56 protein-coding genes and 2 tRNA genes (2 of these 58 running past the window's edge) are annotated in these 56,462 nt (G+C 70.8%); 32 read left to right on the forward strand and 26 right to left on the reverse strand.

Features of this window, described 5'->3' with window-relative positions:
* Positions 1-1,867, forward strand: the 3' portion of a protein-coding gene (locus tag AB0J40_RS06635; RefSeq protein ID WP_364448502.1) for a TNT domain-containing protein. It extends 41 nt beyond the left edge of the window; only the last 1,867 of its 1,908 coding nucleotides appear in the window; its start codon lies off the left edge, out of view; the stop codon is at positions 1,865-1,867.
* Here the strand turns inward: AB0J40_RS06635 and AB0J40_RS06640 are convergent.
* From AB0J40_RS06640 to AB0J40_RS06650, 3 genes are all read right to left on the reverse strand, one after another.
* Positions 1,854-2,696: a class I SAM-dependent methyltransferase gene (locus tag AB0J40_RS06640; protein WP_364448505.1), complete on the reverse strand. Its 843-nt coding sequence runs from the start codon at positions 2,694-2,696 to the stop codon at positions 1,854-1,856. The two genes, AB0J40_RS06635 and AB0J40_RS06640, sit on opposite strands and share 14 nt — an antisense overlap.
* Before the next feature lie 12 nt (positions 2,697-2,708).
* A complete protein-coding gene (locus AB0J40_RS06645) occupies positions 2,709-4,037 on the reverse strand; it encodes an ATP-binding protein (protein WP_364448507.1) in 1,329 nt (442 codons plus the stop codon).
* 102 nt (positions 4,038-4,139) lie between these two features.
* Positions 4,140-5,582 (reverse strand): CCA tRNA nucleotidyltransferase, encoded by a 1,443-nt coding sequence (locus AB0J40_RS06650; protein WP_364448510.1) that lies wholly within the window; start codon positions 5,580-5,582, stop codon positions 4,140-4,142.
* A gap of 101 nt (positions 5,583-5,683) precedes the next feature.
* Here AB0J40_RS06650 and AB0J40_RS06655 point away from each other — a divergent pair, with 101 nt between their 5' ends.
* The 9 genes from AB0J40_RS06655 (at position 5,684) to AB0J40_RS06695 (ending at position 17,157) form a co-directional block, all read left to right on the forward strand.
* The gene (locus AB0J40_RS06655; RefSeq protein ID WP_364448513.1) at positions 5,684-6,238 is read left to right on the forward strand and encodes an NUDIX hydrolase; all 555 of its coding nucleotides are present in this window, start codon (positions 5,684-5,686) and stop codon (positions 6,236-6,238) included.
* On the forward strand, positions 6,235-8,391 hold the full coding sequence (locus tag AB0J40_RS06660; RefSeq protein ID WP_364448516.1) for a DUF6049 family protein: 2,157 nt from the start codon (positions 6,235-6,237) through the stop codon (positions 8,389-8,391). The genes AB0J40_RS06655 and AB0J40_RS06660 overlap by 4 nt, the downstream gene beginning before the upstream one ends.
* Positions 8,392-9,474: 1,083 nt before the next feature.
* The gene (gene murJ / locus AB0J40_RS06665; RefSeq protein ID WP_364448730.1) at positions 9,475-11,196 is read left to right on the forward strand and encodes a murein biosynthesis integral membrane protein MurJ; all 1,722 of its coding nucleotides are present in this window, start codon (positions 9,475-9,477) and stop codon (positions 11,194-11,196) included.
* A 124-nt stretch (positions 11,197-11,320) separates the two neighbouring features.
* On the forward strand, positions 11,321-12,871 hold the full coding sequence (locus tag AB0J40_RS06670; protein ID WP_364448519.1) for a protein kinase family protein: 1,551 nt from the start codon (positions 11,321-11,323) through the stop codon (positions 12,869-12,871).
* 31 nt (positions 12,872-12,902) lie between these two features.
* A complete protein-coding gene (gene sigM, locus AB0J40_RS06675) occupies positions 12,903-13,526 on the forward strand; it encodes an RNA polymerase sigma factor SigM (RefSeq protein WP_103353831.1) in 624 nt (207 codons plus the stop codon).
* Positions 13,523-14,302, forward strand: coding sequence for a hypothetical protein (locus tag AB0J40_RS06680; protein WP_364448522.1), 780 nt, complete (start codon positions 13,523-13,525; stop codon positions 14,300-14,302). Before sigM ends, AB0J40_RS06680 begins: the two co-directional genes overlap by 4 nt.
* Positions 14,303-14,379: 77 nt before the next feature.
* A complete protein-coding gene (trxB, locus tag AB0J40_RS06685) occupies positions 14,380-15,372 on the forward strand; it encodes a thioredoxin-disulfide reductase (protein ID WP_364448525.1) in 993 nt (330 codons plus the stop codon).
* Between the two features lie 36 nt (positions 15,373-15,408).
* Positions 15,409-15,732, forward strand: a complete 324-nt coding sequence (gene trxA, locus AB0J40_RS06690) for a thioredoxin (RefSeq protein WP_072475336.1) — start codon at positions 15,409-15,411, stop codon at positions 15,730-15,732.
* A 276-nt stretch (positions 15,733-16,008) separates the two neighbouring features.
* Positions 16,009-17,157, forward strand: a complete 1,149-nt coding sequence (locus AB0J40_RS06695) for an N-acetylmuramoyl-L-alanine amidase (protein WP_364448528.1) — start codon at positions 16,009-16,011, stop codon at positions 17,155-17,157.
* Between the two features lie 209 nt (positions 17,158-17,366).
* Here the strand turns inward: AB0J40_RS06695 and AB0J40_RS06700 are convergent, their stop codons facing one another.
* Positions 17,367-18,011, reverse strand: coding sequence for a GNAT family N-acetyltransferase (locus tag AB0J40_RS06700; protein WP_323325249.1), 645 nt, complete (start codon positions 18,009-18,011; stop codon positions 17,367-17,369).
* 212 nt (positions 18,012-18,223) lie between these two features.
* Here AB0J40_RS06700 and AB0J40_RS06705 point away from each other — a divergent pair, with 212 nt between their 5' ends.
* Both AB0J40_RS06705 and AB0J40_RS06710 read left to right on the forward strand, forming a co-directional pair.
* Complete coding sequence (locus AB0J40_RS06705; RefSeq protein ID WP_364448531.1) at positions 18,224-19,543, forward strand: PLP-dependent aminotransferase family protein; 1,320 nt, start codon at positions 18,224-18,226, stop codon at positions 19,541-19,543.
* A gap of 28 nt (positions 19,544-19,571) precedes the next feature.
* Positions 19,572-20,516: a D-alanine--D-alanine ligase gene (locus AB0J40_RS06710; protein WP_364448534.1), complete on the forward strand. Its 945-nt coding sequence runs from the start codon at positions 19,572-19,574 to the stop codon at positions 20,514-20,516.
* Positions 20,517-20,639: 123 nt separating this feature from the next.
* On the opposite strand, the gene AB0J40_RS06715 is transcribed toward AB0J40_RS06710, so the two are convergent.
* The 9 genes from AB0J40_RS06715 to rpmH form a co-directional block, all read right to left on the reverse strand.
* A complete protein-coding gene (locus AB0J40_RS06715; protein WP_364448536.1) occupies positions 20,640-21,638 on the reverse strand; it encodes a ParB/RepB/Spo0J family partition protein in 999 nt (332 codons plus the stop codon).
* A complete protein-coding gene (locus AB0J40_RS06720) occupies positions 21,635-22,582 on the reverse strand; it encodes a ParA family protein (protein WP_364448539.1) in 948 nt (315 codons plus the stop codon). The genes AB0J40_RS06715 and AB0J40_RS06720 overlap by 4 nt, the downstream gene beginning before the upstream one ends.
* Before the next feature lie 56 nt (positions 22,583-22,638).
* The gene (gene rsmG, locus AB0J40_RS06725; RefSeq protein ID WP_364448542.1) at positions 22,639-23,298 is read right to left on the reverse strand and encodes a 16S rRNA (guanine(527)-N(7))-methyltransferase RsmG; all 660 of its coding nucleotides are present in this window, start codon (positions 23,296-23,298) and stop codon (positions 22,639-22,641) included.
* A gap of 145 nt (positions 23,299-23,443) precedes the next feature.
* Complete coding sequence (locus tag AB0J40_RS06730) at positions 23,444-23,980, reverse strand: DUF6886 family protein (RefSeq protein ID WP_364448544.1); 537 nt, start codon at positions 23,978-23,980, stop codon at positions 23,444-23,446.
* A 63-nt stretch (positions 23,981-24,043) separates the two neighbouring features.
* Positions 24,044-24,601, reverse strand: coding sequence for a R3H domain-containing nucleic acid-binding protein (locus AB0J40_RS06735; protein ID WP_364448547.1), 558 nt, complete (start codon positions 24,599-24,601; stop codon positions 24,044-24,046).
* 30 nt (positions 24,602-24,631) lie between these two features.
* A complete protein-coding gene (gene yidC, locus AB0J40_RS06740) occupies positions 24,632-25,747 on the reverse strand; it encodes a membrane protein insertase YidC (protein WP_364448549.1) in 1,116 nt (371 codons plus the stop codon).
* A gap of 5 nt (positions 25,748-25,752) precedes the next feature.
* Positions 25,753-26,094, reverse strand: coding sequence for a membrane protein insertion efficiency factor YidD (yidD, locus tag AB0J40_RS06745; RefSeq protein ID WP_364448551.1), 342 nt, complete (start codon positions 26,092-26,094; stop codon positions 25,753-25,755).
* 5 nt (positions 26,095-26,099) lie between these two features.
* A complete protein-coding gene (rnpA, locus tag AB0J40_RS06750; protein WP_364448553.1) occupies positions 26,100-26,546 on the reverse strand; it encodes a ribonuclease P protein component in 447 nt (148 codons plus the stop codon).
* A gap of 21 nt (positions 26,547-26,567) precedes the next feature.
* Entirely contained in the window at positions 26,568-26,711 is a 144-nt protein-coding gene (gene rpmH / locus AB0J40_RS06755) for a 50S ribosomal protein L34 (RefSeq protein WP_043787046.1), read from the reverse strand.
* Positions 26,712-27,285: 574 nt separating this feature from the next.
* Here rpmH and dnaA point away from each other — a divergent pair.
* The 9 genes from dnaA (at position 27,286) to AB0J40_RS06800 (ending at position 39,249) form a co-directional block, all read left to right on the forward strand.
* Positions 27,286-28,896 carry a chromosomal replication initiator protein DnaA gene (gene dnaA, locus AB0J40_RS06760; RefSeq protein ID WP_364448555.1) on the forward strand — a complete coding sequence of 537 codons (1,611 nt, stop codon included), beginning with the start codon at positions 27,286-27,288 and terminating at the stop codon, positions 28,894-28,896.
* 789 nt (positions 28,897-29,685) lie between these two features.
* Complete coding sequence (dnaN, locus tag AB0J40_RS06765) at positions 29,686-30,819, forward strand: DNA polymerase III subunit beta (RefSeq protein ID WP_364448558.1); 1,134 nt, start codon at positions 29,686-29,688, stop codon at positions 30,817-30,819.
* 34 nt (positions 30,820-30,853) lie between these two features.
* On the forward strand, positions 30,854-31,744 hold the full coding sequence (gene gnd / locus AB0J40_RS06770; RefSeq protein WP_364448560.1) for a phosphogluconate dehydrogenase (NAD(+)-dependent, decarboxylating): 891 nt from the start codon (positions 30,854-30,856) through the stop codon (positions 31,742-31,744).
* Positions 31,745-31,754: 10 nt separating this feature from the next.
* The gene (gene recF, locus AB0J40_RS06775; RefSeq protein WP_364448563.1) at positions 31,755-32,909 is read left to right on the forward strand and encodes a DNA replication/repair protein RecF; all 1,155 of its coding nucleotides are present in this window, start codon (positions 31,755-31,757) and stop codon (positions 32,907-32,909) included.
* Positions 32,910-33,018: 109 nt separating this feature from the next.
* Complete coding sequence (locus AB0J40_RS06780) at positions 33,019-33,657, forward strand: DciA family protein (RefSeq protein ID WP_364448566.1); 639 nt, start codon at positions 33,019-33,021, stop codon at positions 33,655-33,657.
* Positions 33,658-33,854: 197 nt separating this feature from the next.
* On the forward strand, positions 33,855-35,822 hold the full coding sequence (gene gyrB, locus AB0J40_RS06785; protein ID WP_364448568.1) for a DNA topoisomerase (ATP-hydrolyzing) subunit B: 1,968 nt from the start codon (positions 33,855-33,857) through the stop codon (positions 35,820-35,822).
* Positions 35,823-35,864: 42 nt separating this feature from the next.
* Positions 35,865-38,420, forward strand: coding sequence for a DNA gyrase subunit A (gene gyrA, locus AB0J40_RS06790; RefSeq protein ID WP_364448569.1), 2,556 nt, complete (start codon positions 35,865-35,867; stop codon positions 38,418-38,420).
* 49 nt (positions 38,421-38,469) lie between these two features.
* Positions 38,470-39,126, forward strand: a complete 657-nt coding sequence (locus tag AB0J40_RS06795; RefSeq protein WP_364448572.1) for a DUF3566 domain-containing protein — start codon at positions 38,470-38,472, stop codon at positions 39,124-39,126.
* Between the two features lie 49 nt (positions 39,127-39,175).
* Positions 39,176-39,249: transfer RNA gene (locus tag AB0J40_RS06800), tRNA-Ile, on the forward strand.
* Here AB0J40_RS06800 and AB0J40_RS06805 read toward each other — a convergent pair.
* Positions 39,231-40,157 carry a helix-turn-helix domain-containing protein gene (locus AB0J40_RS06805; RefSeq protein WP_364448575.1) on the reverse strand — a complete coding sequence of 309 codons (927 nt, stop codon included), beginning with the start codon at positions 40,155-40,157 and terminating at the stop codon, positions 39,231-39,233. The genes AB0J40_RS06800 and AB0J40_RS06805 overlap by 19 nt on opposite strands.
* A gap of 58 nt (positions 40,158-40,215) precedes the next feature.
* Complete coding sequence (locus AB0J40_RS06810; RefSeq protein ID WP_364448577.1) at positions 40,216-41,019, reverse strand: SDR family oxidoreductase; 804 nt, start codon at positions 41,017-41,019, stop codon at positions 40,216-40,218.
* Positions 41,020-41,459: 440 nt separating this feature from the next.
* On the opposite strand from AB0J40_RS06810, the gene AB0J40_RS06815 reads away from it, so the two are divergent.
* Together AB0J40_RS06815 and AB0J40_RS06820 are read left to right on the forward strand one after the other, a co-directional pair.
* Positions 41,460-41,627 (forward strand): DLW-39 family protein, encoded by a 168-nt coding sequence (locus AB0J40_RS06815; protein ID WP_086679331.1) that lies wholly within the window; start codon positions 41,460-41,462, stop codon positions 41,625-41,627.
* Between the two features lie 27 nt (positions 41,628-41,654).
* A tRNA-Ala gene (locus AB0J40_RS06820) sits at positions 41,655-41,727 on the forward strand.
* A 47-nt stretch (positions 41,728-41,774) separates the two neighbouring features.
* On the opposite strand, the gene AB0J40_RS06825 is transcribed toward AB0J40_RS06820, so the two are convergent.
* The 3 genes from AB0J40_RS06825 to AB0J40_RS06835 are packed head-to-tail and all read right to left on the reverse strand — an operon-like array spanning position 41,775 to position 44,500.
* Positions 41,775-43,163, reverse strand: a complete 1,389-nt coding sequence (locus AB0J40_RS06825) for an alpha/beta fold hydrolase (RefSeq protein ID WP_364448580.1) — start codon at positions 43,161-43,163, stop codon at positions 41,775-41,777.
* Positions 43,164-43,206: 43 nt separating this feature from the next.
* Entirely contained in the window at positions 43,207-43,845 is a 639-nt protein-coding gene (locus AB0J40_RS06830) for a pyridoxal 5'-phosphate synthase (protein WP_364448581.1), read from the reverse strand.
* A 1-nt stretch (position 43,846) separates the two neighbouring features.
* Positions 43,847-44,500, reverse strand: a complete 654-nt coding sequence (locus AB0J40_RS06835; RefSeq protein WP_364448584.1) for a hypothetical protein — start codon at positions 44,498-44,500, stop codon at positions 43,847-43,849.
* An 82-nt stretch (positions 44,501-44,582) separates the two neighbouring features.
* Here AB0J40_RS06835 and AB0J40_RS06840 point away from each other — a divergent pair, with 82 nt between their 5' ends.
* Both AB0J40_RS06840 and AB0J40_RS06845 read left to right on the forward strand, forming a co-directional pair.
* The gene (locus tag AB0J40_RS06840) at positions 44,583-45,110 is read left to right on the forward strand and encodes a DUF2020 domain-containing protein (RefSeq protein WP_364448586.1); all 528 of its coding nucleotides are present in this window, start codon (positions 44,583-44,585) and stop codon (positions 45,108-45,110) included.
* A 146-nt stretch (positions 45,111-45,256) separates the two neighbouring features.
* Positions 45,257-45,709, forward strand: coding sequence for a hypothetical protein (locus AB0J40_RS06845; protein ID WP_285457087.1), 453 nt, complete (start codon positions 45,257-45,259; stop codon positions 45,707-45,709).
* A gap of 61 nt (positions 45,710-45,770) precedes the next feature.
* On the opposite strand, the gene AB0J40_RS06850 is transcribed toward AB0J40_RS06845, so the two are convergent.
* Positions 45,771-46,307: a hypothetical protein gene (locus AB0J40_RS06850; RefSeq protein WP_364448589.1), complete on the reverse strand. Its 537-nt coding sequence runs from the start codon at positions 46,305-46,307 to the stop codon at positions 45,771-45,773.
* Between the two features lie 98 nt (positions 46,308-46,405).
* Here AB0J40_RS06850 and AB0J40_RS06855 point away from each other — a divergent pair, with 98 nt between their 5' ends.
* Both AB0J40_RS06855 and AB0J40_RS06860 read left to right on the forward strand, forming a co-directional pair.
* Positions 46,406-46,915, forward strand: coding sequence for a peptidylprolyl isomerase (locus AB0J40_RS06855; RefSeq protein WP_364448591.1), 510 nt, complete (start codon positions 46,406-46,408; stop codon positions 46,913-46,915).
* A 38-nt stretch (positions 46,916-46,953) separates the two neighbouring features.
* Positions 46,954-47,907, forward strand: a complete 954-nt coding sequence (locus AB0J40_RS06860; RefSeq protein ID WP_364448594.1) for a rhomboid family intramembrane serine protease — start codon at positions 46,954-46,956, stop codon at positions 47,905-47,907.
* Here AB0J40_RS06860 and AB0J40_RS06865 read toward each other — a convergent pair.
* Both AB0J40_RS06865 and crgA read right to left on the reverse strand, forming a co-directional pair.
* A complete protein-coding gene (locus tag AB0J40_RS06865; RefSeq protein ID WP_364448733.1) occupies positions 47,904-48,275 on the reverse strand; it encodes a PH domain-containing protein in 372 nt (123 codons plus the stop codon). The genes AB0J40_RS06860 and AB0J40_RS06865 overlap by 4 nt on opposite strands.
* A gap of 112 nt (positions 48,276-48,387) precedes the next feature.
* Complete coding sequence (crgA, locus tag AB0J40_RS06870) at positions 48,388-48,654, reverse strand: cell division protein CrgA (RefSeq protein WP_155548322.1); 267 nt, start codon at positions 48,652-48,654, stop codon at positions 48,388-48,390.
* Positions 48,655-48,934: 280 nt separating this feature from the next.
* Between crgA and AB0J40_RS06875 the strand changes: the two genes are divergently transcribed.
* Complete coding sequence (locus AB0J40_RS06875) at positions 48,935-49,903, forward strand: class E sortase (protein ID WP_364448735.1); 969 nt, start codon at positions 48,935-48,937, stop codon at positions 49,901-49,903.
* The gene (locus tag AB0J40_RS06880) at positions 49,903-50,058 is read left to right on the forward strand and encodes a hypothetical protein (protein WP_086675995.1); all 156 of its coding nucleotides are present in this window, start codon (positions 49,903-49,905) and stop codon (positions 50,056-50,058) included. The genes AB0J40_RS06875 and AB0J40_RS06880 overlap by 1 nt, the downstream gene beginning before the upstream one ends.
* Before the next feature lie 94 nt (positions 50,059-50,152).
* Here the strand turns inward: AB0J40_RS06880 and AB0J40_RS06885 are convergent, their stop codons facing one another.
* Positions 50,153-50,302, reverse strand: coding sequence for a hypothetical protein (locus tag AB0J40_RS06885; RefSeq protein ID WP_364448598.1), 150 nt, complete (start codon positions 50,300-50,302; stop codon positions 50,153-50,155).
* A gap of 9 nt (positions 50,303-50,311) precedes the next feature.
* On the opposite strand from AB0J40_RS06885, the gene AB0J40_RS06890 reads away from it, so the two are divergent.
* A complete protein-coding gene (locus AB0J40_RS06890) occupies positions 50,312-50,653 on the forward strand; it encodes a hypothetical protein (RefSeq protein WP_364448600.1) in 342 nt (113 codons plus the stop codon).
* On the opposite strand, the gene AB0J40_RS06895 is transcribed toward AB0J40_RS06890, so the two are convergent.
* The 3 genes from AB0J40_RS06895 to AB0J40_RS06905 all read right to left on the reverse strand — a co-directional run bounded on the left by AB0J40_RS06895 (position 50,622) and on the right by AB0J40_RS06905 (position 52,561).
* Positions 50,622-51,023 (reverse strand): SCO5389 family protein, encoded by a 402-nt coding sequence (locus tag AB0J40_RS06895; protein ID WP_364448603.1) that lies wholly within the window; start codon positions 51,021-51,023, stop codon positions 50,622-50,624. The two genes, AB0J40_RS06890 and AB0J40_RS06895, sit on opposite strands and share 32 nt — an antisense overlap.
* 93 nt (positions 51,024-51,116) lie before the next feature.
* Positions 51,117-51,851 carry an ABC transporter permease gene (locus AB0J40_RS06900; protein ID WP_364448606.1) on the reverse strand — a complete coding sequence of 245 codons (735 nt, stop codon included), beginning with the start codon at positions 51,849-51,851 and terminating at the stop codon, positions 51,117-51,119.
* Positions 51,848-52,561 carry an ABC transporter ATP-binding protein gene (locus AB0J40_RS06905; protein ID WP_364448609.1) on the reverse strand — a complete coding sequence of 238 codons (714 nt, stop codon included), beginning with the start codon at positions 52,559-52,561 and terminating at the stop codon, positions 51,848-51,850. The genes AB0J40_RS06900 and AB0J40_RS06905 overlap by 4 nt, the downstream gene beginning before the upstream one ends.
* Before the next feature lie 169 nt (positions 52,562-52,730).
* Here AB0J40_RS06905 and AB0J40_RS06910 point away from each other — a divergent pair, with 169 nt between their 5' ends.
* Both AB0J40_RS06910 and AB0J40_RS06915 read left to right on the forward strand, forming a co-directional pair.
* Positions 52,731-54,551, forward strand: coding sequence for a histidine kinase (locus AB0J40_RS06910; protein ID WP_364448611.1), 1,821 nt, complete (start codon positions 52,731-52,733; stop codon positions 54,549-54,551).
* The gene (locus AB0J40_RS06915) at positions 54,491-55,147 is read left to right on the forward strand and encodes a response regulator transcription factor (RefSeq protein WP_364448613.1); all 657 of its coding nucleotides are present in this window, start codon (positions 54,491-54,493) and stop codon (positions 55,145-55,147) included. The genes AB0J40_RS06910 and AB0J40_RS06915 overlap by 61 nt, the downstream gene beginning before the upstream one ends.
* Here the strand turns inward: AB0J40_RS06915 and AB0J40_RS06920 are convergent.
* Positions 55,144-56,462 carry the 3' portion of an FAD-dependent oxidoreductase gene (locus AB0J40_RS06920; RefSeq protein WP_364448738.1) on the reverse strand. It continues 1 nt past the right edge of the window, so the window shows 1,319 of its 1,320 coding nt (coding positions 2-1,320); the start codon is cut by the window's right edge — 2 of its three bases fall inside, at positions 56,461-56,462; its stop codon occupies positions 55,144-55,146. The two genes, AB0J40_RS06915 and AB0J40_RS06920, sit on opposite strands and share 4 nt — an antisense overlap.

Below are 56,462 nucleotides of genomic sequence, written 5' to 3' on the forward strand. Positions count from 1 at the left end.
GTACGCGACGTGGGGCGAGGGGACGTTCCGCGCGCAGCGTTCGACGACCGACGGCACCGTGCTGCTGTCGGTGCTGCCGGAGGAAGAGGCGCCGGAGGGCTTCGACAAGGAGTTCGAGGGCCGGCCGGCCAAGGTGGTGCCGGCGAGCGAAGTGCCGTCGACGTTCACGCTGCGCACGTTCGCCGCGTACGACGACGAGGTCTTCGAGGTCGCGCCGGGCGCGCGGCCGGAGCTGACCCTGCGCTGGGTCCGCGACGACGCCGCCCGCGCGGCGCAGCTGGGCCTGACCGACTTCTCGGTCACGGTGCCCGCCAAGGACGTCACCGCGCTGTGGCAGACGCGGCTGGACTTCACCGAGACGCCGGAGGCGCGGCCGCAGCCGGGCACCGGCGACCAGAACGCGCTGCTGCGCGCCATCGGCCGGACGCTGCTGCACACGGTGCCGGGCGGCTGGGCCCGCGTCGGTGCGCAGTTCCGCCAGGTCGGGGACTACTCCGAGATCGAGGTCCGCGCGGTCGGCGACGAGGACGGCCCGGTGTCGGTCTCGCTGCCGGCGGTGCCGCGGCTCGGCGGGCTCTTCGCGCGGCTGCGGGCCGCGATGTTCCAGCCCGAGACCGGCACCTGGTTCCAGGGCACCTTCACGCTCGACGCCGAGTCGCAGTTCGACTTCGACTTCGACGCCGACCGCGAGCCGGACTGGCGGGTGCCGCCCAACGACGGCGGCCGCCCGTCGACCGCGGCCTACGAGCTGGAGCTGGCGACCTTCCCGCGGACGCCGAAGCACGTGCCGGCGTGGCTGACCGCGAAGGCCGGCCTACCGCTGGACGTCACGTTCCGGCTGGCCAGGACCGCCGACTCGCACGCCGAGGGCGAGCGCCCGGTGGTCAACCGGCCGCCGGTGCCGCCGGACCAGGTCCGCGGCGTGCTCGACTACCTGTTCCGGGCACCGGTCGCGCTGCACCGGCCCGCGCCGCTGCCGGACATCTTCGGCGCGCCGGGCGCGAAGCCGGACGTGCCGAACGCCTTCCACACCGACGGCACCTGGATCTGGCCCGCCGCCGTGCCGCACTACCTGCGCAAGTACGGGGTGCCGCCGGAGCCGGAGCTGGTCGAGCACATCCGCGCCGCCGGGTTCCGGCCGCCTTTCGTCGGCGAGCTCGTCCGCGCGACGGCGGAGGCGGAGGTCCTCGGCCAGCCGCGGCCGCCGCAGACGACCGCCGACCTGCCGGACGAGCGCGCGCTCACCCGGGTCGCCCGCGGTGAGCAGGTGCGGAACCTCAAGGGCGCGGAGACGCTGGAGCTGCTCCAGCAGCGGCTCGCCGAGCACGGCGTGCCGTCCTCGGCCTACCGGATCGGCGCCAACGAGGTGCCCGCCGACGACGTCTGGACGCTGCGCCGCGCGGAGAACGGCTGGGAGGTCTCGCGGCCGCCCTACGACGAGCCCGTGGCGTTCGCCTCGCTCGGCGACGCGGCCCGGTTCCTGCTCGGCGTGCTGCTGATGCAGCCGCCGCGGCCGGCGGAGGAGTCCGACCAGCCCGCCGACTGGCCGATCCTGCCGATGCGCGGCGAACCGCCGCTGAACTTCTACCGCGGCAAGCGCCTGATCGTGCTGGCCCCGGGTACGACGGTCGTCCGGTTCGGCAACGAGACCGGCAACCTGGTGCACGCCGACGGCGCACGGTTCGTCGAGACGTCGCTGGCGTTCGAACGCGAACGCGAGAAGCGGCTCTACCGCGTGCAGCGCTCGCTGCGGGTGCTGACCGGCGTGACGGCGCCGTGGAGCGGGATGCCGGGCGGCGCGGTCGCCTACCTGCTGCCGCGGCCGCTCGCCCAGCACGTCGAGACGGGCGCGCTCAGCAGGCAGTGATCAGGACGGCGGGCGACCACCAGTAGTCGGCGAGCGGCTCGACGTCGACCTGGGCGAAGCCCGCCGTCCGCAGCTGCTCGGCCCAGACCGCGGCCGGGTGCTCCCAGTTCGTCCGCTCCGCGCCGGAGACGATCCCGAGCAGGACGGGCAACAGGAACCCCTGTGCGACCAGCGAAGCGTCCGCGCCGTATTCGGCGACGCCACGCTCGTAGCGCGCGACGAGCGAGCGCAGGTGCTCCGGCGAGCCTTCGGTGAACTCGGGGATGTCGAATTCGGCGAGCACCAGCGTCCCGGTGCGCGGCTGCAGCGTGCGCAGGACGTCCGCGCGCTGCTCGGGCTCGATGGACTGGAGCGCGAACGTCGACTGCGTGAAGTCCCAGCCGAGGTCGTCGCGGGCGAGGAACTCCTGCGCGGTGGCCTGCCAGCAGGTGGCGGCCGGCACGCGCTCGCGGACGCCGTCGAGCAGCGCGGCCGACGGCTCGACGAGGTCGATCCGGCTCGGCGCGTGCGTGGCCTGTTCGAGAGCGGGTACGACCGCCAGCCCGTCGCCGCAGCCCAGGTCGAGCAGTGATTCGGGCTTCGCGCTGTCGTAGCGCGCGGCCAGCTCCTCGCTCAGCCGCCGGTAGAGCTCGACGTTGCCGCCGCCGCGGATGAACGCCGTGAACGCCTCCGGCCGGTCGTACACCGCCGCCGAGCCGTCGCCGGCCAGGTGGATCCGCAGCTCGTCGGCCAGCGGCGAACCGGCGCGGCGGGCGAGTTCGGCGGCGCGCTCGCGGTCACCGGAGCGGTAGGCGGCGAGGGCGTCGGCGAGCAGCTCGATCGAGGTCATGGTCCGGGGATATCAGAACGGCACCCACAACGTCACCCGAGTGCCGCCCCCGGCGAGTCCCGACTCGACGCGCGAGGTCCCGCCGACCTCCGCCAGGCGCGCGGTGATCGACTCGCTGATGCCGAAGCCGGCCGGGTGGTCGGCCGCGCTGAAGCCGCTGCCGTGGTCGCGGGTGATCACCGCGATGCCGCCGTCGCGCTCCTCGACGCGCACCACGACCCGGTCCGTGCCGGAGTGCTTCATCGTGTTCCGCATCGCCTCGCGCACGGCGTCGCGGATGGCGATCTGCCGGACCTCCGACAGCGTGTCGTCGTCGAGCTCGGCCACCACGAGCTGGGCGCGCAGCCCGTCCCGCGCCATCTCGGCGGCGAGCGCGGCGAGCTTCTCACCCAACGGCCGGGACCCGGCCTCGGCCTGCTCGGACTTCGCCGTCTCGATCATGTGCCGGATTTCCATCGCCTGCGCGCGGGCGAGCCGCTGGATCTCGACCAGCCGCTCTTCGGCGTTCGACGTGTCGGACAGCGCCATGGCTTCGAGGGTCTGCAGCACGGTGTCGTGCAGCATCCGGTGCTGCTGGGCGCGCTCGGCGAGCCGGCCGTTGCGGGTGCCGTAGGCCAGGGCCAGCCGGGTGCCGAGCCCGGTCAGCACCAGCGCGGCGGTCGCCAGGAACAGCTCGGCGAGCAGCGCGGAGTACGTCGAGAACGCGGCACCGACGTGGAACTGGCCCGTGTTGAGCCAGTTGGCCAGCATCCGCAGCGGGAAGCTGAGCAGCCCGAACACCAGCCCGCTGGGCACGCCGAGGGCGAGCGTGAGCAGCCCGGCCTCGCCGAAGAGGTGGACGCTGCTGACCGCCAGCGCGTCGAAGTACGCGTCGGACGGCACGGTCAGCGCGAGGACCAGCGGCGAAAGCACGGTGAAGACGAGGTCGGCGGCCAGCAGCTTCCCCGCGTCCCGGCCGCGGTAGGGCGCCGAGCGGAACATCCAGCGGAAGCCGATCAGGTTCACCGCGACCGAGAGCAGGGTGAACACCCCGACCGGCAGCAGGCCGGTCGAGCCGTGGCGGAGGGCGTAGACGCCGAACTGGCCGGGCACGGCGAGCAGCCGGAAGGCCAGCGGGATCAGCACGACGTACCGGGTGGCGCGCAGCAGCAGCCCGTCGCGCCGGGTCGGGTCGATCGGCCCGGCCATTTTCGAGATCCGCTTCAGCGCGTGGATCGGGGTGGGGTCGCCGATCTCGTCGGAGAGCTCGCTGGTGGCCGTCGCGATCGCGGGCGCGCCCTGCCGCAGGAGCGCCACGAAGAAGCTGCCCGGTTTGGGCGGGCCGGGCGCTTCCGTGGACATCGGACGGACAACCCCCTGGTCACGTCGGTGAACCGAGGTTAGGGAGTATCACCGATCCGCGACGGTCAGGTCCAGCGTTCCACGGAATTCAGATGAATCAGGTCAGGAATTTCCGATTCCCTGCTCGGCAGCCCACTTCTTCAGCTCCGCCACGGCGTCGTCGTGCTCCAGGGGGCCGCGGTCGAGGCGCAGTTCCTTGAGGAACTTCCACGCCTTGCCGACGTCCGGCCCCGGCTTGATGCCCAGCAGCTCCATGATCTCCTCGCCGTTGAGGTCCGGCCGCACGCGGTCGAGGTCCTCCTTGGCCTTGAGCGCGGTGATGCGGGCCTCGAGGTCGTCGTAGGTCGCCTGCAGCGCGGCCGCCTTCCGGCGGTTGCGCGTGGTGCAGTCGGCGCGGACCAGCTTGTGCAGCCGGGGCAGCAGGTGACCGGCGTCGGTGACGTACCGGCGGACCGCCGAGTCCGTCCACTCGCCCTTGCCGTAGCCGTGGAACCGCAGGTGGAGGAACACCAGCTGGGAGACGTCGTCGATGATCTCCTTCGAGAATTTCAACGCCCGCAAACGTTTGCGGGCCATCCGCGCACCCACGACCTCGTGGTGGTGGAAGCTCACCCCGCCGCCCGGCTGGAACTCCCGCGTCGCCGGCTTCCCGGCGTCGTGCAGCAGCGCCGCCAGCCGCAGGATCAGGTCCGGCTCCGACGTCGGTTCGTGCGTCTTCTCCAGCTCGATCGCCTGGGCGAGCACGGTCAGCGAGTGCTGGTAGACGTCCTTGTGCTGGTGGTGCTCGTCGATCGCCAGCCGCATCCCGGGCACCTCGGGCAGCACCCGGTCGGCCAGCCCGGTGTCCACGAGCAGCTCCAGCCCCGGCCGCGGGTCGTCGGCGAGCAGCAGCTTCGACAGCTCGGCCTGGACGCGCTCGGCGGTGATCCGGTCGATCTCGCCCGCCATCGACGCCATCGCGTCGACCACCCGCGGCGCGGCGGTGAAGCCGAGCTGCGCGGCGAACCGGGCGGCCCGCAGCATCCGCAGGGGGTCGTCGGCGAACGACTCCTGCGGCGTCGCCGGGGTGTCGAGCACCTTCTCCCGCAGCGCGCCCAGGCCGTCGTGGGGGTCGATGAACGTCTTGGACGCCAGCTCGACGGCCATCGCGTTGACCGTGAAGTCGCGCCGAAGCAGGTCGCCCTCGATGCTGTCGCCGAAGGTGACCTCGGGGTTGCGGCCGACGCGGTCGTAGCTGTCCGCGCGGAACGTCGTGATCTCGAGCTGCATGCCCTTCTTCGTCACGCCGACCGTGCCGAACGCGATCCCGACGTCCCAGACCGCGTCGCCCCACTCGCTGACGATCTTCAGCACCCGGTCCGGCCGCGCGTCCGTCGTGAAGTCGAGGTCGCCGGAGCGCCGGCCGAGCAACGCGTCGCGCACGCTCCCGCCGACGAGGTACAGGCGGTGCCCGGCCCGGGCGAACCGCTCGGCCAGCTCGTCCGCCAGGGGGGAGAGCCGCATCAGCTCCACCACCGCGTTCTCCTTGGCGACCACGTCGTTCACGAAAAAATCCCACAGGGTTCGGGTGCGGCTACTACAGGCACCACCGGACAGGACACGGAGAGCCAGCCTACCGGGGCAACCGTTTGCTCTAGCATCGCAGCATGTCTGGATCAGCCGGCCGCCCCGGCGCCTCGAAGCCGCGGAGGCGGCGCAGGCGTCAGCGTGGCAGGCGGCTGACCACCGTCGACGAGACGTCGGCCGGCGGTCTCGTGGTGGACGCCGAGCGCGAACAGGCGGTGCTGATCGGCCGGCTCGACCGGCACGGCAGACTGCTGTGGTCGCTGCCCAAGGGCCACATCGAGGACGGTGAGACGGTGGAACAGACGGCCGTGCGCGAGGTGAAGGAGGAAACCGGCATCTCCGCGCGGGTGCTGCGGCCACTGGGCACCATCGACTACTGGTTCGTGGCCGAGCGGCGGCGCATCCACAAGACCGTCCACCACTTCCTGCTCGAAGCGCTCGGCGGCGAGCTGTCCGACGAGGACGTCGAGGTCACCGAGGTGGCCTGGGTTCCGCTGGCCGAGCTGGAGACCAAGCTGGCCTACTCCGACGAACGCAAGCTCGTCCGGAAGGCAGGCCGGCTGATCGAGGAACTTTTCGCGCGCCCGGACGTCCACGGACGAGACGAGCACGCCCCTGAGGGAGCCCCCGAGTGAAGCGGTTCGCCGCAGCCTTCCTTTCCGTCCTCTTCCTGGCCGTCCCCGCCCTCGCCGGAGCCACGGTGGCCCAGGCGGAGGAGGGCGCCCGCCTGCGCGTCGACCTGACGCAGCTGAACCCGCGCGTGATCACGAGCTCGTCGACGACGCTGACCGTCGCCGGCACGGTGACCAACACCGGCGACCGCAAGGTCAACCGGCCGCAGGTCCGGCTGCAGGTCGGGGAGCGGGCGACGACGTCGCGCGGCATCAACGACGTCCTCTCGGGCGCCGTCATCAAGGACTCCCCGCTGACCGAGTTCACCTCCGTCGCGGACTCCCTCGAACCCGGGCAGAGCGCGCCGCTGAACATCACGGTGAACCTGACCGGCACGAAGGCCGCGCAGTTCGGCAGCCCCGGCGTCTACCCGCTGCTGGTGAACGTCAACGGCACCCCGGAGTTCGGCGGACCGGCCCGGCTGGGCGCGGTCAGCATGCTGATGCCGGTGCTGGGCCGGCCGGGCAAGACGGCGGGCCACTCGTCCGCCGGCGCGCCGAGCATGACCCTGCTCTGGCCGCTGACCAGCACCGTCCCGCAGGTCTACGCGGCGCCGTACGGCCAGCCGCTGGTGCTGCGCGACGACCGGCTGGCCGACGAGATCGGTCCCGACGGCCGGCTGAACGCGCTGGTCACGGCCGCGTCGACGGCCGTGCACGGCGACTCGAACCTCGCCAGGTCGATGTGCTTCGCGCTGGACCCGGACCTGCTGACGACCGTCGACCTGATGAGCCGCGGCTACCAGGTGCACACCGACGGCGGGAACGTCGACGGCAAGGGCGCCCAGACCGCGAAGACCTGGCTCGCCTCGCTGCGCACCCTGCTGACCGGCCGGTGCGTGGTGGCGATGCCCTTCGCCGACGCCGACCTGAACACCGTCTCCCGGATCCGCCCCGGCGACCCGATCCTGGTCGCGCAGGCGGCCGCGGCGGCCTCGGCCGTCCAGCAGCTGGTGGGCGTCGCACCGCAGACCGGCGTGCTCTGGCCGGACGGCACGCTCAACGAGTCCGTGCTCGCCGCGCTGACCCAGGCCGGCGTCAAGACCGTGCTCACCGACGCGGCGAAGCTGGCCCCGGCCGGCGCCGGCGGGGGCGTCACCGTGCAGGGCAGCGCCGTGCGCGCCCAGCCGACCGACTCGCTGATCTCCGCGGCCATGTCCGGCGTGCCGAGCGTGCCCGACTCGGTGACCGTGGCCGCGAACACCGAACGCGCGATCTCGAGCCAGAACGGGCTCGGCGCGCTCGCCTTCCGCGCGGGCCTCGGCGCCCCGTCCGGGCAGGAACGCCCGGCCCACCTGCTGGTCGCCCCGCCGCGGCGGTGGGACGCGCCGGCCGCCGAGCTGACGGCGTACCTGCAGCAGGTCGGCGACTTCCTCAACGCCGGCATCGTCACGGCGTCGTCGCTCCCGGCACTGCTGGACGCCGACCCGCAGGGTTCCGGCGCGGTCGGCGACGGCGGCGAGGACCCCGGCGCGGGCATCGACCCGGCGGGCGTCTCGACGCTGTCGAAGCTCGACGAGCAGGCCACCGGGATGGCGTCGGCGATGCAGCCGGACCCCACCAAACGGGTGAAACCGGAGGACGTCGTGGCGCCGGTCCGGCTGGCCGAGCTGCGCGGCGCGTCCACCGGCTGGCGCGGGCTGCCCGCCGACGCGGCGACCGCGAACGCGCAGGCCGAGATCGCGGCGATCAGCGACCGGGTGAGCGTCCGGCAGCCGCAGCAGACCATCGCGCTGGCGTCCGGCAACTCGCCGCTGCCGGTGTACGTGGTGAACGACCTGCCGGTCGGGATCACCGCGCGGTTCACCCTCAACAACACCATCGGCCTGCGCACGGACGACAACAAGGAGGTGTCGTTCCCGGCGGGCGGCGGCCGGCAGTACTTCCTCCCCGTCGAGGCGCTGCGGGCCGGCCGGTTCAGCGTCGATGTGTCGTTGAGCACGCCGACCGGTACCCCGCTCGGGTCATCCGCGCGCTTCGAGCTGACGTCGACCGAGTACGGCGCGATCACCATCATCGCGACCGTCGCCGCAGGTGTGGCCCTGCTTCTGCTCGCCTCGCGGCGCATCTACCGGCGGGTGAAGGACGCCCGGACGGGTCGCGACGCCGTGGACTGATCCGTCGGCGTTTGAGTGTTGCGGGCGGTTCCCGATTACCCTTGGTCCGCACGTGCGCGGCACCGGGCCGCGGCACCGGAGAAGAGCACCGAGGATTGGGCACGCGTGGAGAGAGAGCCGGGCTTACCACCCGAGCGTGCGGGTCGTCCTCGGCGCGAAGGCGCCCAGCCCCCGCAACCGCCGCAAAGGACCGACGGGCCCCCGCGTCCGGTCCGCCGCCAGCAGCCGCCTCCGCCACCGCGGGAGCGCGGCCGCAGGCAGCCGCCCCGCAACGGGCAGACGCGCCAGATGCCGGCCCCGGACGACGCGACGGTCCGTGACCGCCGCCCGGTCCGCGAAGACGGCCCACCCCGCCCGGCCCGCGACGACGGGGGCCCGCGACGGCCCGCGCGCGAGGACGCCCCGCCCCGGCGGCCGTCCCGCGAGGACGGCCCACCGCCCCGCCGCCCGGCGCACGACAACGCACCCCCGCGTGACGGCCGCCCGGTCGACGGCCCACCACGTGATGGCCGTTCGGTCGACGGCGCGCCGCGCGACGGCCGTCCCGTCGACGGCCCACCGCGCGACGGCCGCCCCATCGACGCACCCCCGCGCGACGGCCGCCCCGTCCGCGACGACGGCGTGGTCCGCGACCAGCGGCCACCTCGCGACGGCCAGCCGGTCCGCGACGACGTGCCCCCGAACGACGCCTGGCCGGTCCACGACGAGGCCCCGCCCCGCGAACCGCAGCGCCCGCGGCGCGTCCCGCCGCCGGGCCCCCCGCCCGCGCCGGGCCCACCCCCGCCGCGCGGCGGGCAGCCTCCCCGCGCCGGCGGTCCGGCCCCCACGCGCGTCCAGCCCGTGCCGCCGCTTCCGGGACCGCCCGGCCCGCCGTCGGTCCAGGGCAGGCTGCCGCAGCCCGCCCCGCCGGTGACCCCGCCCCCGGGCACCCCGGCCCCCGGGACGCCGCCGCCCGGCATCCCGGTGCCCCCGCGCGGCCGCGGCTCGCGGCGTCCCGCGCCGGTCCGGCCGTGGCAGGAGGAGGCCCAGCGCCCACCCGACCCGGAGGCCACGCGGTTCATCCCGCGCACCGCCGGCGTGCCGATGAACTCGCGCTGGCCGGTCGCCGACCCGGACGTCATGCGCCCGTACGACGCGCTGGCGACCCAGGTCATGCCGGCGCTCAAGGGGCCGCTGGTCAAGCCTCGACCGGGCGAAGAGGTCGAAGCGCCGGCCAAGGCGCCGTCGCTGGCCAAGGCGTCCGGCCGGATGGCGATCGCGTCGCTGATCAGCCGGATCACCGGCTTCCTGTGGAAGCTCCTGCTGGTCGCCGCGATCGGGCAGGGCATCGCGAACGACTCGTTCAACGTCGCCAACACGATGCCGAACATCATCTTCGAGCTGCTGATGGGTGGCGTGCTCGCCAGCGTCGTGGTGCCCCTGCTGGTGCGCTCGCAGGACGACCCCGACGGCGGCGCGGCCTACACCCAGCGGCTCATCACCGTGGCGTTCTCGCTGCTGCTGGTCGGCACGGTGGTCGCGGTCATCGCGGCCCCGGCGTTCACCAGCCTGTACGTCGACTCCTCCGGCAAGGCGAGCGCGGACCTCACCACGGCGTTCGCCTACCTGCTGCTGCCCGAGATCTTCTTCTACGGCGTGTTCGCGCTGCTCTCGGCGGTGCTGAACGCCAAGCAGATCTTCGGCCCCACCGCGTGGGCGCCGGTGATCAACAACCTGGTCGTCATCTTCACGATCCTCGTCGTCTGGGTCATGCCGGGCGACATCGACACCGCGAACGTGTCGATCACCGATCCGAAGGTGCTGACGCTCGGCATCGGCGTCACCGGCGGCATCGTCGCCCAGGCCCTGCTGCTGGTGCCGCCGCTGCTGCGGTCCGGCTTCCGGTTCAAGTGGCGCTGGGGCATCGACAAGCAGATGAAGGAGTTCGGCGGCCTCGCGCTCTGGATCCTCGGCTACGTCGCCGTCAGCCAGATCGGCTACACGATCAACACGCGCGTGCTGACCACCGGTTCACCCGGTGGTGTGACCGCGTACAGCAACGCCTGGCTGCTCTTCCAGCTGCCATACGGCGTCATCGGCGTCTCGCTGCTGACGGCGATCATGCCGCGGATGAGCCGCGCGGCCGCCGACGGCGACCACAAGAAGCTGATCGGCGACCTGTCGTACGCGTCCCGGATCTCGACGGTGATGCTCGTCCCGATCTCCGCGGTGATGACCGTGGTCGGCGGCTCGATCGGCATCGCGCTGTTCACCTTCGGCAAGGGCACCGTCGACACCGCCGAGCGGCTCGGCGACGCGCTCGCGATCTCGGCGTTCGCGCTGCTGCCGTACGCGCTGGTCATGCTCCAGATGCGCGTCTTCTACGCGATGAAGGACGCCCGCACGCCGACGCTGATCATGATCGTGATGACGCTGGTCAAGGTGCCGCTGCTGTACCTGTGCCCGGTGCTGCTGTCACCGGACAACGTCGTGCTCGGCGTCATGATGGTCAACGCGCTGACGTTCGTCGTCGGCGCGATCCTCGGCCAGGTCTGGCTCTGGGTGACGCTCGGCAACCTGCGCAGCAAGCGGGTGATCGGCGTGATCCTCTTCACGGTCGTCGCGAGCGCCCTCGGCGTCGGCGCGGCCTGGCTGGCCGGCCACGTCGTGCCGGACTCCTTCGGGCCCAAGCTCGGCGCGTGGGTCAAGCTCTTCCTGCAGGGCATCGTCGGCATCGTGGTGTCGTTCGGCGTGCTGATGGCGCTGAAGGTGGAGGAGCTGAAACCGGCCACGTCGAGGTTCACCCGGTTGATCAAGCGCGGGTAACGATTCCGGTACGGAAGGCGACGACTCGTGCGTCGTATTCTGGGTACCCTCGACAGCGGGGATCGAGCGGGAGCGAGTGAGGGTGGACACGAGGCGGAGCGAACAGGCGGGGGGTGCGAACCACGTGGGCAAGGCCCAGGTCGGATCGCTGGCCCCCGGGCGTGTGGTCGGCGACGGCCGCTACCGCCTCCTCGCGCAGTTCGGCGTGGACGAGCGGGGCGACGCGCACCTTTGGCGCGCCCGGGACGGGCAGCTGAAGCGGGACGTCGCGCTGACCCTGCTGGTCGGCGACCCGGCCGATCCCGAAGCCGCCCGGCTGGCCCGGCGGACCCTCGAGCGCGCCACGCACGCGTCCAAGTTCGGCCACGGCGGCGTCGCCCGCGTGCTCGACGTGCTCGCGCTCGGCAGCGGCATCACCTCCAGCGAGGGCCTGCTCGGCGTCGTCGTCGCGGAGTGGACCAAGGGCAGCGACCTGGTCGACCTCGTCGCGCAGCGGCCGGTGGCCCCCGCCGCGGCCGCGCGGATGGTGCAGGCGCTGGCCGAAGCCGTCGAACAGGCGCACCAGAACGGGCTCGTCCTCGGGCTCGACCACCCGCAGCGGCTGCGGCTGACGCCGAACGGCGCGCTCAAGCTCGCGTTCCCCGGCCCGCTGCCGGAGGCGACGCTGCGCGACGACGTCAAGGCGCTCGGCGCGGTCCTGTACCTGCTGCTGACCGGGCGCTGGGCGCTGCCCGGCGGCCCGCCCGCGATCCAGCCGGCCCCGCTGTCGCCGCAGGGCCGGATCGTCCCGCCGCGCCAGCTGGTGCCGACGGTCCCGGCCGACCTGTCGTCGCTGGCCGTCCGCACGATCGAGGACGGCGGCAACGGCGGCATCCGCACCAGCGCGGCCATCCTCCGCATGCTCGACCAGGTGGCCGAGGAGGAAGAGCGCACCCAGCTGATCAAGGCCGTCGGCGGTGACCCGGCCGAGGGCGAAGGCACCGTCTGGACGACGAAGAAGCCGGTCAAGGACGTCGCGCGACGCCGCAAACTCGCGCTCGGCGTCACCGTGCTGGTGGTCGCGACGGTCGTCATCCTCGCCTGGGGCGGGCTGATGCTGATCAACGTCTTCCAGGGCGACTCGAAGGCGAGCGGGCCGACGATCAACGTCGCCGCGCCGCCGGCGTCGAGCCAGTCCGCCGGGCAGCCGCCCGCGTCGTCGTCGGCGCCGGCCCCGCCGCCGTCGCCCGCCGTGGGTGCCGCGGTGAAGCCGGCCGCCGTCGCGGTCTACAACCCCGAGGGCAAGGGCGACAACACCGCGCGGGCGAAGTACGCGACCGACGGCAAGCCCGAGACCCAGTGGCGCACCGAGCAGTACAAGCAGCAGTTCCCCGCCATCAAGCCGGGCGTCGGGCTGGTCGTCACGTTCCAGGACCCGATCAACCTCAGCCAGGTGAAGGTCGAAGGCGGCACGCCGGGCACCAAGGTCGAGATCCGCTCGGCGACCGAGAAGAACCCGGACCTCGCGGACACGAAGGTCGTCGGCAACGGCGACCTGAAGGACGGCGAGACGACGATCCCGCTGGCTCAGCCGACGCAGGGCGAGTACTTCATCGTCTGGATCACCCAGCTGGGCGGCGACGACGGGAAGTACCAGACGGAAATCGCCGACCTGACGTTCCTGCCTGCGGGGTGACGCACCCGACAGGGTCAGTAGGCTCTGCCGGGTGACAGCTGCAGCTCCCACGGATGCGGATCTGATAGCGGCTCACGCCGCGGGGGACCCCCATGCGTTCAGCGAACTCGTCCAGCGACATCGCGACCGCATGTGGGCGGTCGCGCTGCGCACGGTCCGCGACCCGGAGGAGGCCGCCGACGCGTTGCAGGACGCGTTCATCTCGGCGTTCCGGGCCGCCGACAAGTTCCGCGCGGAGTCGCAGGTCACGACGTGGCTGCACCGGATCGTGGTGAACGCCTGCCTCGACCGGATCCGCCGCCGCCAGGCCCGCCCGACCGTGCCGCTGCCGGAGACCGGCTTCAACGAGCCGGCCACCCCGCGCGACTCGATGGCCGAGCGGGAGACGAGCCTGCTCGTGCGCGAGGCGCTCGACCAGCTCCCCGAGGAGCAGCGCGCCCCGATCGTGCTCGTCGACGTCGAGGGGTACTCGGTCGCGGAGACGGCGAAGATGCTGGGCATCGCCGAAGGCACGGTGAAGAGCCGGTGCGCGCGGGGCCGCGGAAAACTCGCGAAGGTTCTCGGGCACCTGCGGAACCCCGATGCGATTGCGAACGTCCCAACTCACGAAAGCAAACGGGCCGGGCGCCAGCCGGGTAGCGGGGAGGGACGATGACGGACGAAAGCCGGGGGATCGGGGGGACCGTCGGTCCGCCCTGGTCTGTCGACGTGCTCGCCGATCTCCACGCCGGCGTCCTGGACGACGATCGGGCGGCCGAGCTGTGGCCGCTGGTGAACGCCGACCCGGAGGCGCGGGAGATCCTGGCCGCCCTCGACGCGACGACGGCCGACCTGGCCTCGCTCGCCGACGCGCCCGCCCCGCCGATGCCCGCCGAGTACGCGGCCCGGCTGGACGCGGCGCTGGCCGCCGAAGCAGCCGCCAAGTTTCCGAACGCCGGGCAGGCAGCTCCGGCACCGCAGGGCGCCCAGGTGGTGGACCTCGCGGCGGCGCGGCGGCGGCGGAACAAGCGGCTCGGCTGGGCCGCCGGCGTCCTGACCGCGGCCGCGGCGGCGGTCGTCGCCGTGACCATCGCGATCCCGAACACCTCGCAGCAGAGCGGCACGCCGAACGTGGCGGCCCCGGCGCCGACGGGCCCGTCGGTCGGCAGCGACGGCAGCGGCGCGCAGGCACTGATCGGCAAGGCGGTCGGGGTCCGCGACTTCGGACCCCTGCAGAACGAAGACCGACTGGACGCGTGCATCGCGGCCGCCGGGCTCGACCCGAAGGTGCGGCCGGAGGGCATCCGCCCGGTGAACGTCGGCGGCAAGGCCGGGGTCATGATCATCCTGACCACCGGCAAGCTCGCGCAGTTCCGGCTCGTGGCCTTCGGCGCGGACTGCGGACCGGGGAACCCGGCCGTCTTGTTCGACAAGGTCGTTGGGGAGAAGTAGCGGCTGTCACCCCTGGGAACATGGCCACCTACGATCGTGTTGAGCCTGGTACAGGTCACTACGAGCGGAGGTCACGGGTGGCTGCCGAAGAAATCAGGAACCTGATCGTCGTCGGGTCGGGTCCTGCCGGATACACCGCTGCCGTCTACGCGGCGCGGGCCCAGCTGGAACCGCTGGTGTTCGAGGGCACGCAGTTCGGCGGCGCGCTGATGACGACGACCGAGGTCGAGAACTTCCCCGGGTTCCGCGACGGCATCATGGGTCCGGACCTGATGGAGGAGATGCGCAAGCAGGCCGAGCGCTTCGGCGCCGAGCTGCGCGCGGAGGACGTCGAGTCGCTGGAGCTGACCGGGGACGTCAAGTACGTCGTCGCGAACGGCAAGCGCTACGCCGCCCGCGCGGTCATCCTCGCGATGGGTGCCGCGGCGCGGTACCTGAACGTGCCGGGCGAGCAGGAGCTGCTCGGCCGCGGTGTGTCGGCCTGTGCGACCTGTGACGGCTTCTTCTTCCGCGACCACGACATCGTGGTCGCCGGCGGTGGCGACTCGGCGATGGAGGAGGCGACCTTCCTGACGAAGTTCGCGAAGTCCGTCACGATCGTCCACCGGCGCGACGAGTTCCGCGCGTCCAAGATCATGCTCGAGCGCGCCCGCGCGAACGAGAAGATCAAGTGGAAGCTGAACTCGCAGATCACCGAGGTGCTCGGCGACGGCAAGGTCGAAGCCCTGAAGCTGAAGGACACCAAGGACGGCACGGAGTCGACGCTGGACGTGTCGGGCTTCTTCGTCGCGATCGGCCACGACCCCCGCAGCCAGCTGGTGAAGGGGCAGGTCGACCTGGACGAGGACGGCTACGTCGTGACGAAGGGCAAGACGTCCTTCACGAACCTCGATGGCGTCTTCGCGGCCGGCGATCTGGTGGACCGCACCTACCGGCAGGCGATCACCGCGGCCGGTTCCGGGTGCAGTGCCGCGATCGACGCGGAACGATGGCTCGCGGAGCACGGCGAATCGGACGCGCACGAGGCGGCCGAGCTCGTCGGCGGCGGCTACGGCGCGGGCACCAACTGACTTTCCGGCGTTCAACCACCCCTTGGAGGAGAAACCATGGCCAACACCGTCAAGGTGACCGACGCGACGTTCGTCGACGAGGTCCTGACCAGCGAGAAGCCGGTCCTCGTCGACTTCTGGGCCACCTGGTGCGGCCCGTGCAAGATGGTCGCCCCGGTGCTCGAGGAGATCGCGGCCGAGAAGGGCGACAAGCTGACGATCGCCAAGATCGACATCGACGAGAACCCGAACACACCGCGTGACTACCAGGTGATGTCCATCCCGACGCTGATCCTGTTCCAGGGCGGCAAGCCGGTGAAGCAGATCGTCGGCGCCAAGCCGAAGGCCGCGCTGCTGTCGGACCTCGCCGACGTCCTCTGAGTTCCAGTACTCCCGGCGGACCCGGGGCCTGCGAGAACCCTCTCGTGGACCCCGGGTCCGTCGCCGTTCGGGGGAATGTGGGCGGCGTGGGTGAATAGAGCGTGACGACGGCCACGGTGGGTACTCCACGATCGGGCCCTTGACGTACCTACCGGGCCTGCGCTGTCACCCAGAGTTGGCAAGGCACAATAGAGGACCTGGGCCCGTCCCAGCGAAGGTTTTCTTGCCACGCACCGAGCCCCCCGACTCGGTGCCCTAGGAAAGAGCGAGGAGTGCATGCGGGTACTCCGCCGCGGTGACGCCGGTCCGGACGTCGCCGAGATCAGGTCCATCCTGGCCGGGATGGACCTGCTCCCGCCGGTCACCGGTACCGACGACTACGGCACGTTCGACGTCGCCGTCGAGCACGCCGTCCGTGCCTTCCAGCAGCGCCGTGGGCTGATGACCGACGGCATCGTGGGTCCGGCGACCTTCCAGGCGCTCAAGGGCGCCAGCTACCACCTGGGCAGCCGCCCGCTGTCCTACATGATTTCGTCGCCGGTGCACGGCGACGACGTCTTCACGCTCCAGGAGCGGCTCACCGAGCTCGGCTTCGACGCCGGCCGCCCCGACGGCTACTTCGGCCCGGCCACCGAGCGCGCGCTCAAGACGTTCCAGCGCGACATGCGCCTGACGCCGGACGGCGTCTGCGGCCCGGCGACCATCCGGGAGCTGCACCGCCTGTCCTCGCCGCGGGCCCGCGGCGGGCGCCCCGTGTTCCTGCGCGAGCAGGAGCAGGTGCGCCAGGCCGGCCCGCGGCTGCGCGGCAAGCGCATCGTGATCGACCCCGGCCACGGCGGCGACGACCTCGGCGTGGTCGCCGGCGGCCTGCGTGAAGCCGACATCGCCTGGGACCTCGCGCGCCGCCTCGAAGGCCGGATGAAGGCCACGGGCATGGAGGCGCTGATCTCCCGCGGCCCGAACCACAGCCCGACCGAGCTGGAGCGCGCCAAGTTCGCCAACGACGCCGGCGCGGACCTGTTCCTGTCGCTGCACAGCGACAAGAACCCGTCGCCGCGCGCGCAGGGGGTCGCGAGCTTCCACTTCGGCAACGGCAACGGCACGACGTCCACGGTGGGCGAGCTGCTGGCCGGCTTCATCCAGCGTGAAGTCGCGGCCCGCACCGGCATGCTGGACTGCCGCACGCACTACAAGTCGTGGGACATCTTCACCCGCACCCGCTGCCCGGCGGTCCGGGTCGAGATCGGCTACCTGACGAACCCGGACGACGCCCGCAAGCTCGGCGACCCGGCGTTCCGCGACATCGTCGCCGAGGGCATCCTGATCGCCGTCAAGCGCCTGTACCTGCTCGGCGAGGGCGACCAGCCGACGGGAACGTTCACGTTCGCCGACGTCCTGGCGCACGAGCTCGCCAAGGCCGAATAGGGCCGACCACAACCCCTAGCGGCTCACCTTCACCTGCCCCACCACCCCTGGGGACGCACGCGCTGCGTCCCCAGGTTTCGGGGCAGTCATCCACAGGTTTTCCACCGCGCCTATCAGCGCTCTGTGGATAACTCGGCACTTCTTCCACATGTGTGCACACGTGCGTCGCGCCCGTGCTCAGGCACGGGCGCAAACGTTTGCGGGGTGGGTCAGGCGCGGCCGAGACTGGGCTCGGCCGTCGTGATCGTCACCTGGCCGAGCAGCCGTTCCAGGGCCGCCTCGACGTCTTCCTTCCAGGTGATCGCCGACCGCAGCTCCAGGCGCAGCCGCGGCCACTTCTGGTGCGGGCGGACCGTCTTGAAGCCGACGCTCTGCAGGAACGCGGCCGGCAGCACGCAGCTGTGGCCGCCGTCCGGATCGGACTCGTCGGGACGGGCGTCGCCGAACGCTTCGATCGCGCGGACGCCGCGCTTGGTCAGGTCCTTGGCGACCGCCTGGACCAGCATCCGGCCGAGACCACCGCCGCGGAACTCCGGCAGGACCTGGAAGGCCGTCAGCAGGACCGCGTCCGCGCTGGGCGGGGACGTCGGGAAGGCCAGCGAGCGGGGGACGGCGTTCGGCGGGGCGTACAGCACGAACCCGACCGGCAAGGTGTCGCTGTAGACGATGCGGCCGCAGGAACCCCACTCGAGCAGGACGCTGGAGACCCAGGCTTCCTTCTCGACCTCGGTGGCGCCGAACTCCTCGGCCTGGTTCTTCAGGTGCGGGGCCAGCTCCCAGTACACGCACCTGCGGCAGCTCTTCGGCAGGTGCTCCAGGTTGTCCAGTGTGACGCCCACGACGCGACGCGACACCCGCGACCTCCCCTGACCTGCTGCTCCCGACCGGCCGCCCGGCCGTCAAGCCGCGTTCGACCGCGGCACGACACAGGAGCCACGGTCGAGGATAGGCCGATGTGACGAGCGCCGAAAGGCCAGGGGGTCCGGATGGGTGCCCGGTTACACTCGACGGGATCTGCTGCGCTCCGCACAGGCAGCCCATCCACCGAGCCCCGGGTGAATCGTCGATGACCGAGAACCGCCCCAGCAAGCCGCACAGCGGCCGTCAGAACCTCGACCCGCACCTCGAGCGGTACGCCGCGCGCACCGCCGGGATGACCGCTTCCGAGATCCGGGCGCTGTTCGCGGTCGCCAGCCGGCCCGAGGTGGTTTCGCTGGCCGGCGGCATGCCGAACCTCGCGGCGCTCCCGCTCGACACGCTGTCGGCGCAGGTGGCGGAGATCATCGCCGAGGACGGCCTCGTCGCGCTGCAGTACGGCTCGGCGCACGGCGTCCCGGTGCTGCGTGAGCAGATCTGCGAGATCATGGCCCTGGAGGGCATCAAGGCCCACCCGGACGACGTCGTGGTGACCGTCGGCTCCCAGATGGGCCTGGACATGGTCACGCGGCTGTTCTGCGACCCGGGTGACGTCGTGATCGCCGAAGGTCCCTCGTACGTCGGCGCGCTGGGCTCGTTCGCCGCGTACCAGGCGCAGGTCGTGCACGTCGCGATGGACGACCAGGGCTTGGTGCCATCGCTGCTGCGCGAAGCACTCGACCGGACCGAGAAGGCCGGCCGCCGGGTCAAGTTCCTCTACACGATCCCGAACTTCCACAACCCCGCCGGCGTCACGCTGGCCGTCGAGCGCCGCGCGGAGATCCTGGAGATCTGCCGCGAGCACGGCGTGCTGGTCGTCGAAGACAACCCGTACGGGTTGCTCGGGTTCGACGGCCAGACGTACCCGGCGCTGCGCTCGACCGACCCCGACAACGTCGTGTACCTCGGTTCGTTCTCCAAGACCTTCGCCTCCGGCCTGCGCGTCGGCTGGGTGCTCGCGCCGCACGCCGTGCGCGAGAAGCTCGTGCTGGCCGCGGAGTCGGCGACGCTGTGCCCGCCGACGTTCAACCAGATGATCGTGTCGCGCTACCTGGCCACGCACGACTGGAAGGGCCAGATCAAGAAGTTCCGCGAGAACTACCGCGAGCGGCGGGACGCGATCCTGTCCGCGCTCGACCAGTACCTGCCCCCGGGCTGCTCGTGGACCAAGCCGGACGGCGGTTTCTACGTCTGGGTGACGGTGCCGGAAGGCGTCGACACGAAGGCGATGCTGCCGCGTGCGGTGACCGCGCGGGTGGCGTACGCGTCCGGCACCGGCTTCTACGCCGACGGGTTCGGCAGCCGGCAGATGCGGCTGTCCTACTGCTACCCGACGCCGGAGCGGATCCGCGAGGGAGTCCGGCGGCTCGCCGCGGTGCTGGAGTCCGAAATGGACCTCGCGCGCACCTTCGGTAACGTGAGCGCGCGCCAGATCCAGGGGCCCCAGAACCCGTCCCCGGACACGGTCTAATCCTGTTCGCAGCTAAGGAGTTTCCACGGTGGTCGACCGTACCGTTGCCGTGCTCGCCGGCGGGCTTTCGCACGAACGCGACGTCTCGCTGAGGTCCGGGCGGCGGCTCTCCGCGGCGCTCAAGTCCGAAGGCCTCGGCATCGAGGAGTGGGACACCGACGCGGGGCTGCTGGAGCGCCTGCGCACCCAGCGGCCGGACGCGGTGGTCGTCGCCCTGCACGGCGGCGAGGGCGAGAACGGCTCGGTGCAGACGGTGCTGGAGATGCTGGACGTGCCGTTCGTCGGCACCGGCTCCCAGGGCTGCCGCCGCGCGTGGGACAAGCCGACCGCGAAGGCGCTCATCGAGAACGCCGGGTTCACGACGCCGGGCTGGGTGGTGCTCCCGCACAGCACGTTCCGCGAGCTGGGCGCCCAGGCGGTCCTCGACGCGATGGTCGAGCGCCTCGGCCTGCCGCTGATCCTCAAGCCCGACCAGGGTGGTTCGGCGCTCGGCACCCAGGTGGTCCGCGAGGCCGCGGAGCTGCCGGCGGCGATGGTCGGCTGCTTCGCGTACGGCGACACCGTGCTCGCCGAGCGGTTCGTGGACGGCGTCGAGGTGGCCGTCACGGTCATCGAGGGCGAGAACGGGCCGGAGGCCCTGCCCGCGGTCGAGATCGTGCCGGAGAGCGGCGTGTACGACTACACGGCCCGCTACACGGCCGGCCTGACGGACTTCTTCACCCCGGCCCGCCTCGACGACGCCGCGGCCAAGGCGGTGGCCGAGCTGGCCGTCGCCGCGCACCGCGTACTCGGGCTGCGGGACATCTCCCGCACCGACGCGGTCGTCGCGCCGGACGGCACGGTGCACTTCCTCGAAGTGAACCCGTCGCCGGGTCTCACCGAGACGTCGACGGTGCCGATGGCGATCGAGGCCGCGGGCAAGTCGCTCGGCACGGTGTTCGGCGAACTCATCGGGCGCGCGATCTCGCGCTGACTCCAGACACGCGAAAGGCCGCCTCGGAATCTCCGTGGCGGCCTTTTTCGTGTGATCACCAGCTGTGGTCACCGCGACTGCTTTGCGCAATCATCACCGTGACGAAACACCCCGGGGTGATCCCTAATCGGTTTTCGGTGTCTGATTCGCCCCATTCGGATCGATCATCGCGACGATCCGCTCGAGGTCGTCGACCGAGCCGAACTCGAGCGTGATCCGGCCCTTGCGGCGGCCGAGGTCGACCTTCACGCGGGTGTCGAAGCGGTCCGAAAGCCGGTTCGCGAGCTCCTGCAGCCCCGGCGCCTGGATCGGCTTGCGCGGCGCGGGCTTCGGCTTGGCCGGCTTCTCGCTCTTCTTGAGCGTGACGGCTTCCTCGGTCGCCCGGACCGACATGCCCTCCGCGACGATCCGCGCGGCGAGCTCTTCCTGGCTTTCGGCGTCCTCCAGCGAGAGCAACGCGCGCGCGTGCCCGGCGGACAGGACGCCCGCGGCCACCCGCCGCTGCACCGGCAGGGGGAGCTTCAGCAGCCGGATCGTGTTGGTGATGACCGGGCGGCTGCGGCCGATCCGGCTCGCCAGTTCCTCGTGCGTGACCGCGAACTCGTCGAGCAGCTGCTGGTACGCCGCCGCCTCTTCGAGCGGGTTCAGCTGGACGCGGTGGATGTTCTCCAGGAGCGCGTCGCGCAGCATCGACTCGTCGGCGGTCTGCCGGACGATCGCCGGGATCGCTTCGAGCTCCGCCTGCTGCGACGCGCGCAGCCGGCGCTCGCCCATGACGAGCTCGTACTCGTCGTTGCCGAGCTCGCGGACCACGATGGGCTGCATGAGCCCGAACTCGCGGATCGAGTGCTCGAGTTCGGCGAGCGCGTCTTCGTCGAAGACCTGGCGCGGCTGCTTCGGGTTCGGCTTGATCGAGCTGACCGGGATCTCGCGGTAGACCGCGCCGGCGACCTCGCCGCCGTGCTGCTTCGCCTGACCGTTCGCCGCGAACCAGCCCTTGTCCTCAGCCGCCTTCTTGTCCGCCGCCCCGTCCGCGGGCGCGGGCAGCGGACCGCCCGTGGCGGGTCCGGTCGGGATCAGGGCGGCGAGGCCGCGCCCCAGCCCTCCTCGGCGCTCGGTCATGTCGAACTACCCTTCTCCAACTGTGCGCCGCGCTCGGCGATCTCCTTGGCCGCGTCGACGTAGCTCATCGCACCGCGCGAACCAGGATCGTAAGCGAGGACGGTCTGGCCGTACCCGGGTGCCTCCGACACCTTCACGCTGCGGGGGATGACGGTCTTCAGCACGGTGTCGCCGAAGTGGTTGCGCACCTCGTTCGTCACCTGGTCGGCCAGCTTGGTCCGGCCGTCGTACATGGTGAGGAGGATCGTCGAGACGTGCAGCTCGCGGTTGAGGTGCTGCTGCACGAGCTCGATGTTGCTCAGCAGCTGCCCGAGACCTTCGAGCGCGTAGTACTCGCACTGGATCGGGATGAGCACCTCCTGCGCGGCGACCATCGCGTTGACCGTCAGCAGGCCGAGCGAGGGCGGGCAGTCGATGAAGACGTAGTCGACGCCGATCTGGTCGAGGATCTCCGAGGAGATGGCCTCCTTGAGCCGGGACTCGCGGGACGCCATCGAGACAAGCTCGATCTCGGCACCGGCGAGGTCGATCGTCGCGGGGACGCAGAAGAGGTTGGGGGACTGCTCGGTGGGCTGCGCGGCGTCCGCGAGCGTCACCTCGCCGATGAGCACCTCGTAGATGGACGGCGTCCCGGACCGGTGGTCGACGTCGAGCGCGGTGCTCGCGTTGCCCTGCGGGTCGAGGTCGACGACGAGCGTCTTGAGCCCGTGGACGGCGAGCGCGGCGGCGAGGTTGACCGTGCTGGTGGTCTTGCCGACGCCGCCCTTCTGGTTGGCGACGGTCAGCACGCGACGGCGGCCGGGGCGGGGGAGTTCCCCCTCCTTCGGGTGCAGCAGACGCGCGGCGCGGGCGGCTTCTTCGGCGATCGGGGTCCAGCCCACGTCGGGGGTGGTCTCCGTGGAGTCGGACGGCGGGGGATTCACCGGTCTCGACACCTCCTCCATGTAGACGTCTGGTCGGTGGTCGAGTCGCGTCGTTTCACGTGGAACATGGCGACCCGTTAACGCTTCCTGCTCCGCGCCTTCGGCTTGCTTGCTGGGAGGCGACGGATCTTCACGACCGTGCTGGGGACCTCTAGTACCGCGGCACCACATTCGACGATCAGTGGGTCGGCCCCGCCGGCCTTGCGGATGGCGGCGCCGTCCCGCTCGATCTCGTCCGCCGCGCTGGCGCCCTTGAGGGCGACCAGGAAGCCATCGGGACGAACGAGCGGCAAGCACCAGTCCGCGAGCCGGGCGAGCGGGGCGACCGCGCGAGCGGTGACGATGTCGGCGCCACCGAGCTGCTCACGCACAGGCCGCTCCTCCGCGCGTCCACGGACGACAGTGATCGGGAGTTCCAGCTTCTCGGCCACCTCGGCCAGCCAGTCCACCCGGCGGGCCATCGGTTCGAGCAAGACGATATCGAGGTCCGGTCGCGCGATCGCGAGCGGTACTCCCGGAAGCCCGGCACCCGATCCGACATCGACGACGCGGGCACCCTCGGGCATCTGCTCACCGATGACGGCCGAGTTGAGGACGTGCCGCTCCCACAGCCGCTCGACCTCCCGCGGCCCGATCAGCCCGCGCTCGACGCCATGACGCTCGAGGAGTTCGACGTACCCGGCGGCTTGGTCGACGTGCTCGCCGAACACTCGCTCCGCCGCCTGCTCCAAGCTCACTCCGGCTACTCCTCATCCGCCGGTTTCACGTGAAACCGCGCTCGTTCGATTGTCCCCGATGAACCCGAGAAGACGAGCCGACAGTCCGAAGATGTGGACAACTCCACTCAGCCGGCCGCCGCTGTAGCCGGTTCCACGTGAAACATCACCCGTGTAATTCGCTCGACCGCGGCGCCGCGTTGCCCAACCGGATGCCGCTGAAGCCGAGGGTGCTCGCCGCGGCGGTGTCGACGAACGGCCATAGATCCGGCATCACCCGCAACTCGATGCCTGCCTCCTCGTGCAGCGCCAGCAGATCGCCGACGCGCTCCGGAGGACCGAGTGGCTCGACCGGCACGGTCGCCACGACCGCGTGGGCGTGGGTACCGAACGGCCGGAACGGACCCGCCGAGAAGCGGTACGCGTACAACCGGACCGATCGCATCTCCTCGAGCCAGCCGTATTCGATCGCGTGCACCCGACCGGTCCCGAGCCACGCCCGGTCGGCGTCCGTCGTCGACGGCACCACCCACGCCATCGCCCGCGGGCACTGGCGTGGGAACCAGTAGTCCGGTGCCCGCTCCGGACCGACCGCCCAGACGTACGCCTCCGGCTGCCGGGCCGTCGCGGCGACGTGCGGCTCGAAGCGGGTGATCGTCGGGTCCTCCGAGAAGTGGACGACCTCGCCGGGTGCCGGGCGCATACCCGAAAAGAAAGCGGCCCCACCTGACCGAGTCAAGTGGGGCCGCTTCCGGCAGAACCGGGATCAGGACTCCGGGAAGATCACCACGCGGCGCTTCGGGTCTTCGCCCTCGCTCTCGCTCGTCACGCCGGAGACCGCCGCCACCGCGTCGTGGACGACCTTGCGCTCGAACGGGCTCATCGGCTGCAGCCGCACCCGCTCACCGCTCTGCAGGACCGACTCCGCCGTCGACCGGCCGAGCTCGCGCAGCTCCTCGCGGCGGTCCGCGCGCCAGCCCGCGATGTCCAGCATCAGCCGGCTGCGGGAGCCCGTCTCCTGCTGGACCGCCAGGCGGGTCAGCTCCTGCAGCGCCTCGAGCACCGTGCCGCGCGGGCCGACGAGCTTCTCGAGGTCCTCGCCGCCGTCGATGCTCACGATCGCGCGGCCGGCTTCGACGTCCAGGTCGATGTCGCCGTCGTAGTCGAGCAGGTCCAGCAGGCGCTCGAGGTAGTCGCCGGCGATGTCGCCCTCCTGGACGAGGATGTCGTCACCGCCCGCCTTCTCCTCGCCCGCCGCGTCCGCTGCCGCGGCCGGGGTCACGTCGTCCTTATCGGCGTCGATCGTGTCGATCGTCTCCGACATCATTCGTCTCCTCTCCGAACCGGTCGCGCCTCAGCGGCGCTTCCGGCCCGACTTCCTGGTCGAGTCCTTGAGAAGGCCCGGCACCCCGGTGCCGTTGTCCTTCGAACCGTTCTGGCCGCTCGTGTCGGCCGGGGTCTGGTCGCCGTCGGCCGCGGCAGCAGCAGCCGACGTGGTCTGCGCGAAGCCGTGGGCCGAGCCCGCCTTCGTGACCTTCTTCGGCGTGCCGCCCTGGGCCGGCTGGTTCTTCTTCTGCTGGACCGGCTTCTGGCCGACCTTCGGCGCGGTCGGCTTCTGCCCCGGCTTCGGGCCGAGCGACGCGCGCTTCTCGGCGGCCTCCGCCTTGCGGGCCGCCTCTTCCTTGTCGATCTTCGTGTAGACGAGGCGCTGCTGCATCAGGGTCCAGCCGTTGTTCGCCAGCCAGTAGAAGAGGAGGCCGAGCGGGAACAGCGCACCGAAGACGAGCACACCGAGCGGGAACACGTACATCGTCAGCTTGTTCATGATCGCGGTCTGCGGGGTGGCCGACGCGGCGTTCTGCCGGGCCACCGAGTGCCGCGCGGTGAGGTGCGTGGCGATCGACGCGACGATCATCAGCGGCAGCGCCACCGGGAGCACGTTCCAGTGCCAGCCCGACGCGCCGGTGCCGCCGATGGCGGTGACGCCGTTGTGGATCGCCTCGCCGATGTTGACGCCGAACAGCTTCGCGTTGACGTACGACTCGACGTCGTGCTGGTTGAAGAAGTAGTTCTCGGTCTTCGGCCCGCCGCCCTTCGGCTGGATCGTGAAGGCGCGCAGGACCCAGTTCAGACCGATGAACACCGGGATCTGGAGCAGCATCGGCAGGCAGCTGCCGAGCGGATTGACGCCGTGCTCCTTCTGGAGCTTCTGCATCTCCGCGGCCTGGCGCTGCCGGTCGTTCGCGTACTTCTTCTGGATCTTCTTCATCTCCGGCGCGAAGTCCTGCATCTTCTTCATCGACCGGACCTGGTTCACGAACGGCTTGAACATGATGCCGCGGACGGTGAACGTCAGGAAGATGATGCCGAGGATCCAGGAGATCGCCGTGGCTTCCCCGAAGACGAACCCGAAGACCTTGTGCCAACACCAGAGGATGAAGGACACGGGGTAGTAGATGAAATCGAGCACTGCTGCTACTCCTCGATCGGTGTATCAGGTCGTCGGTGGCGCCACGAGAACTCCTCGGGCACGGGATCGCGGCCGGGCGGTGTCCACGGGCCGCAGCGCAACAGCCGGCGCAGCGCGAGGTAGGAGCCGCGGCCGGCGCCGTGCCGGGTGAGGGCTTCGACTGCGTACGCGCTGCAGCTCGGGTAGAACCGGCAAGCCGGCGGGAGGAAGGGCGAGATCGCCTTGCGGTAGAGCTTGATGGGGAGCAACAGGACCCAGGCGACGGGACCGGGCCGCGGGGGCGGGGTCTCCGCAGCGTCATGCTCGGAGTGTTCGTGCGTTGAGTCGTGCTCGGGGGTGGCTCGCATGCCGGTCACACCGCTGATCCGTGGTCGGGGGCCGCGTCGGCGGGACGCGCCGGGCGGGGGGCATCCCCGGCCGGCCGGCCCGGCACCAGTCCCAGCCGACGCAGTGCGGCGTCGAGATCGGCTCCGAGCTCGGCGCTGGACGCGGTCGCGGACGGCGGCAATGCCCTAACGACCAACGCACTGCCGGGCGGCAGGGTTCCGAGCCGGGCCGAAACGAGGTGACGCAGCCGCCGGGTGACGCGGTGGCGGACCACCGAGTTGCCGACGGCCTTGCTCACCACAAAACCCGCCCTGGCCCCCGGCACGGTGGTGGATCGCACAGTGTCGGTGGCCCCGGACGGGTCCGTGGTCAGCGCGTGGACGACGAGGCGGCGCCTGCCTGCCCGGGACCCGCGACGGAGAACCACGCGGAAATCCTCACTCCGCCGCAGACGTGCGGCAGCAGGCAGCACGGCGCGCCCCGACGTGCCGGATCAGGCGGACAGCGCGGCGCGGCCCTTGCGACGGCGGGCCGCCAGGATGGCCCGGCCGGCGCGGGTCCGCATGCGCAGGCGGAACCCGTGGGTCTTCGCGCGGCGGCGGTTGTTCGGCTGGAAGGTGCGCTTACCCTTGCTCACTGCTTCTCCTGTGTGTCGCGTCGGGCGGAAAGATTCCCTTCCCGCCTGGCGTGTCGTGCGGGCGCACGGCAGTCTCTGGTGTCTCCTACCAACGTGTGGCCTCGTCACGACGAGCGACGACAACGTGGGCACGCGAAACGCACCCGTCGCATACGGGAGACCTTACGAGGGTACGCACCCCCGTCGGGCGGCCGGTAAGCACCCCCTCGGCCACGGTCCGCGACCGGCTCGCGGCGGCGGGACCGTCGACGCCGGGGCACCGAATGGCAACACGCCGTACACCGTGAAATGCTTGCGACCCAGGATGCCTTGTGGCAGCGAGCAGGGCTTGTTAGCGTGCCTCTCTCGGGTCACCGGTCGAGGTGCACGAGTATCCGGGTGGTGGAGTGCCCACCGGCGTACGACGAGCCCGCAGGTGGCGTCGCCGCGGGTCGCCGTACATTAGTGCACAGCTGTGGACAACTATGTGGATATTCGCTGTGCCGGTGCACACGCGGGTCCGCTGATGCGTACCGGACCGCGTGACCAGGGGCGTTCGGCCGTCCACGCCGACGAGGGGAGGGGAGCCAGACCGGTGTCGGAGCACCAGCACAATCTGGGCGTCATCTGGGAACAGGTGGTACGCGAACTGTCCGACGGGACCCTGTCCCCCCAGCAGCGCGCGTGGATGCGCGTGACCCGCCCGATCGGCCTGCTCGACGGCACCGCCCTGCTGGCGGCCCCCAGCGACTTCGCGAAGGAAGCGATCGAACGCGGCCTGCGCGGTGCGATCACCGACGCCCTTTCCCGGCGGCTCGGCCGCGCCATCTCTCTCGCGGTGAAGGTGGACAGCGCCGAGACCGTCGCGCCGTCGCCCGCGCCCCGGTACGTGCCGTCACCCGGCCGGGTGGAAAACGGCGCGAGCCCCGAGCCCGCTCCCGCGCTGCCGGGCAACGGCGCGCCGATGATGCCGCCGCCGCGTCCCGAACCCGCGCCGCCGATGCCGCCGCACCCCTCCGTCGTGGCGAAGCCGGACGACGGCGACGACACCGACGAAGAGGTGGACGAGGAAGGCGAGGCGCTCGCCGCCGTCCACGAGATCTGGCCGACGTTCTCCGGTCAGCCGATCGCCGGCCAGCCCTACACCGCGCCGGCGCAGCCGCAGACGTCGAAGACGAAGCTGAACGAGAAGTACACCTTCGACACGTTCGTCATCGGCGCGTCCAACCGCTTCGCGCACGCGGCCGCGGTCGCCGTCGCCGAAGCGCCGGCCCGCGCGTACAACCCGCTCTTCATCTGGGGCGAGTCCGGGCTCGGCAAGACGCACCTGCTGCACGCGGTCGGGCACTACGCGCAACGGCTGTTCCCCGGCATGCGCGTCCGGTACGTCTCGACCGAAGAGTTCACGAACGACTTCATCAACTCGCTGCGCGACGACCGCAAGGTCGCGTTCCAGCGGCGCTACCGCGACATCGACATCCTGCTCGTCGACGACATCCAGTTCCTGGAGGGCAAGGAAGGTACGCAGGAAGAGTTCTTCCACACCTTCAACACCCTCCACAACGCGAACAAGCAGATCGTCGTCAGCTCCGACCGCCCGCCCAAGCGCCTCGAAACGCTGGAAGACCGGCTGCGGACGCGGTTCGAGTGGGGCCTCATCACCGACATCCAGCCGCCCGAACTCGAGACGCGCATCGCGATCCTCCGGAAGAAGGCGGCGCAGGACCGGCTGGCGGTGCCCGGCGAGGTCCTCGAGTTCATCGCTTCGCGCGTCGAGGCGAACATCCGCGAACTCGAAGGCGCGCTCATCCGCGTCACGGCGTTCGCGTCGCTGAACCAGCAGCCGGTCGACGTCGGCCTCGCGGAAATCGTGCTGCGGGACCTGATCCCGGACTCGCACGCGCCGGAGATCACCGCGCCGACCATCATGGGTGTCACGGCGGAGTTCTTCGACGTGACGCTCGACGACCTGTGCGGCCCCGGCAAGACGAAGGCGCTCGCCACCGCCCGCCAGATCGCGATGTACCTCTGCCGCGAGCTCACCGACATGTCGCTGCCGAAGATCGGGCAGACGTTCGGCGGCCGCGACCACACGACCGTCATGCACGCGGACAAGAAGATCCGCAAGGAAATGGCCGAGCGCCGGCGCATCTACGACCAGGTGCAGGAGCTGACGTCGCGCATCAAGCAGCGCGCCCGCCAGTAGCACATCCCTTACCTCCCAACGACTTCGGGGCGTCCGCTCAATGTGGACGCCCCTTCGTCGTCTTCGGACGAAGTCGGGAAAATTCTTTGTACACAAGGAAGTTTCCCCATGGTGTGGGCGGATTGCCCACAGTGCCAACGGATCTCCCATCAGCGACGACGCCGAAACCGTCCACACCCCGCCCACAGGTGATCCACAGCGCATCCACACCCTTGTCCACGCTGATTCCACAGGTTGCCCACATTCTGTGCACAGGACGGCCCGGTCACTCGGTAGGGCGAACCGGACGCCGCCGCGCACCCCCAGACCCTGGGGACGGATCGCCCCACACCTGGGGACAACCGTGGGGACAACTCGCCCCGGCTGTGGACGAATCGGGGGACGCCCGAAACCATCCACGGACGGCCCGATCTACCCACAGGACTGCCACCACGGTTCTCCACATGCCCGCGAGCGCTCCGACCTGCGCGAACGAGCTCGATCCACACAATCCACACCGCTTACTACTGCTACTGCCTTTAGATCTCTTCTAAGAGAGAACAAAACAAAAACAGGCGATGGACGAAGTTGGGGACAGCCGCGAGAACGTGTCGGCAAGTCGACAAACTCAAGGGGAGGCCGAGGTGACGGCGGGGCCCGCGACGGCCTAACGTGGACGCCTGCACCTGGTCCGCGCTCCGGCCGCTCACGCGGGAGGGCGGACCGGCCGGAGGGGGCAGCCGGTCACTGCCCCGCGAGAACGAGGCCTGGCCCGAGCCACGAGCGCTCGGTCGTCGAAAGGATGCGCGCATGAAGATCCGCGTCGAGCGTGACGGGCTCGCCGACGCCGTCGCGTGGGTGGCCAGAAGCCTCCCCTCCCGGCCTCCCGTGCCGGTTCTCGGCGGTGTCCTCCTCGACGCCGGTTCGGACGGCGACACCGACGCGCTGACGGTCTCCGGCTTCGACTACGAGGTCTCCGCCACGGTCGGCGTCCCGGCGACGATCGCCGACGGCGGCCGCCTGCTGGTCTCCGGGCGCCTCCTCGCCGACATCACCAAGGCGCTGCCGGCGCAACCGGTCGAGATCTCCGTCGACGGCGCGCGCGCCACCATCACGTGCGGCACCGCGCGGTTCTCCCTGCCGACCATGCCGGTCGAGGACTACCCGCAGCTGCCGTCCCAGCCCGCCTTCGCCGGCGAGCTCGCGGGCGACGCGTTCGGCCAGGCCGTCACCCAGGTCGTCGTCGCCGCGGGCAAGGACGACACGCTCCCGATGCTCACCGGCATGCGGCTGGAGATCTCCGGCAGCTCGCTGACCCTCGTCGCGACCGACCGGTTCCGGCTCGCCATGCGCGAGTTCACCTGGCAGCCGGCCGAGGGGCTGGCCGACGCCGCGGTGCTCGTCCCGGCGCGCACCCTCGCCGAGGCCGCCAAGACGCTCGGCGCGAGCGGCGCCACGATCCGTCTCGCGCTCGCCAGCGGCGAGGGCCTGCTCGGCCTGTCCGGTTCCGGCCGCTACACGACGACCCGCCTGCTCGACGCGGAGTTCCCGCCGTACCGCCAGCTGCTGCCCGCGTCGCACACCTCACGCGCGGTCATCGACGTGTCCGCTCTCACCGAGTCCATCAAGCGCGTTTCGCTGGTGGCGGAGCGGGGGACTCAGGTACGACTGGAGTTCGGGGACAACACGCTGCGGTTGTCCGCGGGCGGCGACGACGAAGGAAGCGCCGAAGAGGAGCTTCAGGTCGAGTACGAAGGTGAGCCGGTGACCATCGCGTTCAACCCGGGTTACCTCGTCGACGGCCTCGGCGCGCTCCACAGCGACCGGGCGGAGCTGACGTTCACCACGCCGAACCGGCCGGCGCTGATCAAGCCCGCCGACCCCGAGGGCAACGTCGTCCCCGGCTACCTCTACCTCCTGATGCCGGTTCGGCTCCCGGGCTGATCCGCACTTCTCGTTAGCACGTAAGGGGATCTCGATGGTTCAGCTCGGTCTGATCGGCCTGGGCAAGATGGGCTTCAACATGCGTGAGCGGCTGCGCGCGGCCGGTCACGAGGTGGTCGGCTACGACCGCAACCCGGACGTCAGCGACACGACGTCGCTCGAGGACCTAGTGTCCAAACTGGACGGCCCGCGGATCGTCTGGATCATGGTCCCGGCCGGCGAGCCGACCCGGCAGACCGTCACCGAGCTGAGCAACCTGCTTTCCGCCGGCGACATGGTGATCGACGGCGGCAACTCGAAGTACACCGACGACAAGCTGAACGCCGAGCTGCTGGCGGCGAAGAACATCGGCTACGTCGACTGCGGTGTGTCCGGCGGCGTGTGGGGCAAGGACAACGGCTACGGCCTGATGGTCGGCGGTGCGGCCGCCGACGTCGAGAAGGCGATGCCGATCTTCGACGCGCTGCGCCCGGAAGGCCCGCGCGAAGAAGGCTTCTCGCACGCCGGCGACGTCGGCGCGGGGCACTACGCGAAGATGATCCACAACGGCATCGAGTACGGCATGATGCAGGCCTTCGCCGAAGGCTTCGAGCTGCTCGAGGCCGCGAAGGTCGTCAAGGACGTGCCCGCGGTGATCAAGGGCTGGCAGCGCGGCACGGTCGTCCGGTCCTGGCTGCTCGACCTGCTCGTCCGCGCGCTCGACGAAGACCCGGAGCTGGACGACCTCGAGGGCTACGTCGAGGATTCCGGCGAAGGCCGCTGGACGCTGGAAGAGGCGATCAACAACGCGGTGCCGGCGCCGGTCATCTCGGCCGCGCTGTTCGCGCGGTTCGCCTCGCGCCAGGAGCACTCGGCCGCGATGCGCGCGGTGGCCGCGCTGCGCAACCAGTTCGGCGGGCACGCCGTGAAGAAGGTCACCGGGTAAGGAGCAGCTGGTGTATCTGCGTCACCTGCAGGTCACCGACTTCCGCTCCTGGCCGCAGGCCGATCTCGCGCTCGAACCGGGGCCGACCGTGCTGGTCGGCCAGAACGGTCGCGGCAAGACCAACCTGCTGGAGGCGATCGGGTACGTCGCGACGCTGGGCTCGCACCGCGTCGCGACGGACGCCCCGCTGATCCGGCACGGCTGCGAGCGCGCGCTGGTGCGGGTCGCGGTGGTCAACGACGACCGCGAGCTGACCGTCGAGCTCGAGATCACCGCCGGCCGCGCGAACCGCGCCCGGGTCAACCGCGGCGCGGTCGGCCGACCGCGCGATGTGCTCGGGATCCTGCGCACGGTGCTGTTCTCGCCGGAGGACCTGGCGCTCGTCCGGGGCGACCCGAGCGAGCGGAGGCGGTTCCTCGACGAGCTCCTGGTGCTGCGCGCGCCGCGGTACGCGGGCGTCCGGGCTGACTACGAGAAGGTGCTGAAGCAGCGCAACGCCCTGCTCAAGACGGCGGGGAAACGGCGTACGGGCCGCGAAGACCCGTACGCGCTCTCGACGCTGGAAGTCTGGGACGACCACCTCTCGGTGGCGGGCGCGGAGCTGCTGGCGGCGCGCCTGAACCTCGTCGCGGACCTCGGGCCGTACGCGGCCGCGGCGTACATGGGGGTCGCCCCGGACTCGCGGCCGGCGAAGATCGCGTACAAGTCGTCGCTGGGTGACGCCCTGCCGGAGACGTACGGCGTACCGGATGGCGAACGGGCGCAACCCGAGGTGCTCAAGGACGTCTTACTCAAGGCGCTCGGCGAGGCCCGGAAGGCCGAGCTCGAGCGCGGGATCAGCCTGGTCGGCCCGCACCGGGACGAGCTGGAGCTGATCCTGGGCCAGGCGCCGGCCAAGGGGTACGCGAGCCACGGCGAGTCGTGGTCGTTCGCGCTCGCCCTCCGGCTCGGCAGTTACGAGCTGCTGCGCGGGGAGGCGGGCGAGCCGGTGCTGCTGCTCGACGACGTGTTCGCCGAACTGGACCGCAAGCGCCGGGCCCGGCTGGCCGAGGTGGCCGCGAGCGCCGAACAGGTGCTGGTGACCGCCGCGGTCGACGAAGACGTGCCGAGCGAGCTGGCCGGCGGCCGGTTCGTGGTGGCGGATGGCGAGATCACGCGTGGCTGAGCAGCACGAACCGGGGTCGGCAAGATCGACTCGCACACCCCGTGTGATCGCCGACACAGCAGTTACCCACCGATCTGGGGACAAACCTGTGGACAGTGTGGATAAACCCGTGCCCGAGTTATCGCCGCGCGTGACCAAAACCCCGGAACAGCCGCTTGACGCCCCCCGCACGGGGGTTAACCCACGTGGGCAGGTCACTTCGGGTACGCAGAGTGAAGACGGCACTGCTCCGAACGGGCAGACCGGCCGGGACCTCGCCCACGCCGCGCTCGAAGCGGCGAAGGCCAAGGCCAAGGAACGCGGGACGTCGCCGGGCTACCGGCGCCGCGCGGTGGGCGGTGGCGGAGGCCAGAACCCCCGGCGTCGCCGCTGGTCGGGGCCGGGTGCGGACCCCCGGGACCCGCAGCCGCTCGGCCGGCTCGTCTCCCGGCTGGTCGCCGACCGCGGCTGGAACGAGAGCGTCACGACCGCCCGCGTCTTCGCGCAGTGGGCCCGGCTCGTCGGCGAGGACGTCGCCGAGCACGCCCAGCCGGTCGCGCTGAAGGACGGCGAGCTGACCGTCCGCGCCAGCTCCACGGCGTGGGCCACGCAGCTGCGGTTGCTGCAGGGGAAGCTGCTGCACAAGATCGCGGCGGGGGTCGGCAACGGCGTCGTCAAGCGGATGCGGATCCAGGGTCCGACCGCCCCGAGCTGGCGGAAAGGGCCCCGGCACGTGCCGGGGCGCGGCCCGCGTGACACGTACGGCTGACCCGGGTTGCGCGATGCTCGGTTGAATGCCCCGAGAACGCATCCAGACCTCCCGAAATACGTCAAGACTCGGCTCGGACCGATTTCGTCCGTCTGTGACGCGCTCAGGGGTGTCCTTGCCGCATGCCAGCGGACGCGGCCAAGTACACTGGGAGGGAGCGAGCGTCCGCTCGGGCGAGACGAGGAGAAACAACGCCTGTGACCGAGAACAAGAGCGAGTACAACGCGTCGTCGATCACGGTGCTCGAAGGCCTCGAAGCGGTCCGCAAGCGCCCCGGCATGTACATCGGTTCCACCGGTGAACGCGGCCTGCACCACCTCGTCCAGGAGGTCGTGGACAACTCCGTCGACGAGGCGATGGCCGGGTACGCCACCAAGGTCGAGGTTACCCTGCTCGCCGACGGTGGGGTGCGCGTCGTCGACGACGGCCGCGGCATCCCCGTCGACATGCACCCCAAGGAGCAGAAGCCGACCCTCGAGGTCGTGCTGACCGTGCTCCACGCGGGCGGCAAGTTCGACAGCGACTCCTACGCGGTGTCCGGCGGCCTGCACGGCGTCGGCGTCTCCGTGGTGAACGCGCTGTCGACGAAGCTGCTCGCCGAGGTCAAGTACGGCGGCCGCAGCTGGCGCCAGGAGTACACCGACCAGATCCCCGGCCCGCTCGAGGACCTCGGCCCGGCGTCGGAGACCGGCACCACGATCACCTTCTGGGCCGACAAGAACATCTTCGAGACCACGACGTACAACTTCGAGACCATCTCGCGCCGGCTGCAGGAGATGGCGTTCCTGAACAAGGGGCTGACGCTGTCCCTGCGCGACGAGCGCGTCGCGGACGAGGAGACCGAAGCGGACGCCGAGGGCAAGGTCGCGCGGGTCAAGGAGAAGACCTACTGCTACCCGGGCGGGCTCGAGGACTTCGTCAAGCACATCAACGGCAGCAAGGACCCGATCCACTCCAGCGTGATCTCCTTCGACGCGAAGGGCACCGGCCTCGAGGTCGAGGTCGCGATGCAGTGGAACACCGGCTTCACGCCGTCGGTCTACACGTTCGCCAACACGATCAACACGCACGAGGGCGGCACCCACGAAGAGGGCTTCCGCGCCGCGCTGACCCGCGTCGTCAACGCGTACGCGCGCGACAAGAAGCTGCTCAAGGAGAAGGACGCCAACCTGACCGGTGACGACGTGCGCGAGGGCCTCGCCGCGATCGTCTCGATCAAGCTGGCCGAGCCGCAGTTCGAGGGCCAGACCAAGACCAAGCTGGGCAACAGCGAGGCCAAGACGTTCGTGCAGCAGACGTCGAACGAGTGGCTGGCGGACTGGTTCGAGCGCAACCCCACCGAGGCGAAGACGATCATCAACAAGTCGATCTCCTCGGCGCAGGCCCGGATGGCCGCGCGCAAGGCGCGTGACCTGGTCCGCCGCAAGGGCGCACTGGAGATCGGCGGCCTGCCCGGCAAGCTCAAGGACTGCCGCTCGACCAACCCGTCGGAGTGCGAGCTCTACATCGTCGAGGGTGACTCGGCCGGCGGCTCGGCCAAGGAGGGCCGGGACTCGATGTACCAGGCGATCCTGCCGATCCGCGGCAAGATCATCAACGTCGAGAAGGCCCGCATCGACCGCGTCCTCAAGAACACCGAGGTCCAGTCGCTGATCACCGCGCTGGGCACCGGCATCCACGACGAGTTCGACATCCAGAAGCTGCGCTACCACAAGATCGTGCTGATGGCCGACGCCGACGTCGACGGCCAGCACATCACCACGCTGCTGCTCACCCTGCTGTTCCGGTTCATGGCACCGCTGATCGAGCACGGCCACGTCTTCCTGTCGCGGCCGCCGCTGTACAAGATCAAGTGGCCGCGTTCCGAGCCGGAGTACGCGTACTCCGACCGCGAGCGCGACGCCGTCATCCAGGCGGGCGTCGAGGCCGGCAAGAAGCTGCCGAAGGACGACGCGATCCAGCGCTACAAGGGTCTCGGCGAGATGAACGCCGAAGAGCTGTGGGAGACCACGATGGACCCGGCGAACCGGCTGCTGGGCCAGGTCACGATGGACGACGCCGCCCAGGCCGACGAGCTGTTCTCGGTCCTGATGGGCGAGGACGTCGAGGCCCGCCGGTCGTTCATCACGCGCAACGCCAAGGACGTGCGCTTCCTGGACGTGTAGGCGTCCCCCTCCCGTCCGACACCCCGCACCTGAGAAGGACCCATGACGGAAACCTTGCCGCCGGCTCCGGACCACGACCGGATCGAACCGGTCGACATCCAGCAGGAGATGCAGCGCTCCTACATCGACTACGCGATGAGCGTCATCGTGTCGCGGGCGCTGCCGGACGTGCGCGACGGCCTCAAGCCGGTCGCCCGCCGCATCCTGTACTCGATGTTCGACTCCGGCTTCCGGCCGGACCGCGGGTACAACAAGTGCTCGCGCGTCGTCGGCGACGTCATGGGCAACTACCACCCGCACGGCGACTCGGCGATCTACGACGCCCTCGTGCGGCTCGCCCAGCCGTGGTCGCTGCGCTACCCGCTGATCGACGGCCAGGGCAACTTCGGCTCGTCGGGCAACGACCCCGCGGCCGCCATGCGGTACACGGAGTCCCGGCTCGCGCCGCTGGCCATGCAGATGCTGGCCGACATCGAAGAAGACACCGTCGACTTCTCCGACAACTACGACGGCCGCACCCAGGAGCCCGACGTCCTGCCGTCGCGGTTTCCGAACCTGCTGGTCAACGGCGGTTCCGGGATCGCGGTCGGGATGGCGACCAACATCCCGCCGCACAACCTGCGCGAGGTGTCGGACGGCGTCGTCTGGGCGCTGGAGAACCCGGACGCGACCGACGACGAGCTGCTGGCCGCGCTGCTGGTCCGCATCAAGGGCCCGGACTTCCCGACCAAGGCGATGATCCTCGGCACGTCCGGCATCGAGGACGCCTACCGCACCGGCCGCGGCTCGATCCGGATGCGCGCGGTCGTCGAGGTCGAAGAGGACGCGAAGGGCCGCACGATCCTGGTCGTGTCCGAGCTGCCCTACCAGGTCAACCCGGACAACCTGGTGGAAAACATCGCGAACCTGGTCCGCGACGGCAAGCTCACCGGCATCGCCGACATCGCCGACGAGTCCAACAGCCGCTCCGGCATGCGGATCGTCGTCACGATCAAGCGGGACGCGGTCGCGAAGGTCGTGCTGAACAACCTGTTCAAGCACACCCAGCTGCAGCAGAACTTCGGCGTCAACATGCTGGCGCTGGTCGACGGCGTGCCCCGCACGCTGCGGCTCGACCAGATCATCCGGCACTACGTGAAGCACCAGGTCGAGGTCATCGTCCGGCGGACCAAGTTCCGCCTGAAGAAGGCCGAGGAGCGGGCCCACATCCTGCGTGGGTACGTCAAGGCGCTGGACATGCTCGACGAGGTCATCGCCCTCATCCGGCGGTCGCCCTCGGCGGACGAGGCCCGGCCGGCCCTGATGGAGCTGCTGGACGTCGACGAGATCCAGGCCACGGCGATCCTCGACATGCAGCTGCGGCGCCTCGCCGCCCTGGAGCGCCAGCGGATCATCGACCAGCTGGCCGAGATCGAGCTCGAGATCGCCGACCTGAAGGACATCCTCGACAAGCCGGAGCGGCAGCGCGCGCTGATCCGCGACGAGCTGATGGCGATCGTCGAGAAGTACGGCGACGACCGGCGCACGCAGATCGTCGGCTTCGGCGGCGACGTCACCGACGAAGAGCTCATCGCGGTCGAGGACGTCGTCGTCACCATCACCCGCACGGGGTACGCCAAGCGAACGAAAACCGACCTGTACCGCTCGCAGAAGCGCGGCGGCAAGGGCGTGCAGGGCGCGACGCTGAAGCAGGACGACATCGTCCAGCACTTCTTCGTCTGCTCGACGCACGACTGGATCCTGTTCTTCACGAACAAGGGGCGCGTCTACCGGACGAAGGCGTACGAGCTGCCCGAGGCCAACCGGAACGCGCGCGGCCAGCACGTGGCGAACCTGATGGCGTTCCAGCCGGACGAGCAGATCGCCCAGGTCATCGAGATCAAGAACTACGAGGTCGCGCCGTACCTGGTGCTCGCCACCAAGCGCGGCCTGGTGAAGAAGACCAAGCTCACCGACTTCGACTCGAACCGCTCCGGCGGCCTGATCGCGATCAACCTGCGCGAGGGCGACGAGCTGGTCGGCGCGGTGCTGGCGGCGGCCGAGGACGACCTGCTGCTGGTGTCCGCGGAAGGCCAGTCGATCCGCTTCCACGCGACGGACGAGGCACTGCGGCCGATGGGCCGTCCGACGTCCGGCGTGCTGGGGATGCGGTTCAACGACGGCGACGAGCTGCTCGGCATCAGCGTCGTCAAGCCGGACAAGTTCCTGCTGGTCGCGACCGACGGCGGCTACGCCAAGCGGACGGCGATCGAGGACTACCCGGTCCAGGGCCGCGGCGGCAAGGGCGTGCTCACCATTCAGCACGACCGCAAACGTGGCAGGCTGGTGGGTGCGCTCATCGTCGACGCCGAGGACGAGCTGTACGCGATCACCTCGAGCGGCGGCGTGATCCGCACGCCGGCGGGCGACGTGCGCAAGGCAGGACGGCAGACGAAGGGGGTCCGGCTGATGAATCTCGGCGAAGGAACCACTCTTCTCGCCGTCGCACGCAACGCGGACGAGCCCTCGGACGTCGCCAATGGTGACGCCGGCGAGGACGCACCGGCTCCGGAAGCACCTGACGCGGGTGAGGAAACGACGGCCACGCCGGAGCAGTAAGTTTGCTCTCCGACGGCGGCCCCACGGCACGGGTAAGGACTGACTCTTCGTGACACCATCCGAGAATCCCGAGGCAGCGGGTTCGAACGGGACTCCGGCGAGCCCGCCCTGGCAGCGGGTCGGCAAGGACGGCGACTCCGAAGCGACGGTCAAGCTGGCCACGGAGGACGCGCTCCCGGCCGGGGAGACCCAACCGGTCTCCCCGGACCAGCGACCGGTGGTAACGGGCAGCGCGGCCCCCAAGCTGTTCGGCGACACCCCGCCGACGGGTTCGGGCGAGGGGCCCCCGGCCTCGGCCCAGCGAGCCCGCCCGAGCGCGCTGCGCAGGCCGGGCCGCGGCCCGCGCCGGGCATCACTGCAGGTCAAGCGGTTCGACCCGTGGTCGGTGCTGAAGCTGTCCCTGGTGCTGGGCGTGGCGATGTTCTTCGTCTGGCTGGTGGCGGTCGGCGTCCTGTACACGGTGCTCGACGGCATGGGCGTGTGGGACAAGCTGAACGGAACGTACTCGTCCCTGGTGGGCGGCGAAGGGGCAAACGCGTCCTCGGAACCGCTGATCAGCGCGGGCCGCGTGTTCGGCATCGCGGCCATCCTGGGCGCGATCAACATCGTCCTGGTGTCGGCGCTGGCGACGGTGAGCGCGTTCATCTACAACGTGTCGGCGGACCTCGCCGGAGGCCTCGAAGTCACGCTGTCGGAGCGAGAGTAACCCGGTTGCAGGGCCCCTTCGGGGGTCCTGTATGGTTCTCCTCGTTCAAGGGCCTATAGCTCAGGCGGTTAGAGCGCTTCGCTGATAACGAAGAGGTCCCAGGTTCAAGTCCTGGTAGGCCCACGCAGGTCAAAGCCCGGTTCGCGAGATGCGAACCGGGCTTTTTCGTGTTTCTCCTGGTCGGCCGCCCACGACGCCAGCAGGGCCAGACCGTCCGCGGTGGCCGTGCCGGCGGGCGCGGTGTAGACGTTCAGCAGCAGGCCGGGTTCGGCGGGCAGCTCCATCGACTCGACGTCCAGGTCGAGCCGGCCCACCACCGGGTGGTGCATGCGCTTGAGTCCGGACCGGTGGAGCCGGACGTCCTGGGAGGCCCACCGCCGCCGGAACAGCTCACTGCGGGTCGACAACTCGCCGACCAGGGCGATCAGCTCCTCGTCGTGCGGATTGCGGCCGGCTTCCATGCGTAGCTTCGCGGCCACGTCGCGGGCCACTCGGTCGTAGTCGACGAAGAACGTCTCTGCCGCTTCGGGATTGAGATACACGAACCGCGCGGTGTTCGCCGGCTGTCGTGTGTCGGCCAGTACCGGGGAATACAGCGCGCGGGCGAGTTGGTTCACGGCCAGGACGTCGTAGCGGCCGTTGCAGATCCACGCCGGGGCGTCGGTGATGGCGTCGAGCACCCGCTGAAGCGCCGGCCGCACCGGCACGGCGGGGCGCCGGCGGCGTGCACCGCCGGGCGCCGTGGACTGCCGCGCGAGGTGGAACAGGTGAGCGCGCTCGGCCTCGTCGAGCTGCAAGGCCGCGGCCAGCGCGTCGAGCACGCCGTCGGAGGCGCCCGTGAGGCTGCCGCGCTCCATCCGGACGTAGTAGTCGACCGATACCCCGGCCAGTAGCGCCACCTCTTCGCGACGCAGACCTTTGACCCGGCGATTGGCGCCGTAGGCGGGCAGTCCGGCCCGCTCGGGCGTGATCCGCGCGCGACGGGTGGTCAGGAATTCCTTGATCTCGGTGCGCAGATCGATCGAGGCCACGTCGTCACCGTAGGCCCTGTCCGCGGGCGGCGGGAGGTACTGCGGGTACCCCCGACGGCTAGGTGCCGGTCGCGGTCGTGGCGATGCCGCCGTCGACCGGGATGATGGTGCCCGTGACGTAAGCCGCGGCCCGGCTCGCGAGGAACACGACCACACCGGCCATGTCGTCGTCGCGACCGAGCCGGCGCAGCGGGGCCTTCGCCGCGATCTTGTCGCCGACGGCGTCGAGCGTGGCCGCCATCATGTGCGACGGGAACGGTCCTGGCGCCACCGCGTTCACCGTGACGTGCTGCGGGCCCAGTTCCCTGGCGAGCACCCTGGTGAGCTGGTGGAGACCCGCTTTGCTGCTGGCGTACGAGTAGTTGGGCGACTCGGCGACGTGGATGGCGGCGATGCTGCCGATGTTGACGATCCGCGCGGGATCGTCGGCGGTGCCTGCCTTCCGGAGTGCGGGGAGCAGTGCCTGCACCAGCCAGAACGGCGACTTGAGGTTGAGGTCGATCACCGAGTCCCACGCCTCGTCCGGGAACGTCTCCAGCGGCTCGCGCCACATCGCTCCCGCGTTGTTGACGAGGATGTCCAGGCGTTCCGAGCCGGCCTCGACGAGATCGGCGAGGCGCCGGCACTCGTCGTGCCGGGACAGGTCGGCGGGAATTGCTTGCACGGCACCGAATTCGGACAGCAGCTGCTGTGCCTCCGCGCACGTGTCCGCGTTGCGTGAGCTGATGACCACGCGGGCGCCCGCCTGCAGAAGGCCGCGCGCGATCATCATGCCGATGCCCTTGGTGCCGCCGGTGACGAGTGCGTGCTTCCCCTTCAGGTCGAAAAGGTTCGCGTGGTTGGTGACCAGGTTGTCCGACATGGGTTTTCCTCTGTGGAGCGGGGAACTGACTCGACGAGGCTGACAGGCGTCTCGGACGGCCGGGAGATCCTGGCGATGCAGGTACTGGGAGGGCCCCTTTCGACAGGGGCCCGGATACAGGTCAGCCCTGCCGGGAAGAGAATGAACCGGCAGGGCTGAGCGGTCACGGTCGGCGCGCGCCACGGTCGCCTCTCGGCGAAGTGGCTCAACGCGGCTCCAGCCGAACGGAACTCCGCGAAGGCGATGGTTGAGGCCCGGGGGACACGGTGGGCACGTCGACCACTGGGTACAACAGGACACCCCGCCCCGGTATTTCCCGCGCGGTGTGACCTGCGTTACCAGCGGAAGCGTGGTTCCACGTGGAACCACCGCCCGACGGCGGCCGGGGCCGGTGCAGTAACATCGCGGAGTAAGGGAAGCAAGCTGAGAAGGGGGCTTCGGTGAAGAAGCTGCTGGCACTCGCGGTCATCGCGGGCGGCGTCCTGTTCGTCGTGAAGCGCAACAAGGCGGCCAAGGCCGAAGCCGACCTGTGGCGCGAGGCGACCGCGCCGGTCCCCTCGAACAACGGCACCACCCCGGCCAAGCCGGCGGGTGCGTCCCACAACTGAGTTTCCCGCGGGCACTCGCCCGCGTCCGGGGCTGTAGCTCAATTGGTAGAGCACCGCCTTTGCAAGGCGGGGGTCAGGGGTTCGATTCCCCTCAGCTCCACAGGCACGATCGAAGGCCTGCCCCGGTTCAGGGGCAGGCCTTCGTCGTCAGCCGAGGAAACTGAGCACCGCGTCCCGGCCCGCGTGGCCGCGCTCGCGGTTCTGGATCGAATGGGACTCGCCCGGGACGATCACCAATCGACCCTGCGGAGCAAGCCGAGCTTCTTCACGCGCCCACTCCAGCGGCGTCGACAGGTCGCGGTCGCCGTTCAGCAGCAGTACCGGGACGTTCGGCAGCCGCGACGCCGGATTCGAGCCGGGGCGCTCCGCTGGCCACGGCAGGCACGACTGGATGAAGCCTTGCTGCGTCGCCACCTCTGTCGTGTACGGCCAGGTCGCGGACGCCGGCAGCGATCGGGCGGCCAGAGACAGCAGCGGCTGGCGGAAAGGCACCGGCGTCGCCGACGAGCCCCACGGGAAGCGCTGGTCCGCGCACAGCGTCGCCGCGTGCAACCCCGAACTGAACGATGCCGGGTCGTCGCCGCCCGACTTGTACGCCTCCAGCAGCTCGTCCAGCCGGTCCGGCGTGCCCGCGCGGGCCGCGTGGAGCGCTCCGATCACGTCTCCGGCCGACGGGTTGCGGTACGTCGGGTCGACGAACTCGTACGTCACGATCAGGTCGAAGATCTTCACGCCGTCGGCCGTGCCGCGGTGGCGGACTACCCACGCCAGGTCGTCGGCCGGGTCGTAGCCGCAGGCCGGGGCCACCGCGCACGCCGCGCGCAGCACCCGGGCCTCCGCCGTCAGGCCGGTCAGGTAGAGGGACGCCGACGCGGACGCGTGGTGCGGCAGCACCGAATCGAGGACGACCTTGCTGACGTTGCCCGGGTGCGCGATCGCGTACCTCGCGGCCGTGAACGAGCCGTACGAGACGCCGTCGACCACCATCTTCGACACGCCCAGCGCCTGCCGGAGCTGGTCGAAGTCCGCGACGGTCTGGTCGGTCGAGTACAGCGGCGCCGTGTCGCCGAGGATGCGCGCGCACTCGGCGACCGCGTCGCGGGTCGGTGTCGCGATGTCCGAGCTGCCCATCTGCGCCTGCAGACCCGGGCACCGCAACGCGTTCGCGCCCGTGCCGCGCTGGTCCAGCATGACGAACCGGTAGTCCTTGGCGATCTCCGGCAGCCGCTGCGTCGCGATCCGCGTGATGGCGCCGACGCCGCCCTGGCCGGGGCCGCCGGTCAAGAACAGCAGCACGCCCTTGGGCGCGGTCACGTTGTCCGCGGTCGCCACCGGCAGGTCGATCGTGCCCGGCACGCGGCCGGACCGGTCGAGCGGCACCGTCAACGTCGAGCACGTGAAGCCCGGCTGGCCCGGGCACGGGTGCGGGTCCGTCAGCGTCGGTCGTCCCCCAGGACGCGCGTCGGCCGAGGCCACACCCCCGAGTGCGGCAGTCAGCGCCAGGACCAGCCCGGCGGTCAGCAGTTTCGAGCGCATGATCCATCATCGTCACACCGGCCTGGGTGCGGTATACCTCCGATCAGGGCCAGAGGCGCTCGCGGACCCAGCCGCCGTCGGTCTTGCGGTAGCGCAGCCGTACGTGCCGGCGGTCGTGGCTGGCCTGCCAGAACTCGACCTCGTCCGGGTCGACGAGGTAGCGCGTCCAGGTTTCCGGTGCCACGTCGGGGTTTTCCGCGACCCAGCGCTCGGCCTCCGCGGCCGCCGCGTCGAGGTCCGCCGGGTCGTGCAGCACCTGGGACTGGTGCCCGATGAACGCCTCGACGCGCGAAGCGGGCGGCCGCGCCAGGAAGTCCGCCGCGGACACCTCGGGCGCCGCGGGGGAGACCGGGCCGCGCAGCCGGACCTGGCGGCCGCGGCCGGGCCAGAAGAACGTCAGCGCGGCGCGCGGATCCTTGCGCAGCTGCAGGCCTTTCGGGCTTTCCGAGCTGGTCGCGACCGCCCAGCCGGCCGGGCCCACGTCCTTGAGGATGACCACCCGGGCGTCCGGCGCGCCGTCGGCGTCCACTGTGGACAGAGTGACGGCGTGCGGCGCCAGCACGTGCTCACCGGCTTCGGTCAGCCACTCGACGAAGAGCGTCTGCGGGTCCGCGGCCGCCGTTTCCGGCGTGAACACGGGGAGTTCTTCGGGGAACGAGGGCCATCCGCGCAACGCGACCATGTCAGTAACCGTACGGCGGCTGTCCGGGCGGCGGGTAGCCAGGCGCCGGCGGGCCGGCGTACGGCGGGGGCGGCACCGGCGGCGCGGCCATCGGCGGCTGCTGCTGCCAGCCGGGCGGCGGCTGCTGAGCGGGCGGTTGTTGCTGTTGCTGCCACTGAAGCTGTTGGTAGACCTCGGCGGGCTCGGGGAAGCAGTACGTCAGCTTGGCGTTGATCGACCCCTGCACCGCGGCGCCCCAGAACTTCCCGCCGACGAACGCGTACCGGGCCCCGGCCGAGACGTCGACCGCCACCATCCGCGTCTCGCCGCCGAACTGGTTGCCCGACTTCGCCGACGCGGCCTGCGCGGCGTCCGGGTACACGCGCCGGCCGACGAGCCCGGCGATGACGACCGACGCCGCCGTCCAGCCCATGGTGCCGACGAGGTTCGCGCGGGCGTGCTGCGTGGCGCGGCCGGTGAAGTCGTACAGCGCCGCGGCCGTGACCTCGGGGACGGCCGCGGCGATGACGCAGTAGTTCATCGTCGACAGCATCACCGACTCGGTGAACAGCCCGACGGGGCAGACGGCGGGCCCGATCTGCACGGTGTTCAGCTGGCCGCCGGAACGCTGGATGCGCTCGGCGACCGCACCGAGGTACTGCTCGGGGGTAAGCACGCCGCCATCGTCGCACGCGCGGCCGTCACGGCGAGTTCAGCCAGCGGTTTTCACACATGCTTCATGGTTGACTGTGCGCGCTATGCGACGACTCGTACTTCTCGCGCCCGCCGTGGCCCTGCTGGCCGGCTGCGGCCCCTCCATCGTGTCCGGCACGGCGACCCCGAGCCCGCCGTCGGTGTCCACCGCCGCGGGCGGCGAGCTGCCGCCGGACCCCCAGCCGGCCGCGACCGAGGACTGCCCGTACCTCGACAGCGAGTTCGTGGCCGACTCGAACGGCCAGCACGTGTCGAAGGTGCGGATCTCGGCGGACCAGCCGCACCCGGCGTGCTTCTTCTACCGCCCGGACGGGAAGATCCAGCTCACCGTCCGTGTCTACGTCGGGGACGCGAAGACGGCGACCGCGCTGGTCAACAAGGCGGCGCCGGTCGACTCGTCGAACCCGGCCAGCGACCCTTCCGGCTGGAAGGGGGGCTACGAGTCGACCGACGACGGGGCCGTCTACGCGGTCGCGAAGGGGTCCGCGGCAGTCATCGCGACCACCAACCAGAAGCAGAGCGTGAAAGCACGCACAGTGGTCAAGAAGGCTATCGCTGCCCTGAAGCTCTAGGTAGCGGGCTCCACACGGGTGAGTGATGTTGATCTTGTATTACCCTGTGCGTCACGCGCAGGCTTCGTGGACTCGCGCACCGCAGCCATCGGGGGATCCCCACCCCGGGGGCGGGCACAAAATCTGCAACGCAAAGGACAAGATTCGTGGCTGACACCCTCAAGGACATCCTGCTCGACTCCAGCCGTCGTCCGGCTGTCGTGAGCGACTTCGAAGGCCTCGTCGACGCCGAGGTCTCGGACAAGGGCGGCGTTTCGGGTGCCGTCGTGAAGACCGGCTTCGCCGCGGTCAAGAAGATCAAGCCGGGCATCATCCCCTCGGCCGTCGACACGCTGCTGCCCGACTTCGCCACCGCGCTCGAGCCGTTCTACGGCGACTACCGCGCCAAGGGCGGCAACGACTTCGGCGCCTACCTGTCCAGCCGCTCGGACGAGGCTTCCGACGCGCTGCTGAGCGTCACCGACTCGCGCGCCGAGCGCAGCAGCCGTGACAGCATCAAGAAGGTCTACTCGAAGCTGCGTCCGAACGGCAAGAAGAACGTCGAAGAGGCGCTGCCCCGCCTGGGCCAGCTCATCGACAAGCACGCCGCGAACGCCTGATCGCACGCACGACTGAAGAGGCCCCTCGGGTGCACGCCCGAGGGGCCTCTTCGTGTCGGCCTCAGTTCTTCTTCTCGGCGGGCGCCGGGGACGGCGCCTTGCCGTTCGCCTGCGGGCTCGGCTTCGCCGCTTCGGCGGGCTTCGGCGCGGGCGGGGTGGCCTTCGGCGGCGCGGGGGCGACCGGCGGCTCCTGCTTCGACCGGAGCACGTAGGCGGCGCCGGCGCCGACCACGAGCAGGCCGACCAGCCACGGCCACTTGCGACGGCTGCGCGTGCCCTTGGCCGCGGCCTTCGCCTCGACGACAGCGGCGTAGAAGTCCTTCTTCGCCGCCTTGAAGTCCTTCTTGCCGCGGCGCTTCGACTCGCCGGCCGCCTTCGCGGCCTTGATGGCGGCCTTCTTCGCCTTGCGGCCCGGCTTGCGCAGCTCGGAGAGCCGGGCGAGGGCCTCCTGGCGGGCGGCCTTCGAGCTCTTCTTGAGCTCCTTGCGGGTGAGCTCGGTCTTCTTCGCGAGCTGCTTCTGCGCGCGCCGGCCCTGCTTGACACCCTCGCTGAGGAGTTTGTCGGCGGTCTCGGCGGCCTGGGCTGTCGCCCGGGACATGGGCTTCACCTCATCATTCGTTTTGACACTGCTCTGTTACCCGTAACCTATCGTGCCCCTTTTCGCCGTGGCGCGCCGCAGATGGCACGATTGGGTCCGTGAAAGCAACGCTGCACACCAACCAGGGTGACATCAACCTGAACCTCCTCCCCGACCACGCGCCGAAGACGGTCGCGAACTTCGTCGGGCTCGCGGAAGGCACCAAGGAGTACACCCAGCCGAACGCGGCGGGCACGAACTCCGGCCCCTTCTACGACGGTTCGATCTTCCACCGGGTCATCGACGGCTTCATGCTGCAGGGCGGCGACCCGACCGGCACCGGCCGCGGCGGCCCCGGCTACAAGTTCGGCGACGAGTTCCACCCCGAGCTGCAGTTCAGCAAGCCGTACCTGCTGGCCATGGCCAACGCGGGGCCGGGCACGAACGGCTCGCAGTTCTTCATCACGGTCGCGCCGACCACCCACCTGAACTTCCGGCACACGATCTTCGGCGAGGTGGCGGACCAGGAGTCGCGCAACGTCGTCGACGCGATCGCGCGCACCCCGACCGGCCCGGCGGACCGCCCGCTGACCGACGTGGTCATCGAGAAGGTCACCATCGAGCACTGACGGCCCGCTGACGGCGGTTTCGGTAGGTTGGTGACATCGTGAACCAACCGCCGAACCCCGCCGCCGAGCAAGCCGCGCTCCCCGGGTGCTGGTGGCACCCGAACCGCCCGACCGGACTGAGCTGTTCCCGGTGCGGGCGTCCGGCGTGCCCGGATTGCCTCCGCGAAGCCCCCGTCGGCTTCCAGTGCACCGACTGCGTCCACAGCGGCACCCAGCAGCAGCGCCGTCAGCACCGCGGCTACCAGGAAGCCGGGCTCGGCGTGCGCACCATCGCCGGCGCGCGGCCGTCCGGGTCGTTCCTGGCCACGCAGGCCATCCTCGCGGTCAACGTGCTGGTCTTCCTCGTCACCGTCGTCCAGGCGCGCAGCCTCAACGACAACCAGGTGTCGAACGCCTTCCAGCTGGGCGTGCTCTGGGGCCAGGCGACGTTCGGCGCCGACGAGTGGTGGCGCCTGTTCACCTCGGGCTTCCTGCACTACGGCCCGATCCACATCGCGGTCAACATGTTCTCGCTGTGGATGATGGGCCGCGCGCTCGAACCGGTCTTCGGCAAGGTCCGGTACCTGGCGCTCTACTTCGTCTCGATGCTCGGCGCGTCCACGGCCGTGCTGCTCTTCGACAACCTCGACGGCGGTACCGCGGGCGCTTCCGGCGCGCTGTTCGGCCTGATGGGCGCGTACGCGGTCATCGTGCTGAAGCTGCGCCTCAACCCGACCGGGCTGATCATCACGCTCGCGCTGAACGCGTTCATCACCTTCGGCGTCGCGAACATCTCGATCCTCGGCCACGTCGGCGGCCTGGTCACCGGCGCGCTGGTCACCGTGGCGATGCTCTACGCGCCGCAGGCGCGCCAGGCGACCTGGCAGGCGGCCGGGGTCGCCATCCTCGTCGTCGCGATGATCGGGCTGCTGGTCTACAAGGACTCCGAAGTCGCGGCGCAGACCTGCCAGTTCGCCCAGTACCGCGGCCAGGAGCTCTACAGCTGCGGCTAGCCGCGCAGCGTGCTGAGCACGTCCAGGACGTCGCGGGGGTCTTCGCCGAGGTCCAGCCACCCGAAGACGTACAGCTCGTCTTCGTGCTCGACCTCGAGCGTGACGCCGTCGCGGCCCAGCCGGCGGGTGGTGCGCAACCGGGTCCGGGTCTGCGCCCACGGCAGCCGGTGCGTGCCACCGAGCGTCCGGGCCACCAGGCCCTCGGGGCCGGCGGCCAGGCGAGGCCGGACGAGCGTCGAGTGCGTGGCGAACGCGCCGACCGCCAGCGTGGCCAGTGCGAACAGCACCAAGCCACCGCGGTCGCCGGTCAGGGCGTCGGCCACCACGCCGACCAGCAGCAACGCGGTGACCGCCCACGCCGATACCACAAGGGCCCGGCGCGGCGCCCACGAGGTGGGGTAGTTATCCACAGGGGTTATCCACACTGGGGATGAGTCACACCGGTGTAATTCGGCGTCAAGCCGCCATTCGGAGTAATAATCAACGCCAGCGCATAGTCATGAGCAGACCCGCGATCATCAGCGCGAACCCGCCGGCGAAGTTCCAGTTGCCGAGGTCGGCCATCCACGAGATCTTGTCGCCGGCGATGTAGTTCACCAGCAGCCAGATCAGGCCCACGAGCATCAGCCCGAACATGGGGATCTTCCAGGCGAGACCGGTGGGACCGGCCGCCCGCACCTTCACCGGCGTGCGCCGGTCGGCAGGCGGGGTGTACGCCGTCTTCTTGCGGACCTTGGACTTGGGCATCGTGTTCCTCGCGGTGCTCTTCGGGCTCGTCTGGTGGCGATGACCCGCCTGGGGTGCGCAACCAGCGCCACGTGCACACGTTAACGTAAATGACCGCAGGAAAGCAGCGGCCGGGAGTGGTCGGATTTCCCGTACCGTGACGTCGGGGTCACCAAGTGTTGGACGCGGCTTGAGAGGAGCTTGCGTGACTACGCGCGAAGGACCGGATGACGACCGGCGCAGACACCCCGGACAGCGGCCCGCGCCCCAGCGCCGCCCGGTCCCGCCCCCGCGCGGGCAGCTGCCGCCCCGCCAGGCCCCCGGTCAGCCGCCGCGGCGTCCGCAGGGCCCGCCGCCCCGCCGCTACACCAGCCCGCCCCCGCCGCCCGGCGCGAACGAGGAGACCGTCGTCTTCGCCCCGGTCAAGGGCGGCACCGCGACCAAGGAGAAGCCCGCCCCGCCGCCGCTGGGCAAGGGCGGCGTCGCGATCCGGACGGCCGGCGAAATCCTCATCACGCTGGGCCTGGTCGTGCTGCTGTTCATGGTCTACGAGCTGTACGTGACCGACCTGTTCTCGGCGGGCAAGCAGTCCGAGGCGAGCGACCAGCTCGACGGCGAGTGGGCGCACGACCGCACCCTGCACCCCGAGCTGGTCGACGGCAAGGCGTTCGCCCGCATCCACATCCCGAGCTTCGGCGTCGACTACAACTTCACCATCCAGGAGGGCACCGACGACGCCTCCCTGGAGGTCGGCCCCGGCCACTACAAGGGCACGGCGCTGCCCGGCGAGCCCGGCAACTTCGCCGTCGCCGGCCACCGCGTCGGCAAGGGCGCCCCGTTCAACGACCTGGACAACCTCTCCTCCTGTGACCAGATCGTGATCGAGACCTCGACCGACTTCTACATCTACAAGGTCCTGCCCTACGACGACGAGATCGAGAACTGGGCGGGCGGCAAGGGCGCCGACCCGAAGTGCAAGGGCGTCTCGACCCTGCGCGACCCGAACGCCGAGGAGGGTGGCGCGTACAGCGAGACCTTCGGGCGCAAGGTCGTGCTGCCCAGCCAGGGCACCGCGGTGAACCCGGTCCCGTACAAGGACGCCGACGCGCTGCCGAAGGCCCAGCAGGCCGCGCTGCTCACGCTCACGACGTGCCACCCGCAGTTCTCCGCCAAGGAGCGGCTCATCATCACGTCGGTGCTGACCCAGCAGGTGCCGAAGGACCAGGTCAAGGACTACGGCGACCTGCTTTCGAAGATCGGGGAGGCCTGATGTACGCCTGGCTGTGGCGGAAGTTCCCCGGCCCGTTCGCGGTGAAGCTGACGATCGCGGTGGTGCTCGCGCTCGGCGTGGTGGCGCTGCTGATGTTCGTGGTGTTCCCGTGGCTGGAGCCGCGGCTGTGGTTCAACGAGGTCGCGGTCAACTGAGGTTCGGCGTCTTCCTGGTCAGCGGCCGGTTCCCCGGCCAGGCGGACGGCGACGTCCTCCGCCGGTCGGTCCAAGCCGAACACCACTTCATGCCCTACGGCGTCTGCCCGTCCGCGCTCACGCTCGCGGCGCACGTGCTCGGGCGGACGTCGCGGATCAGGGGCTGCCGCTGCTGCTCGGCCTGCACGCCGACGACGAAGAGAAAGCCGAGACCGTCGCCGCCTACGGGAAGCCGGCGGACCACGTCTCGACCGTGCTCTGCCAGGTGGGCGACGCCGACGTCGTGCGGCGAGCGCTCCCGGCGTGGCTGAAGGACGGGCTCGGCGCCCACGTCACGGTCGACGGGCGGCCCGGCCCGGCCCGGGATCCGGGGGAGTACACGGAACGGCTTTGCGCGATCCACCCGGTCGGCGACGCCGGGCACTGCGTCCGGACGCTGGAAACGAGCCTCCGGCGCACCGGCGTCTCCCACGTGCTGATGCTCGTGGAAGCGTCCGGTACGCCGGAGGGCACGTACGCGAACATCGCGCGGATCGGCACCGAGGTGCTGCCCGCGCTGCGGGCTAGCAGTCCCGCAGTTCCGGGCTCTGGTTGAGCAGCTGGCCGCGCGGCGAGACGAACGCGCGGTAGCGGTCACCGTCCACTGTGCCGTCTTCGGACTGCTTGAAGACCGCGACCCGGTGGCAGTTCTGGAAGGCCAGCTTGACGCCGAAGTGGCGCTCGAGGCCGCCGCGGATCGCGTCCGACGCCAGGGCCCGCAGCAGCTGGCCGCGGGCGGCCTCGCTCGGCGGCGGCGTCTCGTTGTCGGCGAACCCGTCCACCGCACCCTCGGCGTCGGCGATGACGCCGGTGATGACCTCCCAGGCGTACGGCAGGGATTCCTTGACGCACGTGACGAACTCGGCGTCGGTGACCTCCCCGCGCTCGGCCTTCTCCAGCAGCGCGGGTGACACGTCCAGGGACATCGAACCTCCAAGTTGAGCAGGGCCACTCTCCTGGCTACCGGCCGGGCGACCCCGCCACAAGAGAAAACGATGATCATCACCAATATGGCGGATTCACTCCCAGCGGAAGAGCTTGGCCGCCAACGCCGTGCCGATCGCCGCGAAGCCGGCGAGGACGACCAGCTGCAGCGGCTGCACGCCGGTGCCGACCCAGGCGTCCTGCAGCGGCTGCGTGCCCGGCGGGACGTAGTCGCCGATGCGTTGCAGGACGACCGGCAGCAACGCCCGCGGCAGGTACACGCCGCCGAAGAACATCGCCGGGAGGAACGCGATCAGCGCGAACCCGCCCGCCGCCTTGGCCGTCCGGGCGACCGCGGCCGCCAGCAGGCCGAACGAGAACATCGAGACCGTGCCGAGCAGCAGCGTCAGCAGGAACAGCAGCGGGTGCTTCGGCAGCGGCACGTCGTAGACCGCGTTGGCCGTGGCGAGCACCAGGCCGATCCCCGCCAGCGCGACCACGACGTGGATCAGCAGCTGCGCGCCCAGCAGGTTGAGCGGGTGCACCGGGGTCGTGGCGAGCCGGCGCAGCACGCCCTGCTCGCGGTAGGTCGCGACCGCGCCGGGGATCGACTGCAGCGCCAGCATCGCGAGGCTGACGACGATCAGCGACGGCACCCAGGCGTCGATGAAGCGGTGTCCGCCGGCGGCCGGGCTGGGTTCCGTCATGCCCGGGATCGCGCCGACGGCCAGCAGCACGGCGGTGGGCAGCAGGAGTCCCGCGATCGCCATGAACGGCGTGCGGAGGAAGAGCTTGGTTTCGGTGGCGGTGATCTTCGCGAAGGTGTTCACAGGGTGCTCCTCGTGAGCGAGACGAACGCGTCGTCCAAAGTGGATGCTCCGGCCGCGGCGCGGAGCTCGGCGGGCGTGCCGGTCGCGACCACGCGGCCGGCGTCGAAAACCGCGACGCGGTCGCAAAGCCGCTCGGCCTCGTCCATGAAGTGCGTGACGAGCAGGACGGTGACGCCGGCGGCGCGCACGCCTTCGACCAGCCGCCACGTCTCGCGGCGGGCGTGCGGGTCGAGCCCGGTGGTCAGCTCGTCGAGGATGGCCAGTTCGGGGTTGCCCACCAGCGCGAGCGCGATCGACACGCGCTGCTTCTGGCCGCCGGAGAGCTTCCCGAAGCAGCTGCGCGCGTGATCGCGGAGATCGAGCCGGTCCAGCAGGTCGTCGACGTCGGCCGGGTCCGGGTAGAAGGAGGCGAACAGCTCCAGTGCCTCGCGCACCCGCAGCTTCGCCGGCAACTGGCTTTCCTGCAGCTGCACGCCGACGCGGCGGGTCAGCGCGGCACGCTCGGCCGCGGGGTCGAGGCCGAGCACGGAGATCTCCCCGGCGTCGGCCCGGCGGAGGCCCTGCAGGCATTCGACCGTGGTCGTCTTCCCGGCGCCGTTCGTGCCGAGGATGCCGAAGATTTCGCCGCGGTCGACGGTGAACGAAACGCCGTCGACCGCGACCCTGGAGCCGTAGCGCTTGCGGAGATCGGTGACTTCGATGAGGGGCATGGCAACGAAGCTACGAACTCGCGGCCGTCCGCAGAATGACGCTGAATCCCCAGCTCAAGTAGGGTTTTGCTGACGCAGGGGTGGGCCTGGCCCCACCCCGGCCGGGGAGCTTCGGCCAGTGCGCGGACGCGGGTGGTCCGGCGAGGATCCAGGGGGAAGGAGGTGCCGGATGACGTACCTGCGGGCGCTCGGGCGGGCCTGCGCGCTGGCCGCGTTCGCGTTCCTCAGCTGGATCGACGTGCTGGTCGAGCTGATCGCGTTCGCGCTGCTGTGCGTCGGCCTGGTCTTCTTCCTCGGCCCCGCGGTCGAATGGGCGCGCGGCCGCTCGAGGGTGGCGCGGACGCTGGCCGCGCGCTGGTGCGGCGTCGAGATCGCCTCGCCGTACCGGCCCGAGCCGCCGGAACCGGTCCGCGAACGCGACGGCTGGTACCGCGACGGCAACCAGCTCTACAAGCGCGCGTTCTGGATCCGCTGGCAGCACCGGCTGACCTGGGCGCTGGAGGACCCGGCGGCCGGGCGCGAGTTCACCTGGCAGCTGCTGAATCCCTTGGCCACGCTGCTGCTGCCGGTGGCCGTCCTGCTCGGCGGCCCCGCCGTGCTGCGCGGCTACGGCCACTGGACGCGCTGGTGGCTCGGCCCGCGCCCGCCCGCCGAAGCCCGCAAGAGCGCGCCGCACCGGCACCTCGAAGCGCTGGGCCACCAGGGCGGCATCTTTGCGCTTTCCTTGGTACAGCTGATCTTTTCGGTGCCGCAGCTGGTCCTCATGGTCGGGTTCCCGCCGTTGGCCGTGCCGGTCGTCCTGTGGACCCGGTCGATCACGGACACGCTGCGGCGGGAGGCCGGGAACTGGACGGGGGTACGGATCGTCCGGCCGTATCTGCCGCCGCCGGGGTTGCCGGTACCCCGGCCCGACGGGCTCTACCAGGTCGGCAAGCAGCTGCACGAGGAGCCGTTCTGGCCGGTCCAGCACGCTCGCACGCGCTGGGTCCTGCGCGACCGCGCCACCTGGCGCGACCTCGCCGGCGCCGTGCTCGGCACGCTGGTTTCGTTCGTTCTGCTCCTGCCGACGGTCGTGCTGGTCACCCTGGGTCTCGTCGGCCTCGGGGCGCTCTGGGTGTGGCGGCCGTTCGTCTCGTCGCCGGTGACCTGGTGGCCGTTCCCGGAGGTCTCGACGCACCTCGGCGCGCTCGCGCAGACCCCGGTCATGCTGGCGATGGTCGTCGCCGGCCTGTGGCCGACGACCTGGCTCGCCCGGCAGCAGGCGCGGTTCGCGCGCGCCTGGCTGGGCCCGACGGAGGCGACCCGCCTCGCCGCGCGCGTCGAACGGCTGAAGCAGACGCGCGCGGACGTCACGGTCACGCAGGCGGCGGAGCTGCGGCGGATCGAACGCGACCTGCACGACGGGATCCAGTCGCGGCTGGTCGCGATGGGGATGAAGCTGGGCGCGGTCGAGGCGCTCGTCGACACGGACCCCGCGGCGGCCAAGCGGCTCGCGGCCGAGCTGCGGGCGGCGTCGTCGGAGGCGCTCACCGAACTGCGCGTGCTGATCCGCGGCATCCACCCGCCGGTGCTGTCCGAGCGCGGGCTGCTCGACGCCGTGCGCGCGCTGGCCCTCGACAGCCCGCTGAAGACGGAGGTCACCGGCTCGCTGCCGGGTCGCGTCGAGGAGCCGGTCGAGGCGTGCACGTACTTCGCGGTGTCGGAGCTGCTGGGCAACGCGGCGAAGCACGGCTCGAAGCGCGCGTCGATCGACGTCGGGTTCGCCGACGACCAGCTCACGGTGGTGGTGACCGACGACGGCCCGGGCGGCGCGGTTCCGGCCCGGGGTTCGGGACTCCGCGGAATCGAGCGCCGGCTCGGGGCCTTCGACGGTAGGTTGACGCTGACCAGCCCGATCGGCGGGCCGACGAAGGCGGTGGTGGAGATCCCGTGTCAGCTCACCCCCGAGTCGTCGTCGCCGAAGACCAGTACCTCCTCCGAGACGGCCTGACGCACCTGCTGGCGGCGCACGGCTTCGACGTCGTCGCGGCGGTCGGCAGCGGTCCCGAACTGGCGGCCGCGTTGCGCGCCGAGAAACCCGATGTGTCCATTGTGGACGTCCGGATGCCGCCGACGAACACGGACGAAGGACTGCAGGTCGCGCTGGCCGCCCGGCGCGAAACGCCGGGCCTGCCGATCTTGGTGCTGTCCCAGCACGTCGAGCAGCTCTACGCGCGCGAACTGCTCGCCGACGGCACCGGCGCGATCGGCTACCTGCTGAAGGACCGCGTGTTCAACGCGGACCAGTTCATCGACGCCGTCCGCCGGGTCGCGGCCGGCGGCACGGTGATGGACCCCGAGGTGATCGCGAAACTCGTGGCGGGCAACGCGTCCGACCCCCTCGCCGCGCTGACCCCGCGCGAACGCGAGGTCCTGGCCCTGATGGCGGAGGGGTGTTCGAACGCGGCGATCGCGTCCCGGCTGCACTTCAGCGAGGGCGCGGTCGGCAAGCACACGGCGAACATCTTCGCGAAGCTCGGGATCTCGGCTTCGGACGACACGAACCGCCGCGTGCTCGCCGTGCTGGCGTACCTCGGTGCCGCTTAGCCGCGCGAAACCCGGGTCATCTCCTCGCGCTCCACGACCTTGATCCGCTCACGGCCGGCCGCCAGGCCCAGCGCCTTCTCGTGCGCGTCGAGCTTGCCCCAGCCTTCCCAGGTGGTGTACGGGATTCCCCGCGCCGCCAGGAAATCGAGGATCGCGTCCGGGGAGTCGTACTTCGGGGCGGTCAGCGTGTCCGCGTCCGCCAGCAGGCTCGCGATCGTCTCGGCCGCGTCGCCCTTCGTGTGGCCGATCAGGCCGATCGGGCCGCGCTTGATCCAGCCCGTCACGTACACGCCCGGCAGCTGGTTGTCGTCCAGGTCCAGCACGCGGCCGGCCTGGTTCGGGACGACGCCTGCCACGTGGTCGAACGGGATCTCCGGCAGGTGCGACGACAGGTAGCCCACCGCGCGGTACACCGCCTGGACGTCCCAGTCGTGGAACTCGCCGGTGCCGCGGACGTTGCCGTCGCCGGTCAGCTCGGTGCGCTCGGTCCGCAGGCCCGTCACGCGGCCGTCCTCGCCGAGGACTTCCGCGGGCGAGTGGAAGAAGTGCAGGTGCAGCCGCCGCTGCCGGGTGCCCGGCTCGCGGATCGCCCACTCCTGCAACGTCTTCACGACCATGTCGATCTGCTTCGACGCGCGCAGCGCCGCGATGCTGCCGTCGTCGAACTCGATGTCCTCGGGGGACACGATGACCTCGACGTTCGGCGAGTGGTCCAGCTCGCGCAGCTCCAGCGGCGTGAACTTCGCCTGCGCCGGCCCGCGGCGGCCGAACACGTGCACGTCCGTGACCGGGCTGGCCTTCAGCCCCTGGTAGACGTTGTCCGGGATGTCCGTGGTCAGCAGCTCGTCGGCCGTCTTCGCGAGGATGCGGGCGACGTCGAGAGCCACGTTGCCGACGCCGAGGACCGCGACCGAGGACGCGTTCAGCGGCCAAGTTCGCGGCACGTCCGGGTGGCCGTCGTACCAGGAGACGAAGTCGGCGGCGCCGTGGCTGCCGTCGAGGTCGATGCCCGGGATGTCGAGCGCGCGGTCGGCGGAGGCGCCGGTCGAGAAGATCACCGCGTCGTAGAACTCACGCAGCTCGTCGAGCTTGATGTCGGTGCCGTAGTCGATGTTGCCCAGCAGGCGGATGTTCGGCTTGTCCAGCACCTTGTGCAGCGCCGTCACGATGCCCTTGATGCGCGGGTGGTCGGGCGCGACGCCGTAGCGGATCAGCCCGAACGGTGCGGGCATGCGCTCGAACACGTCGATCGTCACGTCGGCGTCGGACTTGTCCAGGATGTCGGCGGCGTAGATGCCGGCAGGACCGGCGCCCA

This window comes from Amycolatopsis sp. NPDC049691 (assembly GCF_040675005.1).
Lineage (GTDB): Bacteria > Actinomycetota > Actinomycetes > Mycobacteriales > Pseudonocardiaceae > Amycolatopsis.

Bases quoted from the DNA above. Each gene is read 5' to 3' on its own strand.
- AB0J40_RS06895 (WP_364448603.1), bottom strand. From the start codon at position 51,023: ATGTCCCTGGACGTGTCACCCGCGCTGCTGGAGAAGGCCGAGCGCGGG.
- murJ (WP_364448730.1), top strand. From the start codon at position 9,475: ATGAACTCGCGCTGGCCGGTCGCCGACCCGGACGTCATGCGCCCGTAC.
- AB0J40_RS06640 (WP_364448505.1), bottom strand. From the start codon at position 2,696: ATGACCTCGATCGAGCTGCTCGCCGACGCCCTCGCCGCCTACCGCTCC.
- gyrA (WP_364448569.1), top strand. From the start codon at position 35,865: ATGACGGAAACCTTGCCGCCGGCTCCGGACCACGACCGGATCGAACCG.
- AB0J40_RS06905 (WP_364448609.1), bottom strand. From the start codon at position 52,561: ATGCCCCTCATCGAAGTCACCGATCTCCGCAAGCGCTACGGCTCCAGG.
- crgA (WP_155548322.1), bottom strand. From the start codon at position 48,654: ATGCCCAAGTCCAAGGTCCGCAAGAAGACGGCGTACACCCCGCCTGCC.
- AB0J40_RS06720 (WP_364448539.1), bottom strand. From the start codon at position 22,582: ATGGAGGAGGTGTCGAGACCGGTGAATCCCCCGCCGTCCGACTCCACG.
- gnd (WP_364448560.1), top strand. From the start codon at position 30,854: ATGGTTCAGCTCGGTCTGATCGGCCTGGGCAAGATGGGCTTCAACATG.
- AB0J40_RS06680 (WP_364448522.1), top strand. From the start codon at position 13,523: ATGACGGACGAAAGCCGGGGGATCGGGGGGACCGTCGGTCCGCCCTGG.
- AB0J40_RS06880 (WP_086675995.1), top strand. From the start codon at position 49,903: ATGTACGCCTGGCTGTGGCGGAAGTTCCCCGGCCCGTTCGCGGTGAAG.
- AB0J40_RS06830 (WP_364448581.1), bottom strand. From the start codon at position 43,845: ATGGTCGCGTTGCGCGGATGGCCCTCGTTCCCCGAAGAACTCCCCGTG.
- AB0J40_RS06850 (WP_364448589.1), bottom strand. From the start codon at position 46,307: ATGTCCCGGGCGACAGCCCAGGCCGCCGAGACCGCCGACAAACTCCTC.
- AB0J40_RS06840 (WP_364448586.1), top strand. From the start codon at position 44,583: ATGCGACGACTCGTACTTCTCGCGCCCGCCGTGGCCCTGCTGGCCGGC.
- AB0J40_RS06715 (WP_364448536.1), bottom strand. From the start codon at position 21,638: ATGACCGAGCGCCGAGGAGGGCTGGGGCGCGGCCTCGCCGCCCTGATC.
- AB0J40_RS06910 (WP_364448611.1), top strand. From the start codon at position 52,731: ATGACGTACCTGCGGGCGCTCGGGCGGGCCTGCGCGCTGGCCGCGTTC.
- dnaN (WP_364448558.1), top strand. From the start codon at position 29,686: ATGAAGATCCGCGTCGAGCGTGACGGGCTCGCCGACGCCGTCGCGTGG.
- AB0J40_RS06810 (WP_364448577.1), bottom strand. From the start codon at position 41,019: ATGTCGGACAACCTGGTCACCAACCACGCGAACCTTTTCGACCTGAAG.
- AB0J40_RS06825 (WP_364448580.1), bottom strand. From the start codon at position 43,163: ATGCGCTCGAAACTGCTGACCGCCGGGCTGGTCCTGGCGCTGACTGCC.
- trxA (WP_072475336.1), top strand. From the start codon at position 15,409: ATGGCCAACACCGTCAAGGTGACCGACGCGACGTTCGTCGACGAGGTC.
- yidD (WP_364448551.1), bottom strand. From the start codon at position 26,094: ATGCGAGCCACCCCCGAGCACGACTCAACGCACGAACACTCCGAGCAT.
- AB0J40_RS06705 (WP_364448531.1), top strand. From the start codon at position 18,224: ATGACCGAGAACCGCCCCAGCAAGCCGCACAGCGGCCGTCAGAACCTC.
- AB0J40_RS06735 (WP_364448547.1), bottom strand. From the start codon at position 24,601: ATGTCGGAGACGATCGACACGATCGACGCCGATAAGGACGACGTGACC.
- AB0J40_RS06730 (WP_364448544.1), bottom strand. From the start codon at position 23,980: ATGCGCCCGGCACCCGGCGAGGTCGTCCACTTCTCGGAGGACCCGACG.
- AB0J40_RS06645 (WP_364448507.1), bottom strand. From the start codon at position 4,037: ATGTCCACGGAAGCGCCCGGCCCGCCCAAACCGGGCAGCTTCTTCGTG.
- AB0J40_RS06655 (WP_364448513.1), top strand. From the start codon at position 5,684: ATGTCTGGATCAGCCGGCCGCCCCGGCGCCTCGAAGCCGCGGAGGCGG.
- AB0J40_RS06695 (WP_364448528.1), top strand. From the start codon at position 16,009: ATGCGGGTACTCCGCCGCGGTGACGCCGGTCCGGACGTCGCCGAGATC.